The sequence below is a fragment of the Pseudomonas sp. SDO52101_S400 genome (genome assembly GCF_054071635.1).
Genome location: NZ_JBSVWF010000019.1, coordinates 1 through 55,360, shown reverse-complemented (window position 1 = coordinate 55,360; position 55,360 = coordinate 1). Strand labels below are relative to the sequence as shown.

Genomic DNA, 55,360 nt, shown 5'->3' with positions numbered 1-55,360 from the left:
AGGCCTTCGCGGCCGTTGTCGACCCAATCCACGTCGAGGCCGTGGCTGCTGAGTTCGGCGACGATTTCCCGGGCGGTCACGGCGTCGTCTTCGATGGTCAAGATGCGAGTCATGGGAGGCCTGCTGATCGGTTCAAACGGAATGGCAGCATTTTGCCAAGATTTTGCAATAACGCTTTAAATTAACTTTCATGTTGTAGTTGATACAAATGCGAAGGGCCGGGCGTTTGTGCCAATGCAGAAAACCCGCTGCTATCGAGCCCTTGTTGCAAATTGCATGGTGCTGGGAAGTTCATTCTTTTTAAGGCGTTGAATTTCAAAGATTTATTTAATGTTGTTGACTGGCACGGTCGCTGCAATTCCTCTGATGACGAGTTGTAACACCATTTTTCATGCCGGAGCAGAACAACAATGAATAGATCCACTGATGGCTTTTATCCTGCCTTCGAAGGAGAGTCGAGCAACGTCTCAGGGGTGTCCTGGGGCGCGATCTTCGCTGGGGCCGCGGCTGCTGCGGCACTGTCGTTGATTCTGGTGCTGCTCGGTTTCGGTCTGGGCTTCTCTGCTGTTTCACCGTGGGCCGGGGAGGGCGTCAGCGCCAAAGGCCTGGGCATTTCGACAATTGTCTGGCTGGCGGCGACGCAAATCATTGCTTCCGGGCTGGGTGGCTACATCGCCGGTCGCCTGCGGGTGAAGTGGGCGAACATGCACGGTGACGAGGTGTACTTCCGCGACACCGCCCATGGCTTCCTCGCCTGGTGTGTGGCAACGCTGGTCACCGCTACGTTGGTGGTCGGCTCGGTCAGCAGCATCGTCAGCGGTGGAGTGCAGGCCGGGGCGAGTGTCGTCGGAGGCGCGGCCAGTGCCATGACTCAAGCGGCTGGTAGTGCCGCCGCCAACACCGACAGCGATCAGTACGGTTACTTCGTCGACAGCCTGTTCCGTGATGACCGTCCTGCCGCTGTCAGCGATGACGCCGCCCGTGGCACCGTAACCCGGATCTTCGCCCAGAGCCTGGCCAACGGTCAGCTCAGCCCAGAGGATCGGACCTACCTCGCGCAACTGGTCGCACAACGAACCAACCTGACCCAGGCCGATGCCGAACGTCGCGTCGATGAAATCTACGCCCGTACGCAAAAGGCGATTGCCGACGCCAAGGTCAAAGCTCAGCAAGCCGCTGACACCGCCGCCAAGGTCGCTGCCTGGACCACGCTGTGGATGTTCATCGCGCTGCTGGCCGGTGCGTTCTTCGCCAGCCTCTCGGCCACCTTCGGCGGTCGCCGTCGGGATGCGGTCGAGTACGTCGAAGTCGAAACCTACACCACGACCACACTGCCTCCAGTTCGCTAATTAAGGAGAATCACCATGCGCTCACTACTGCTGTTTTTTCTCGGCGTGCCAATCCCGATCATTATTCTGATTGCGTTGTTCGTACACTGACCTGCCACGAGCTTCGGCTCTAATATTCACAAAGCCAGTCAATATTGAAATTGACTGGCTTTGTGCTGTTTTGTGGGCGGTTATCGTTTCGAATGATAATAGTCGCGGCCAGTCTGCGCGGAGTGTTGAACCACCATTTAAAGCGCTTGACCGTGTAGGGTCGCAATTGTATTTTCAGCCGGGTTTTCAACTGACTCGGTAGTGCAAGCATGGAGCTTTCAACCGCAATCCCGATCTTCAAGATATCGTCTGAAAAGTTGGCGCGTGAGTATTACCTGGATTGCCTGGGTTTTTCGATGGATTGGGAGCATCGATGCAATGATTATCCTGTCTACCTGCAGGTCAGTAGGGGGAATTTAATTATTCATTTGACAGAGCATGAAGGTGATGCGGAGCCTGGCACGACAATCCTGGTCTCGGTCAGCGATATCGACGATCTTTATAGTGAATTGAAGCGTGGTTTGCCCGGCAACAAGTTGGCGGTTATAACGGCGGGAAAGAATCAGGTCCTGGAGATAGATGATCCGTTTGGCAATCACATCCGGTTTGTGAGTCCGTCACGGTAACTAATAAAACGCTGCAGCCAGGGCTGCAGCGTTTTTTATTTAAATACTTTCCTAGCGACAAAAACCGCCCTGCGATTATGAACGGATGCCAGTGAATAAGTGACGTGGAAAGTGGTCAGTAACTTGCTGGTAGCCTCGATGTGGGTTTGCACCCAGGCATAATCTTCAATGCATTCAAAGATCAGTACGCCATTGTCACTGCACAAATCCCAGGCTTTTTTGAACAAGTCTGCAAAAGAACGGTTGTCCTTGTCCGAATAACCAAACCCGATCCCGGCCCAGACTACGCATGGGTACTGTGGAAGTTTGGCTGATTCACTACGAATATCACCCACGCTGAACGTTGTGCGTTCGTAATCACCATAGCGGGCGATGGCATCCTTGATTGCATTTTCTGAAATATCGATACCGTGATAAGCGCGGTTTCGATTGATGGCTCCTCGCAGGCCTCCGACGTAACACCCTATATCAAGTACGCCGGGGCAATCATATTGCTCGATGAGTCCCGAGATGACCGAGTAGCGGGTCGCCAGTGTGGCATCGGACAAATAGCCGTAGGCCCCGCTGGTATGGGCTTCGTCCTGGCGCTCCGGGTCTGCCGTGAGCGCCTCGCGTTCGTCCTCCGATAGCCTCTCTTTTTCTGTGATGCTCATTACCTTCTCCTTGGTGGTTTTATCAAAAAACGGGCGTGTCAGTACGCTGAAGAGACTGTTCAGAAATAGCGATCAAATGAACGGGAAAGGCATCAGCTCATGACGGTTCATGCGCCATGATGCGTTTTTCCTTCGGTGGTTTTTCCGGAGACAGTTGCGACAGAAGTGTGCCGGCCAATATAAGGGCGCAACCGGCCAGTTCTTTCGGGCCAAGTGATTCGCTCAATATGAGCCATCCGGCAACTGCCGCAAAGACGGCCTCAATACTTAGAATAATTGCGCTGTGCGCTGCCTTTATATGCCGCTGGGCGAGTATCTGTAAGGTGAACCCGATGGCGACAGACAAAACCCCACCATATAAGAGAGGGATTTTTGCATTGGAGATCATCTCGAACGAAATCGGCTCTGAAACCGCTGCGATGACCAGGGAAAGTACAACGCAAGTTCCGGATTGGACAATGGCCAGTCTGATGGGTGGAAGTCGATGTCCGAACGTCGACAATGCAATGACTTGAAAAGCCCAGAAGAATGCACTGGCCAGCGTCAATAGATCCCCGGGATTAACACTCAGATTTCCATGAACACTGAGAAGATAAAGCCCCATCGTCGCCAGGGCTACACCGAACCAGACGCCCGGAGAATATCGGTGGCCGAAGAAACTGCACAGTATCGGAACCAGCGCAACATACAGGCCGGTAATAAAACCGGTGTTCGCTACAGAGGCGTACATCAACGCGATTTGTTGAAGATTAATCCCGCCGAACAAGATCAGGCCAATAACGATGCCCGATGACCAATCCTTCCAGGAAAGCGGTCGGGTATTTTTTTCGAAGAAGATAAAGGGAAGTATCAGCAGGGTCCCGAGAGCGAAGCGTAATCCTGTATACCAGAAAGGCCCGATCGAACTCATGCCGATTTTTTGCGGAACAAACGCACAACCCCAAATAACAGCGGCCGCCAACAGTAAAATGTTTGACGTGATTACTTTTCTGTCCATAGAAAATACAGTCGTCCATCGAGAAGGTAGCCGATTATAGGCGGGGCGTTTTGGCCGTCAATTACAGTTAGGTGGACTTTTAATCAAACTAATCTCCGAAATTTGAAATGTCCTTTAAAAAGAACAGGTTGGATCCAATCTGTCCTATATGCCTTTTTTTCATATGTTTAGGCTACTTTCAGAGCAGGCTCGGCTGTCCCGGGAACGCGGTGCATTTCACCGGCATGGATCAATATTCGTCCAGACGATATCCCCTAACGTAAAAGAACCCGGCCCTTGCCGCTGGATCGACTACATTGCTTGCGCTCGCACTTTGCTGCGCAGACGGAGTAAGCCTGCCGGCCCGATAGAGAGATAACCCCCACGTGCCGGCAAGGTGTAGTGCAGCAAGGAGCTGTTTCAACCTCACCTGAACTTTTCACGGATGATCATCGCAATGCACTGCCTAGAAAGAACCTTTGATATCCAGCCCCTGGCGCAGGCGGATATGACAGTCCACATCAACGGCCAGCCAGTCACCGCCGCCATCGGCGAAACCGTGCTCAGCGTCATTCAGTCCCTCGGCGTGCGCCAGGTCGCACGCAACGATCACAACCAGATCAGCGGCGCTTATTGCGGCATGGGCGTGTGCCAGTGCTGCCTGGTGAAAATCAACGGCCGGCATAAGCGCCGCGCCTGCCAGACCGTTGTGCGCGAGGGCATGTTGATCGAAACCCAGGCCAACCGCATTCACGGTCAGGAGGCGCTATGAGCCAGTATCCGGTCATCGTCGGCGGTGGGCCGGCGGGGATGGCTGCGGCCATCGAACTGGCGCGCCATGGTGTGCGCAGCACATTGCTGGAAGAGGCGTCGCGTCTTGGCGGTGTGGTTTATCGCGGGCCGCTGCGTGACGGCGTGCAGCTGGATTACCTGGGGCCGCGTTACTTCGAAGCGCTGAGCAAACTGCACGGCGACTTCCAGGAGCAGGCCGGACTGATCGACGTGCGTCTGCATCACCGAGTGGTCGGCGCCGAAGGCACGCGTTCACTGGTGGTGCTCGACGGCGATGAGCGCCTGCACGAAATCGAATATCCGCAATTGCTGTTGGCCGCCGGCTGCCATGAGCGCAGCGTGCCGTTTCCCGGCTGGACGTTGCCGGGGGTGATCATGCTCGGCGGCCTGCAATTGCAGATCAAAAGCGGCGTGGTCAAACCGCAGGGGCCGGTGGTGATCGCCGGCACCGGCCCGCTGTTGCCGCTGGTGACGACCCAGTTGCACGCCTCGGGCGTTAGCGTTGCCGGTGTCTACGAGGCCTGCGCGTTCGGCAAAATCGCCAAGGAAAGTCTGGCGCTGCTGAACAAGCCGCAACTGTTCCTCGACGGCTTGAGCATGCTCGCCTATCTGAAACTGCACGGCATCCCGATGAACTACGGCTGGGGCGTGGTCGAGGCGCACGGCGAAGGCGAACTGAAAAGCATCAGTGTGGCGCCTTATTCGGCGACGTGGGAGCCGGACATGAGCCGCGTCGAGCGCTTCGAAGCGAAGACCCTGGCGGTCGGCTACGGCTTTATTCCGCGCACCCAGTTGAGTCAGCAAATGGGTCTGGATCATGGTTTCAGCGACGACGGCTATCTGCGCGCCAATGCCAATATCTGGCAGCAGAGCAGCGAACCCCACGTGCATCTGGCCGGTGACATGGGCGGAATTCGTGGCGGTGAAGCGGCGATGCTGGCCGGTAAGATCGCTGCGACCTCGATCCTGCTGCAACGCGGTGTGCTGGAAGAGGAGCTGGCGCGAGTCCGTCGTGACCGTTATCTGGGCAAACTCAAAGCCATCGTGCGTTTCCGCGCGGCGGTGGATCGCTACACCGAACGCGGCGTCGGGCAAATCGCATTGCCTGCCGCCGACACGGTGATCTGCCGTTGCGAACACGCCACCCGCGCCGACATCGACCGCGCGCTGGAGCAGGGCGTGCAAGACATCGCCAGCCTGAAGATGCGCACCCGCGTGAGCATGGGCGACTGTCAGGGGCGGATGTGCGTCGGCTATTGCAGCGACCGTTTGCGTCAGGCTACCGGGCGCAAGGATGTCGGCTGGTTGCGACCGCGTTTTCCGGTCGATCCGATTCCTTTTTCCGCGTTCAAATCCCTCGGCACGGAGGCCGTTTCCCATGAGTAAGTTCTACGACGTAGTCATCGCCGGCGGCGGTGTGATCGGCGCGTCCATCGCCTATCAGTTGTCCAAGCGCAAAAACCTCAAGGTCGCGATGATCGACGCCAAGCGTCCGGGCAATGCGACCCGTGCCTCGGCTGGCGGCTTGTGGGCCATCGGCGAGTCGGTGGGGCTGGGTTGCGGGGTGATTTTCTTCCGCATGATGTCGGCCAACCGCAAGCGCGAAACCCAGGGCGCGGCGGTGGCGGTGGACTCCAGCACACCGCACATCCTGCCGCCGTCGTTCTTCGATTTTGCCTTGCAGTCCAACGCGCTGTACCCGGCGCTGCACCGTGAGCTGAAAGACAACCACGGGATGGATTTCAAGTTCGAAAAGACCGGGCTCAAATTCGTCATTTATGACGATGAGGATCGGTTGTACGCCGAGCACATCGTCGGCTGCATTCCGCACCTGGCCGATCAGGTGCGCTGGCTCGATCAGGCTGCGTTGCGCGAGTCCGAGCCGAGCGTCAGTCACGAAGCACGCGGGGCGCTGGAGTTTCTCTGCGACCACCAGGTCAGCCCGTTCCGCCTGGCCGACGCCTACGCCGAAGGCGCCCGGCAAAATGGCGTGGACATGTACGTCAACACCAACATCACCGGCGTTCTGCATCACGGCACGCGGGTGACCGGTGTGCAGACGACCGAGGCCGGGGTGTTCCACTGCAAGACGTTGATCAACGCGGCGGGGGCGTGGGCGGCAGACTTGAGCGAGTGGGCCACGGGAATTCGGATTCCGGTAAAACCGGTGAAGGGGCAGATTCTGCTGACCGAACGCCTGCCGAAAATCCTCAACGGTTGCCTGACCACCAGCGATTGCTACATGGCGCAGAAGGACAACGGCGAGATCCTGATCGGCAGCACCACCGAGGACAAGGGCTTCGACGTCACCACCACCTGGCCGGAAATCGCCGGGCTGGTGCAGGGCGCGGTGCGTTGCCTGCCGGAACTGGCGGACATCAACCTCAAGCGCACCTGGGCCGGGTTGCGGCCGGGCTCGCCGGATGAGTTGCCGATTCTCGGGCCAATGGCAGGGGTGGACGGTTACCTCAACGCCTGCGGGCATTTCCGCACCGGCGTGCTGACCTCGGCGATCACTGGTGTGTTGCTGGACAAACTGGTCAACGATGAACCGCTGCCGCTGGACATCACGCCGTTTCTGGCGGACCGGTTTGCAGTGGCGCCGGCCAAAGAAGAGAGAGAGCTGGAGATAGCCTGAATCTGGTGGCCCCCACCTGATCGTTCCCACGCAGAGCGTGGGAACGATCAGCAAGGGTTCAGGATTTGCCGGATTGTTCTTCCAGTTGATCCGACTCGAACAACCGGGCCAGTTCCGCCCGCGCTTCCTGCGCGGTCTGCAGCACTTTGGCCGCGTCGTCGTACACCGCGTGTTGCGCCTCCAGCACCTGTTCGTCGTGGTGCTTGAAACGCTTGATCCGCGCATCGGCCTGGGCCTGGGTCAAACCGAGGCCGACCAGCGTGCGGCGGCTCATTTCCAGACTGGAGTAATAGGTCTCACGGATCGGATCGGCACCGACATCCACCAGGCGGTGAACGTGCTGCCGGTTACGGGCCCGGGCGATGATTTTCATGTGCGGGTAGAGCTTGCGCACGATCTCGGCGGTCTTGATGTTGGTCTCCGGATCGTCCGTGGCGATCACGAAATATTCCGCTTCACCGACCTTGGCCGCACTGAGGATTTCCGGACGCATCGGGTCACCGTAGAACACCGGTACGCCGCCGAAACTGCGGGACAGTTCGATGGTTTCCACCGAGGTATCCAGCGCCACGAACTTGATGTTCTGCGCCCGCAGGATCCGCGCCACGATCTGGCCCATCCGGCCCATGCCGGCGATCACCACCCGTGGGGTGTCGGTGTCGATCTGGCGGAATTTCTCTGGCACTTCCACGGGCTGCACCTTCGGGCTGACCAGACGCGCGCAGACCAACAGCAGCAACGGCGTCACGGCCATCGACAGCGTGATGGTCAGCACCAGCAAGTCATACAGACGTGGTTCGAACAGGCCCTGATCTCGACCAATCTTGAACACCACAAACGCGAACTCACCGCCCGCCGCCAGCACGATGCCGAGGCGAATCGCACTGACTTTGCTCAACCCGCCGGCCAGACGCCCGACCACAAACAGCAGCGGCAACTTCAGCGCAATCAACAGCAGCGTCAGCCCCAGTACCGTGATCGGCGCGCTGAGCAGCAGGCTGAGGTTGGCGCCCATGCCGACACTGATGAAGAACAGTCCCAGCAGCAGGCCCTTGAACGGTTCGATCTGCGCTTCCAGTTCATGGCGATATTCCGAGTCCGCCAGCAGCAGACCGGCGAGAAACGCGCCCAGTGCCATCGACACGCCGACCATGTCCATCAGCCATGCCGTACCGATCACCACCAGCAGCGCAGTGGCGGTGGACACTTCCGGCAGACCGGTTTTCGCCACCACACGGAACACCGGACGCAACAGATAACGTCCGCCGATCACCACTACCGCGATACCACCGAGCACTTGCAAACTGTGGCGCACATCGTCGGCGGTGCTGGTGTGGTGGTCGACGCCCGCAAGCATCGGCACCAGTGCAATCAGCGGGATCGCAGCGATGTCCTGGAACAGCAGAATGGCGAACGCCAAGCGACCGTGGGGGCTGGTCAACTCCTTGCGTTCCGCCAGGCTTTGCAGGCCAAACGCGGTGGACGACAGTGCCAGACCCAAGCCCAAAACAATCGCGCTGTTCAGCGGCTGGCCGAACACCGACAACGCCAGCACACCGATCACCGAACCGGTCAGCAGCACCTGCGCCAGACCGACGCCGAACACCGACTTGCGCATCACCCACAAGCGGCGCGGCGACAGTTCGAGGCCGATGATGAACAGCAGCAGCACCACGCCCAGTTCCGAAATGTGGCTGACACTTTGCGGATTGCCGATCAGGCCCAGTACCGACGGGCCGATGATCACCCCGGCAAACAGATAACCGAGCACTGCGCCCAGTTGCAGGCGCTTGGCCAGGGGAACGGTGAGCACCGCCGCGAACAGAAACACGACAGCGGCTTGCAACAGATTGCCTTCATGGGGCATGAGCGGGACTCCAGTAACGCGGTACGGCGGGGGGCGACAGGATAAAGGCTGAAACAATTCAAGATCTACCGCAGATCCTAATGTGGGAGCGGGCTTGCTCGCGAAGGCGGTGTGTCATTCCGCAGACCAGTTGCCTGACACGCCCTCTTCGCGAGCAAGCCCGCTCCCACAAGGGGGGGCGAGATGATCTCAGATTATGTGACCACTATTCGGCAGCACACGCTTGAGCAGATGTGCTTCTGTAATAATTTGCATCAATTGGTTACATTCATAGCCTCAGCGAATCAATTCCTCCCGAGTTCACCATGGCCATCAACTTCGACCTCAACGATCTGCAAGCCTTTCGCGCGGTGGTCGAGCAGGGCAGTTTTCGCAAGGCTGCGGACACTGTGCGCATCTCGCAACCGGCCCTGAGCCGACGCATCGAAAAGCTCGAAGACGCCCTCGGCGTGAAGCTGTTCGAACGCACTACGCGCAAGGTCAGCCTGACCCAGGCCGGTCGCGGCTTCATGCCGAGTGTCGAGCGCTTGCTGGATGATCTGGACGTGGCGTTGCTCGGCATCAGCGAAGTCGCCTCTAACCGACAGGGCCACGTCACTGTCGCCTGCGTGCCGTCGGCGGCGTACTACTTCATGCCACGGGTGGTCGCTCGCTATCACCAGCAGTTCCCGCGAATCAAAGTCAAAGTCCTCGATTCCAGCGCCCACGATGTACTGACGGCGGTGGTCAACGGCGAGGCGGATTTCGGGTTGAGTTTCATGGGCACCCAGGAGGCGGGTGTGGATTTCGAGCCGCTGGTGCAGGAGAGCTACGTGGTCGCCTGTCGCCGCGATCATCCGCTGGCCGGGCGCAGCAGCGTGACCTGGGACGAGTTCTACCGGCAGGATTACATCTCGCTGGACAAGACCTCGGGCAACCGGTTCTTGCTCGATCAGGCGCTGGCGAAAGTGGTGCCGCAACGCCCGAGCATCTGCGAAACCTTGCACGTGACGACGATGATCGGTCTGGTGGAAGCGGGGTTGGGTGTGGCGGCGGTGCCGTTGATGGCGATGCCGGCGGCGGATCATCCGATCCTGACGCGGGTGCCGCTGACCGACCCGCAAGTGATGCGCAGCGTCGGCATCATCAAACGCCGGGGTCGTACGCTGACCCCGGCGGCACTGGAACTGGAGCGGCTGGTGGTGGAAATGAAAGTCCAGCCGCCGAAGGTCAACGTTTGACCGAATCCAGCCCTGTGGCTTGCACGTCTGCCTGGGCGGCAGGTGCGGCAAGGTAGGCGAGCAACGCTTTGGCTTCCTGCGGATGCTGAGCACCGACCGGAATTCCCGCCGCGAAACGCGTTACCGACTGCACCGATTCCGGAATTTTCCCGACATAAGTCACCCCCGGCACCGGCAGCAATTCGCTGACCTGCTGGAAGCCCAGTTGATAATCGCCGGTTGCGACCACCGAACCCACCGGGATTTTCGGGATCATCTTCGCCTTCGGTTTCAGCTGATCTTCGATCCCCAGTTTCTTGAACAACTGCTGCTCGATGTACACGCCGCTGGCGCTGTCGGAGTAGGCCACCGACTGGGCGTCGAGCAGGGTTTTCTTCAGCGCGTCGACGTTGCTGATGTCCGGTTTCGGCGAGCCATCACGCACCACCAGACCGATTCGCGAATCCGCCAGTTCCACCCGCGACGCCGGGTCGACCTTGCCTTGCTTGATCAAATCGTCAAGTGCGTAGCCGACCATGATCACCACGTCGGCCTGCTCGCCACGGGCGAGGCGATTGGGGATCGCTTCCGGCGCCTTGCCCATCGACGGACCGAGTTGGGTGTCCAGCGTGTTGCCGGTGGCGGCGGCGAATTTCGGCCCGAGGATCTTGTAGGCGGCGGTGAAACCGCCGGAGGTCATGACCCGCAGTTCTTCGGCCTGGGCCGCGACGTTGAACGCAAGACCGGCGAGCAGGGCGGTAACGGTAAACAGTTTTTTCATGGTGATGTTCTCAGGCAGTAACAGGTTGCAGACGACCGCCGGCCCGGCGATACAGATACAGCGTCGCGCACAACGCACACAGTGCGCCGATGCTCATCCAGTAACCCGGTGCAGCTTTGTCGCCGGTGTACTGGATCAGGAAGGTCGACATCGCCGGGGTGAAGCCGCCGAATACCGCCGTCGCCAGGCTATAGGCCAGGGAGAAACCGGCCACCCGCACTTCCACCGGCATGATCTCGGTCAGCGCCGGAATCATCGCGCCGTTGTACAGACCGTAAATAAACGACAGCCACAACAGCGACAGCAGCATGTGGCTGAAGCTCGGCGCCTGCACCAGGTACGACAGCGCCGGATACGTGGTGGCCAGGGCCAGCAGCGACATGGCAATCAGCACCGGACGACGGCCGACGCGATCGGACAGCGCCCCGCCAATCGGCAGCCAGAAAAAGTTGGAAACGCCTACCAGCAACGTGACCAGCAACGCATCGGACGTGCTCAGGTGCAACACGGTCTTGCCGAAGGTCGGCGCATACACGGTGATCAAGTAGAACGCGGTGGTGGTCAGCGCAACCATCAACATCCCGCCCAGTACCACGCCCCAGTTCTTGCCGAGGGTGCGGAACACTTCTTTCATGCTCGGGCGATGCTTGCGAGCGGCGAACTCTTCGGTTTCCGCCAGATTGCGGCGCAAGATGAAGATGAACGGCACGATCATGCAACCGACGAAAAACGGAATCCGCCAGCCCCAATCGGCGACCGCGTCCGGCGCCATCCATTGGTTCAAGCCATAACCCAGCGCAGCGGCGACGACGATTGCCACCTGCTGACTGGCCGACTGCCAGGCCGTGAAAAAGCCTTTGCGCCCCGGCGTGGCGATCTCCGAGAGATACACCGAAACCCCGCCCAGTTCGGCACCGGCAGAGAAGCCCTGAAGCAGCCGCCCGATCAACACCAGCGCCGGGGCGAACAGACCAATGGTTTCGTATCCGGGCACCAGCACAATCAATATCGTGCCGCTGGCCATGATCGACAGGGTGACGATCAGACCTTTGCGACGACCGACGTCATCGATGTACGCACCGAGCACAATTGCACCCAGCGGACGCATCAAAAAGCCTGCGCCGAACACTGCGAACGTCATCATCAGGGAGGCGAACTCACTGCTCGCCGGAAAGAACACCGCCGCGATCTGCGTGGCGTAGAAACCGAACAGAAAGAAGTCGAACTGTTCGAGGAAGTTACCCGAGGTCACCCGGAAAATGGCGCCGGCCCGCGAGCCGCCGTATGGGATTGAGGCTGTCATAGAAAAGTACTCCACCGCTTTTATGACGTGCGCGACGGGGAGGCGGCGCACGGTTCTTATTGGGGCGGATAGTGGCGCGGGAGGATCGATTTGTTAATTGCATTGTTGGCATGGATTGATGCGTATGCCGGATTAATCGGGGACTTTGTGGGGGCTGGCAGGCAAGTGATGGTGTGTCAGACAGTGCAAGTTTTGAATGTGCCGGCCCTATCGCTGGCAAGCCAGCTCCCACAGTTTTGATGGTGTGCTCAGCGATTCTGTAAACACCACAACCATTGTGGGAGCTGGCTTGCCAGCGATGGCGGACTGGTCGGCGACTACAATCTCCCAGACAGTCCGGGCAAAAAATACAAGGAATGATTCCAGAACCCCGCAGTCGGAGTTCAGGTATCACACATCTGAAGGAGGTTCACCGATGAACAACAAGACCCTGATCGCAAGCCTGGCCCTCGTCGCCGGCATCGCCGGGATCAGCCCGCTCGTTCAAGCGGCGCAACCCTCGACCGACACCGTCGAACGCTCGCCCACCGACGGCCGCGAACTGAAGGTCAACGACCGTGCTCCGGACATCTACCAGCGCAGCGAAAAAGCCATCAAGAACTGGAAACAGAAAGGCCTCAAACAACCTGATCCTCAGGCGCAGTGGGTGCAGATGAACGACAAGTACGTGATGGTGATGATCACCAACGGGACGATTGTGGATATCAAGCCGGTGGAGCGTTAACGGTCACATTCCAAATCCCGGTGCACTTGCCCGCACCGGGCTTTCGCCACCCAACCGATACTGATTGTTCCCACTGCGCTTGGCCTCATACATCGCCAGATCCGCAATGTGCAGCAGCCGGTCCATGGTCGGCGCATGGTCGGGGAATACCGCCACGCCGAGGCTGGTGCCGATGTGGCGTTGGTCGTTGCCGATGGTGATTGGCGGGGACAGTTCGATGAAGATTTTCTGGCAGATGTTGCGGGCTTCGTCTTGTAGATTGAGGCCGGGGGCCAGGCCCTGGAGGATGACCACGAACTCGTCGCCGCCGATCCGGGCGACGGTGTCGCTGACCCGCAGGATGCGTTTCAGACGCGTGGCGGTGGTGATCAGAACGCGGTCGCCGGCGGCGTGGCCGTAGCGGTCGTTGATGGCTTTGAAACCGTTGAGGTCGACGAATATCAGCGCCACCCGAGTCGTGGTGGCACGCGCATGTTCCAGCGCTTCCGACAGGCGTTCTTCCAGCACCAGCCGATTGGGCAAACCGGTCAGCGGGTCGAAGTGGGCCAGGTGCTGGAGGTAGCTGGCGGAGGCCTTTTCTTCGGTAATGTCGCGCACCACGCCCATCATCTTGATCATTGCGTCGTGGTCATTCTTCACCACGTTGCCGGTTTCCCGCAGCCAGCGAATCGTGCCGTCGGGCCAGACCACGCGGTATTCCTCGTCGTGGTTCTCACCGGTTTCCAGACAGCGCAATTCCCCGGCGCGCACCTTGGCGCGGTCGTCCGGGTGGACGCAGGAGCAGAACAAGGCGTAGGAGGGCGTCACCTCGCCGATCTTGAAGCCGAACATGCCGAAGATCGCGTCCGACCAATAGAGGCGGTCAGTGTCGACCTCCCAATCCCAGGTGCCGATCCGGGTGAAATACTGGCTGCGCTTGAAGCGTTCGGCATCGCCATCCTGGTGGATGTTCTGGCCTTCGGTGGCGCGAGTGAGCAATTCACGGTATTCGGCAAGTTGCCGACGCAGGGCGCGCTCGCGACGAATCAGCACGGCGATCACGACCATCGACACAACCGCAATGGCGAAACTGATCCAGAGTTGAGTCATTCAAGCGGTGCTGTCATGGCGTATCGATCGGGATTGGTAGCGGGTGGCCATCATCCATCACGGCCAACGTGGGGTCAAACGGTTGCCAATGGCCGGCATTTCTGGGAAAACGGCGGCCAGCGGAACAATAGAGTGAATGTTATGAATGATGAACTGCAGATAATCGATCTTCAGCCCGGCGACGGAAAAGCCGCCGTCAAAGGCGCATTGATCACCACCCAATACACCGGTTGGCTGGAAGACGGTACCGAGTTCGACTCCTCCTGGAGCCGGGGCAAGCCGTTCCAGTGCGTGATCGGCACGGGCCGCGTGATCAAGGGCTGGGACCAAGGGATCATGGGCATGCAGGTCGGCGGCAAACGCAAACTGCTGGTGCCGGCGCATCTGGGTTACGGCGAGCGGACGATGGGCAAGATCCCGCCGAATTCGAATCTGGTGTTTGAGATTGAGTTGCTTGAGGTTTTGACGCGGGAGGATTGAATCCGGCGTGCAGAATTGATGATCGCATTCAGGGATTAGCACATGGACGTGTGGCACATGATTTCTCAGATTGCCGAGTGGTTGGGCGAGAAACACTCGTCGCACGGGCGCTGGTCTTACGGGTATATGGCTGTGCTCAACGCTGCTGTGGGGGTTGGCACTTGGGTTGTGGCCAGGGAACTGATGGCAAAGCGCAAAGTGCTCAAGGATCGTGTGACGACGACGCTTGCGTCTGGAAGCCTTACAGCGACTTCCTTCGCAGAAGAAGACGGGCAACAGGTCAGATTCACCGGCGTTCTGCTGGAGGAAGAGGGGATTTATACCGTGACCCTGACTCGACAAGATGTTCAAGGCTCCGTTGTTTCTTCGAGCGACGGACTGCACTCGCTGGAGGAGGTCGAGGCTTACTTGAGGGGGCATACGCCTTTCATTCTGTCTGACTTTCGGCGGTGATTGCGTCTGCACACAAAACCCGTTGTGATGAGGGAAAACCCTGATCACAACGTCCTGCAAGGGCTTTAAATCAGGTAAATGCCTCAATATCGTCAAGCGTGTCTGCGATCACGCCTTCCAGCGAGGGGAATCTTGTCTTTACCTCCTCCAGCGCTGCAAAGGCAATGTCTTTGTCCAGCTCGCAGTGTCTTCGAGCAACGTGGCCGAGAGCGGTAATGGCAGAGGTGAGAACCGACTCATTGCTGCTGGCGAAATACTTCAGGCAGGTTTGCTGAGCCCAGATTCTGTCTGATTCGTTCAAGCCAATAGAAATCAATCCAGCGACAACATTCCTTTCTACGCCGCTTTCAAGAAGCCTCACTGCTTCATCGTGGTTCACTGTTGGTTCTTGATAGGAAAGACTCAACTATTCCCGAACCCCGATAAAAAGATCTAGTTCAGTTGGTAGGTGTTCATTAAGGACTGACGCAATTTGCCGGACCTGACCTTCATTCAATAACCATTCTCCGGCCTCGCTTTCTTCCAGGCTTTCCCAACCCAGCAACGCTAAAACCGCAGCTTCTGCCTCAGGCTTCACCGTCAGTTCAAACTTCAAAGAGTCGTCCTCTTCATCACCTTTCAAAAAGCCACTTATCCATAAAAACATTAAAAGCCTCCTGTATTACTTCGGGGTAGATCTCTCGGGATCTGCGGGATCTATTTGTTCACCGGTTTCGTGGTTGAATTCACCAAGGTGTTTGCCTTGTTTGTTGTAAAGCTCAATAGCGCCAGTCTTGCTATCCCATTCATATATTCGCCCCTTCCGGTCCTTCCAGCGGCTTCGCTTGCCTCCTCCACCCTGAACGCTGCTTTTTGATTTGACTGGTTGGGCATCCGGGAATGCGGGCAGTGTGCGCGGGGGCCTGTGGTATTTGATATCACCGCCCAGTGCTGGCCTGGAGAGCACAACATACAGAGGCTGCACCCCGGAGTCAGCCGGAAACACAAGGATGAAATCCTCGTACTCCGGCGGATAGATCGGGTTGACGATGATTTTGTCTGCTTGCTCAGTCGGCGGATAAATCCAGATAGTCGGTGTTTGCGGGGCACCTTCCAGCGGTGGGATGCCCGTGGTGCTGGATGGATCGACGGCAGGCGTCCAGGTCAAAGTGGCACCATTGCCAAAGTCAGCCACTTGGCGAGAGCCTTGGGCGGTGAACTGCACAACCGGAATCATTTCCCAGTCAGGACGCTTTTGAGTGTTGTACCCGTACCCTTTGAGACTGCCATCGGGCTGTTGCTCTACCTGTAGTCGAATACGTGTTCGGCCTTCCTTCAGCGATCTGAGCTGTTCTTCGGTATAGAGTGAACTGTCACCAAGATTGGATGGCCACAAAAGTGCAACCATGCCCGCCAAAGCACCTGCGGCAACACCGCCCGTGATTGCGCCCACACTGGATATGGCGCTTGTGCTGGTGCCAATAGAAGCCGAGCCTCCCAAGAGAAGCGTGCCTATAGCAGACGGTAACTTGGCACCACCTATTCTTTTGAGGGTGATATTTCCCGCCGCGTCTAATTCGCGGCCACCGAGCAAGGTGAATGCTCCAAAGTCAGCCAGTCGTTCGACCGGGATAAACCCTGCGGGGCTTTCATGGTTGATGACGCCGTCGGGGAGGTTGCAGCTCTTGGTAAATACACACCCTAGGGCGCTGTGTTGATTCGGTTGTTGAAACTGCCGAAGAAAGCGATCTTCGTAGGCTTGTTGCCTGGCCTGCATCTCGTCGTACTTTTTTTGTCTGGCGTCCTGCTCTGCCAGTTCGGTAGCAGTCATGTAGCGGGTAGTGATGTGGTGCCCGTCGCCTGAGGGGGGATTTTGTATTCGGGGAATATCTGATTTTCGAGCCATGAGCGTCCTTGTTCCAACTTTTAAAGCGTTGGGAACGCTATCTGAATGAGCATTTGAAAGATGTAGGACGGTTCTGAAGCTCAAGCGGTTGTTACAAAATGACGCTCTCGGCAAGATCCGTGGAGCGATTTCTTATGAGTTGTAAACACAAAACCCGCAGCCTCCCTCAACGGAGGCTGCGGGTTTTTTCTTGCCTTGCGCCCCGGGTATTACGCAGCCATTGCCATCTCATCCAGCGTCGCGGCAACCGTACCGGTCAGGCTTGGGAATCTGCGTTTTACGCTGGCGAGTGCCGGCAGCAGGCGGTTGCGGTCCAGTTCGCCATTTTCCCGGGCAATCTGGACGAGGGCGGTGAGGGCGGCGCTGACGATGGATTTCCGTTCGCTCTCGAGCAGTAGCAGACAGGCTTTCTGGGCCCATTGGCTGTCTTTTTCGTTGAGGCCGATGGAGATCAGGGCGGCGACGACGTGTGCATCGGATTTGCTTTCCATGGAGTGTTCCTCAGGTCGTGGCATCGAGAGTGTCCAGCGCCCGGTTCACGGCGAGTTCGCCACACATCACCACTTGGGCGATGCCCAGGACGGTGCTGCGGTAGGGCGGGTCCAGCAGCGCGGCGAAGTCGCTGAGCATCACGCCGGCCGAAGCCATCGATTCGCAGGCGTGGGCCAGCAAGGCATGTTGATCGATGTGGGGTGCGATGAGGAACATGCGGCCGGGGCAGTGCTGTTTCGGGGCGGTGGGTTTCAGGTAATGGTCGAGGGCGCGCTCGGCGGCTTCGTGGAGTTTTTTTGAGTCGGTTGTGGAATAGGGAGAGGTTGGGTCGGATTCGGATGGTAAGTCAGTTTCTGGTGGATTAGGCGTAGGTTTGAACATTTGGGGGTATCCCTTAAATGATGCTGACACCACCTTGCGACTAAACAGTGAGGTGGCAGCTGTACACAGGTTAGTCGACCGGGGAACCCACCAAACCCGGTGCACCCGAGGGTGCCCTGCGCACAGCCGCCATAGAGTGCAGATATGTGAAATATCTGACTGGATGGAGCTTGTGCATGGTTTGTGGTTCCCGAGCGACTAAACCCGTTCACTGACCATTCAGTGATGCGAATCAAGTTACGGGCAGGCCCCAAACCGCACAAGCCGGCGGATTCTGGCGTAGTTGTAGGCAAAGGCGCAAGGCAATGTAGCCTCCCGGATGGGGGCAAAATGATGCGTCATTTTTCAGTCCGCCATCGCGAGCAAGCTCGCTCCCACAGGGGGGCTGCGTAGGCTGAAGTCATCCGTTTATCTCCCAACCCAAAATTGGCCTTGCCCCTTCCGGTCGGAACAGCGACCATGCTCGCCATATAGGGGTAGGGGGTATAAGTATGTCGCACACGCACGAACACAAAGGCGAGTTGCTCAACCGGGTCCGGCGCATTGCCGGGCAGGTTCAGGCGGTTGAGCGGGCGCTGGAGTCCGAGGCTGATTGTGCCAAAACGTTGCACCTGATGGCGGCGATTCGCGGCGCGGTCAATGGTTTGATGGAGCAGTTCATCGAGGCCCACGCCCGCGAGCATGTCGCCCGTCCCGATCTCAGTGATGAAGCCCGCGCCCAAGGCGTGGAAGAGTTGTTGCAAGCCATCCGCCGTTATTCCAAGTGAGCACCGACACCATGAATCTGACGACTCGCTCTGACGACTTTTCCCACGACCACCAGTTCCTCGGCGCGTCCCATGACGACAACGCCCGCCGCACCTTGTGGGTGGTGGCGCTGACGTTCGTGATGATGATCGGCGAAATTGCTGCCGGTTACCTCACCGGTTCCATGGCACTGCTGGCCGACGGTTTCCACATGGCGACCCACGCTGGCGCCTTGGGCATCGCGGCGGCGGCCTATGGCTTTGCCCGGCGCAACGCCAACAACCGACGCTACAGTTTCGGCACCGGCAAGGTCGGCGATCTGGCGGGTTTTGCCTCGGCCATGGTGCTGGGGCTGGTGTCGCTGGGGATTGCCGGGGAGTCGATTTTTCGCCTGTTCGAGCCCACCAGTGTGGCGTTCGGTGAAGCAACCTTGATCGCCGTGGTCGGTCTGGGCGTCAACCTGCTTAGCGCTTTTCTGCTGGCCGGCAATCACGGTCATCATGACCACGGCCATAGCCACGATCATGGCCATCACCACCATCACGACAACAACCTGCGTTCAGCCTACGTGCACGTATTGGCGGACGCATTGACGTCGGTGCTGGCGATTGCCGCGCTGCTTGCCGGTCGCTATCTGGGCTGGGTGTGGATGGACCCGGTGATGGGCATCGTCGGTTCCATCGTCATCGCCAAATGGGCCTGGAACCTGATGCGCGACAGCGCCGCCGTGCTGCTCGACACCACCGATGAACCGGTGGCCGAGGAGATCCGTGAACTGCTGGAAACCTCCGACGACGTGCGCATCAGCGATTTGCACGTCTGGCAGGTGGGGCCGCAGGCGCGGGCGGCGATTGTCAGTGTGGTGGCGGCTGCTGGCGTCACGGCAGAAGCGATTCGCGAGCGACTGGCGCCTGTGCATGAGTTGTCGCACCTGACCATCGAATTGCGCAACGCTTAAGGCTGTATCTCGCTGAACAGCGGGATTCGCCCGTTCAGCGAAGGGCGGTAATGCCAGGCGAACCGCTTCAAGTCGATGTCATGGGCGAGGATTTCACCGACGGTGGCGCTGGCAATGGTCAGCGCCAACCTTTGCCCCGGGCATTGATGCCGGCCGCTGCCGAACGTGAAGCTGCGGCGGTTCGGGCGATCCGGCAGAAACTGATCCGGATTTTCATTCAGCGCCGGGTCGCGATTGGCGGAGGCGAGCAACACCAGAATCACGTCGCCTGCTTCAAAGCGCACGCCGTCGATTTCGCAGGTGTTCGCGACAAAACGCCGGGTGTTCTGCACCGAAGGATCGAACCGCTGCACTTCGGCCAGCAGCGAATCGACTGACACGTCGCGTAATTCCGGCTGACGCTGCAACGCCACCAGCGCATTGCCGATCAGGCCGGCGGTAGCTTCAAAGGTCTGCGAGCAAAGGCCGATAAGGTTGGCGATCAGCACGTCTTCTTCGCCTGAAAAGCGCTGTTGGATGTCGACGAGAAACGTGTTCGGATCTGCCAGTAATTCAATGAAGTAACCGTGCAATTGCTCTGCCGCTCGATGGGCTGCCGCCAGTTGCAGATCATTGCTCAGCGGCGACAGGCACGCTGCAAAATCCGCGGTCAGCTCACTGATCGCCCGCGCTTGACCGGGAGTGAAGCCGAGCAAAGCGGCAACCACGCACACTGGACCGCGAAACATTGCCTTATATAAGCCGTCGGCATCGTTTGTGATCAACCGTGCGGCGACCAGTGCCCTGACTTCTTCGTCATTGATAAACCCCAGCGTCGGCTCAATGGCCGAACGTGGGCAGCGCTGAGCTTCGCCGTCATTCATACGCATCAACTGACCGAACACCTTGCCCGCCATGCCGTCGACGATGGCTTTGGGCACCGGCTCCTGCTCCGGACGCACTCGGCAATCCGGATGCGCCAGCACCGCGCAAACCGCCCGGGCGCTGCTGGCGACCCACAGTTTCAGTCCGTGATGAAAGCTCAGCCCGCCCGCCGCGCGCAGTTCGGCGTAGTAGGAGTAGGGATCGGGGTGAGTCGCAGCGATGATCGGGTCCATGGATCGCAACCTTGTCGGTGGGAAAAGTGTTGCTACTATCTCCAGTCCTTGAGGGCGATGATTCGTCCGGGAGCGAAATATGCACGCAGAACATCAAGACATCGGCGTCTCGCAAGTGGCCGCCGCCATCGCGGAGCCGGCGCGAACCAAAATGTTGTGCTCGCTGATGGACGGCCACGCCCGCACCGCCACGGAGCTGGCGACCATTGCCGACGTCAGCGCCTCGACCGCCAGTGCGCACCTGGCCAAACTCAAGGACCTGGCATTGGTGCGCCTGCACGTGCAGGGCCGCCACCGTTATTACAGCCTCGCCGACAAGCGTGTGGCCCAGGCCCTCGAAGCGCTGATGGTGATTGGCCAGAACCCCGCGCCAACCTTTAAACCGCACACGCCGGATCGCCTGCAATTCGCCCGTACTTGCTACGACCACATGGCCGGCACGCTGGCAGTGCTGCTGCATGACCGGTTGCTGGAGGGTGGTTGGCTGGTGGAGACCGATGAGCAGGCGTACCGCTTGAGCGAGAGTGGAGAAGCGCTGTTCGAAGGTTTGGGGGTTGAGGTCAGGGATCTGTCGACCTTGCGCCGACGCTTTGCCTGCCCGTGCCTGGACTGGAGCATGCGTCGGCCTCATCTGGGTGGATCACTTGGAGCGTCGCTGTTGCAGACCGCGTTGAAGCGCAAATGGGTGACGCAGGATCTGGACAGTCGGGCGCTTACTTTGACGGCGGTGGGGCGTAAGGAGATGGCGGTGCGATTCGGGGTGAAATGGCCCGAAGCGATGCAGCCTGTCCCAGTGCGTAAATCCTCCACCGTGGCGGTTGACGGCCGAGCGCAACAAGCCTGACTGACGAAGGGTCGTTTTACGGCTTGTGGCCCGTGGGCGGACTCTATACTGTATATGCGAACAGTATAAGGTCCGTGCCATGCAACTCATCGACAAGCTCAGTATCCTCGCCGACGCCGCCAAGTACGACGCCTCCTGCGCCAGCAGTGGCGCGCCCAAGCGCAGCTCCGAGGGCAAGAGCGGGCTGGGTTCGACCGACGGCATGGGCATCTGCCACAGCTACACGCCGGACGGGCGCTGTGTGTCGCTGCTCAAGGTTTTGCTGACCAATTTCTGTCTCTACGATTGCCAATACTGCGTCAACCGGCGCTCCAGCGACGTGCCGCGTGCGCGTTTCACGCCAGAGGAAGTGGTCACGCTGACGCTGGATTTCTACCGGCGCAATTGCGTCAGCGGGTTGTTTCTCAGCTCGGGAATCATTCGTTCGGCGGACTACACCATGGAACAACTGGTGCGCGTTGCGAAGCTGTTGCGCGAAGAACATGAATTCCGTGGCTACATCCATCTCAAGACCATCCCCGAAGCCGATCCGGCCCTGATTGAAGAAGCCGGGCGCTATGCCGACCGCTTGAGCGTCAACATCGAATTGCCCACCGATGCCAGCCTGCAGACGCTGGCGCCGGAGAAGCAGATCGGCTCGATCAAGCAAGCCATGAACACCATCTACACCGGCGTGCAGACCGTACTCAACGAACCCCGCGCACCGAAGTTCGCCCCGGCCGGGCAGAGCACGCAAATGATCGTGGGCGCCGATGACACCGACGACAGCACGATTCTGCACAGCGCTCAGGCGTTGTACGGCAACTTCCGCCTGCGCCGGGTCTATTACTCGGCGTTCAGCCCGATTCCCGACAGCCCGAAAAGCGTGCCGCTGGCCGCACCTCCGCTGATGCGTGAGCACCGCTTGTATCAGGCTGATTTCCTGTTGCGCAGTTATGGCTACAGCGCCGGTGAGTTGCTCAACGGGCCGGGCAATCTGGCGCTGGACATTGATCCGAAGCTGGCCTGGGCGTTGCAGAACCGGGAGGTGTTTCCGCTGGACCTCAATCGTGCCGAACCGGCGTTGATCTCGCGCATCCCCGGCATCGGCTTGCGTACCACCGAGCGATTGGTGGCGCTGCGCCAACAACGGCGCATCCGCTACGAGGACGTGGCACGCATGCGCTGTGTGCTGGCCAAGGCCAAGCCATTCATCATCACCAGCGATTACCACCCGCAACAGGCCGAGGTCACCAGTCAGATGCTCTATCAGCAACTGCGCGACCGGCCGATGCCACAACAGATGGGGTTGTGGGGATGATCAACCTCGATTGCGACGATCTGTTCGACACCTGGCGCCAGCAGGCGCGCTGGCTGCTCAGCCATGAAATCGATCCGAGTCTGGTGAGCTGGGCGTCGGAAGGCGTGAGTGATCTGTTTGCCAGTGACGTGTCGGTGCCTGAAGGGCAGGGACCCTTTCAGGCGCGGATTCCGCGTGCGTTGCTCGACACCCTGGAACAATCGTCGCGATATCGTGGCGATCAACGCTGGAGCCTTTTGTATGAAGTGCTGTGGCGAGTCAGCCACGGTGATCGCACGGCAATGATGGCCGGCGACAAACTCGGCAGCGAGTTGCAGCGGCGGATCAAACAAGTGCAGCGCGAAGCCCATCATTTGCATGCATTCGTGCGTTTCATCGAGCGCCCAACAGAGTTGCCCGGCCCGCAATATGTGGCGTGGCACGAGCCGGCCCACGACATCCTGCACAGCGCCAGCGAACACTTCATCGGACGCATGGGGCGCCATCGTTGGCTGATCGCGACGCCGCGCGACGGGGTTTACTACGATGGAGAACAGTTGATTCATCATCGCCAGTGTCCGGTGGAATGGCAGCAACTGGCGCAGAACCTTGATGATCCGCAGGGTGAGTTGTGGCTGGCTTACTACAGCCATATCTTCAACCCGGCGCGGTTGAACGAGAAGGTCATGCAGGGGCATTTGCCCATGCGCTTCTGGAAGAATCTGCCGGAGGGCGAATTGATCCCCGGATTGATTACCCAGGCGCGCATGGGGAAGCAGCAGAACGGGCAGGCGAGCGGGATTGCCGGTCGTGGGGGCAAGCGGATTGCCATGAAGGCCAGCGAGCGAGGCGAATAAAAAGCCCCCATCGATCACTCGATGGGGGCTTTTGTACATCTGGCCGTCAGATCAAACCTTGACGATCCAGCCTGCTGGCGCTTCGACGTCGCCGGTTTGCACGCCGGTCAGCTCTTTGTAGAGCTTCTGGGTCACAGGGCCGACTTCGGTTTCGCTGTGGAACACGTGCAGGTGGTCGTTGTAGCTGATGCCGCCGATCGGGGTGATCACCGCAGCGGTACCGCAAGCACCGGCTTCCTTGAAGTCCGACAGCTTGTCGATGAACACGTCGCCTTCGACCACTTCCATGCCCAGACGGGACTTGGCCAGTTCGATCAGGGACAGACGGGTGATGCCCGGCAGTACCGACGGCGAGTTCGGGGTCACGAACTTGTTGTCGTGGGTGATCCCGAAGAAGTTGGCCGAACCGACTTCCTCGATCTTCTTGTGGGTCAGCGGATCCAGGTAGATGGCGTCAGCGAAGTGCGCTTTCTTGGCCTGGGAGCCCGGCATCAGGCTGGCAGCGTAGTTACCACCGACCTTGGCGGCACCGGTGCCTTGTGGCGCGGCGCGGTCGAAGCTGGAGATCTGGAAGTTGTGCGGGGTCAGGCCACCCTTGAAGTAGGCGCCGACCGGGATCGCGAACACCGAGAAGATGAACTCCGGTGCGGTACGCACGCCGATGTTGTCACCCACGCCGATCACGAACGGACGCAGGTACAGCGCGCCGCCGGTGCCGTAAGGCGGGATGAAGCGCTCGTTGGCGCGAACCACGTCCTTGCACGCTTCGATGAATTGCTCGGTGGACACATGCGGCATCAGCAGGCGGGCGCAGCTGCGTTGCATGCGCGCGGCGTTCTGGTCCGGACGGAACAGGTTGATCGAGCCGTCCTTGCAACGATAGGCCTTCAGGCCTTCGAAGCATTGCTGGCCATAGTGAAGGGCAGTAGAGCCTTCGCTGATGTGCAGCACGTTGTCTTCGGTCAGGGTGCCTTTGTCCCACTCGCCATTGCGAAAGTACGACAGATAGCGTTTATCGGTCTTGATGTAATCAAAACCCAGCTTGTCCCAATTGATGCTTTCGTTACCCATGACACCCTCTATCACTTAACAACCGTCGAAACGGTTCAAGGCTTCTGACGTTTTTTTGGATGGGCACAACAATACTTCATTCTTGAGCGGTTTCGCAGCCCGGGCGATGGGGGGAGCAGCAGATTTATTAGCCTGCTTATGAAAAAACTCCCCCTCTTCTGGCTTTTACAGGTGCAACGCATGCCCAAGGGCACGCAACGCCGCTTCCTGCACCGCTTCGCCCAGCGTCGGGTGCGCGTGGATGGTGCCGCCGATGTCTTCCAGTCTCGCACCCATTTCCAGGCTTTGCGCGAACGCGGTCGACAGCTCCGACACCCCGACACCCACCGCCTGCCAGCCGACAATCACATGATTGTCCCGACGGGCGACCACTCGCACGAAGCCGGTTTTAGATTCCAGGGTCATCGCCCGGCCATTGGCCGCGAACGGGAAGTTCGACACGATGCAGTCCAGTCCCGCAGCCTTGGCTTCGTCCGGCGTCTTGCCGACGACCACCAGTTCCGGGTCGGTGAAGCACACGGCGGCGATGGCAGTTGGGTTGAATTCGCGGGTCTTGCCGCTGATCAGCTCGGCAACCATCTCGCCCTGGGCCATGGCGCGGTGGGCCAGCATCGGCTCGCCGCTCAGGTCGCCAATGGCGTAGACGTTGCGCATGCTGGTCTGGCAGCGGCTGTCGATCTTGATTGCCGAGCCGTTCATGTCCAGATTCAGCGCTTCAAGGTTCCAGCCTTGGGTATTGGGTTTGCGACCGACAGCCACCAGTACCTGATCGGTTTCCAGGTTCAGGGTGTCCCCGTTCGGATCGCGCACCTGCAACGTGCCGTCGAAGCCCAGCACGCTGTGCTTGAGGTATAGCTTCACGCCCAGTTGCTTCAGCGCTTCGTGCACCGGTTGGGTCAGTTCGGCGTCGTAGGCCGGCAGGATGCGATCCTGCGCCTCGACCACACTGACCTCGGCGCCGAGCTTGCGATAGGCAATGCCCAGCTCCAGACCGATGTAACCACCCCCGACCACGATCAGGCGCTTTGGCACTGACTTTGGCGCCAGTGCTTCGGTCGACGAAATGATCGGCCCGCCAATCGGCAGCATCGGCAGGTTGACGCTTTTCGAGCCGGTGGCCAGCACCAGATGCTCGCACTGGATGCGGGTGTCGCCGACTTCCACAGTCTTGCCGTCGATGACCTTGGCCCAGCCGTTGATGACCTGGACCTTGTTCTTCTTCAACAACGCGGCGACGCCAGTGGTCAGGCGATCGACGATGCCGTCCTTCCACTCGACGCTCTTGGTGATGTCGAGTGTCGGCGCAGAAACGCTGATGCCCAGTGCCGAATGCTGATTGTGATGTTGAGTCTGGTGAAACTGTTCGGCCACATGAATCAGCGCTTTCGACGGAATGCAGCCGATGTTCAGGCAGGTGCCGCCCAGCGATTCACCCTCGACCAGAATGGTCGAAATGCCCAGCTGCCCGGCACGAATCGCCGTCACGTAACCGCCAGGGCCGCCGCCGATGATCAGCAGCGTGGTGTTCAGAGTTTGCATGCCATCACTCCACAAACAGGGTCGCGGGTTGTTCGAGCAGGCCACGAATGGCCTGGATGAAGAGCGCCGCGTCCATGCCATCGACCACGCGGTGATCGAAGGAGCTGGAGAGGTTCATCATCTTGCGGATCACCACCTGGCCTTTGACGACCATCGGGCGTTCGACGATTTTGTTGACGCCGACGATGGCCACTTCCGGCAGGTTCAGCACCGGGGTGCTGACGATGCCGCCAAGGGCGCCGAGGCTGGTCAGAGTGATGGTCGAGCCGGACAGTTCATCGCGGCTGGCCTTGCCATTGCGGGCGGCGGTGGCGAGGCGGGAGATTTCCGCCGCGCTGTCCCACAGGCTGCGCGCCTCGGCGTGACGCACCACCGGCACCATCAGGCCGACGTCGCTTTGGGTGGCGACGCCGACATGCACCGCGCCGAGGCGGGTGATGACCTGGGCTTCGTCGTCGTAGCGGGCATTCATCTGCGGGAAGTCGCGCAGGGCGACGACCAGCGCACGTACCAGGAACGGCAGCAAGGTCAACTTGCCACGGCTGGCGCCGTGTTTTTCGTTCAGGTGGGCGCGCAGCTCTTCGATCGCGGTGACGTCGATTTCCTCGACATAACTGAAGTGCGCGGCACGTTGAGTCGCGTCCTGCATGCGCTGGGCAATCTTGCGGCGCATGCCGATAACCTGAATCTGTTCTTCGTCGTTACGCTGGGCGTAAGCGGCGGCTGCCGGCGCCGAAGCGTTCGACTGACCTTGCGCCAGGTAGGCGTCGAGGTCTTCGTGCAACACGCGACCGGCCGGGCCGGAACCGCGCACCAGACGCAATTGAATGCCCAGATCCAACGCATGTTTGCGCACGGCCGGCGAGGCCAGCGGACGCTCATTGGCTTCGCGGGCAACCATTGGGCCCTGGCAAACCGGAGCCGTACGGGGCGCGGCGGGTTTGCTTTCAACGACAGCTTCAACTTTTGGTGCGACAGGTGTTTCTTTTGCCGCAACAGGCGCCGGTTTGTCGGACTCCTTCAGATTGCCTGCGCCTTCGACTTCGATGCTGATCAGCACACTGCCGACCGCCATGACTTCGCCCGGCTGACCGCCGAGTGCAATCACCTTGCCGTGGACCGGCGACGGAATGTCGACCATCGCCTTGTCGGTCATCACATCCGCCAGCACCTGATCTTCAACGACCAGATCGCCGACCTTGACGTGCCACTGCGACAGTTCTACTTCTGCGATGCCTTCGCCGATGTCCGGCATCTTGATAACGTGCGTGCCCATTCAGACCTCCATGACCCGTTTCAGCGCCGCGCCCACTCGGGACGGCCCAGGGAAATACGCCCACTCTTGCGCGTGCGGGTAGGGGGTGTCCCAACCGGTGACGCGTTCGATCGGCGCTTCCAGGTGGTGGAAGCAATGCTCTTGCACCAGCGACACCAGCTCGGCGCCGAAACCGCAGGTGCGGGTGGCTTCGTGAACCACCACGCAACGGCCGGTTTTCTTCACGGATTTGACGATGGTTTCCAGGTCCAGCGGCCACAGGCTGCGCAGGTCAATGACTTCAGCGTCCACACCTGATTCTTCGGCGGCGACTTGCGACACGTACACGGTGGTGCCGTAGGTCAGCACGGTCACGTCCTTGCCCGGACGAGTGATCGCGGCAACGTCCAGCGGCACGGTGTAATAACCGTCCGGCACTTGTGCGGCGGGGTGTTTCGACCACGGGGTCACCGGGCGGTCGTGGTGGCCGTCGAACGGGCCGTTGTACAGGCGTTTTGGCTCAAGGAAGATCACCGGGTCATCGTTTTCGATGGAGGCGATCAGCAGGCCTTTGGCGTCATACGGGTTGGAGGGCATGACAGTGCGCAGGCCGCAGACCTGAGTGAACATCGCCTCGATGCTCTGGCTGTGGGTCTGGCCGCCGTAGATGCCGCCGCCGCAAGGCATGCGCAGGGTCATCGGGGCGGTGAACTCACCGGCCGAGCGATAACGCAGACGCGCGGCTTCGGAAATGATCTGGTCGGACGCTGGATACACGTAGTCGGCGAACTGGATCTCGGCGACCGGACGCAAGCCGTAGGCGCCCATGCCCACGGCGACACCGACGATGCCGCTTTCGGAGATCGGCGCGTCGAACACCCGCGAGGTGCCGTACTTGGTCTGCAGGCCTTCGGTGCAGCGGAACACGCCGCCGAAGTAGCCGACGTCCTGGCCGAACACCACAACGTTGTCGTCACGCTCAAGCATCACATCCATGGCCGAGCGCAGGGCCTGGATCATGGTCATGGTGGTCGTGGTCATGGCGGTTTCCAACTGAATATTGTTGTTGTGATCGTTCATGTCAGATCCCCAACTGCTGACGCTGGCGCTTCAAGTGCTCCGGCATCTCTTTGTAGACGTCTTCGAACATGGTCGCGGCGCTTGGAATCTGGCCGCCGGCGAGGGTGCCGTACTGTTCGGCCTGTTTCTGCGCGGCGATCACTTCGGCTTCGAGCTCGGCGCTGACGGCGGCGTGCTCTTCTTCCGACCAGTGGCCTACCTTGATCAGGTGCTGTTTCAGGCGGGCGATCGGGTCGCCCAGCGGGAAGTGGCTCCAGTCGTCGGCAGGACGGTATTTGGACGGATCGTCAGAAGTCGAGTGCGGGCCGGCGCGGTAGGTGACCCACTCGATCATGGTCGGGCCGAGGCCGCGGCGGGCGCGTTCGGCAGCCCAGGCGGAGGCGGCATAGACCGCGTAGAAATCGTTGCCGTCAACGCGCAGCGAGGCGATGCCGCAACCGACGCCGCGTCCGGCGAAGGTGGTGGCTTCACCACCGGCGATGGCCTGGAAGGTCGAGATCGCCCACTGGTTGTTGACCACGTTGAGGATCACCGGCGCACGGTAAACGTGAGCGAAGGTGAGGGCGGTGTGGAAGTCCGATTCGGCGGTAGCGCCGTCACCGATCCAGGCCGAGGCGATTTTGGTGTCGCCCTTGATCGCCGAGGCCATGCCCCAGCCCACGCCTTGAATGAACTGGGTGGCGAGGTTGCCGGAAATGGTGAAGAAACCGGCGTCCTTGACCGAGTACATGATCGGCAGCTGACGCCCCTTGAGCGGATCGCGCTCGTTGGACAGCAACTGGCAGATCAGGTCGACCAGCGGTACGTCGCGGGCCATCAGGATGCTTTGCTGGCGGTAGGTCGGGAAGCACATGTCGTCGATGTTCAAGGCCAGGGCCTGGGCGCTGCCGATGGCTTCTTCGCCAAGGCTCTGCATGTAGAACGACATTTTTTTCTGACGCTGGGCGACCACCATACGGTTGTCGTAAATCCGCGTCTTGAGCATGGCGCGCATGCCTTTGCGCAGGATCTCGACCGGCACGTTTTCGGCCCATGGGCCGAGGGCGTTGCCCTGGTCGTCGAGCACACGGATCAGGCCACGGGCCAGGTCGGCGGTGTCGGCGGGCTCAACATCGATGGAAGGTTTGCGCACCGTGCCGGCATCGGTCAGATGCAGGTAGGAGAAATCGGTTTTGCAGCCTGGGCGGCCCGAGGGTTCAGGGACGTGCAGACGCAGCGGTTCATACGCTTGGGTCATGGCTTCTACGCTCGATCTTGTGAATTTCTTGTAGTGAGCTGGCAGTCATTCTTCGATAAAAGAAATCTTGTCCTACAACAATCATAGGCCCGGGCAAGAAGAATATTTCTCTCTGTTTCGTTGCGCTGGAGATCATTTGCAGATAGAAATTCTGCATAAACATAAAAAACAGGTGGTTTTGTCTCATGCGTAAACTGGACCGTACCGACATCGGCATTCTCAACAGCCTTCAAGAGAACGCGCGCATCACCAACGCCGACCTTGCCCGTTCGGTCAATCTGTCACCGACGCCGTGCTTCAACCGGGTCAAGGCGATGGAAGAGCTGGGGTTGATCCGGGAGCAAGTGACCCTGCTGGATGCCGATCTGCTGGGGCTGCATGTGAACGTGTTCATTCACGTCAGCCTTGAGAAGCAGGTGGAAGAGGCCTTGCAGCATTTCGAAGAGGCGATTTCCGACCGCCCGGAAGTCATGGAGTGCTACCTCATGGCCGGCGACCCGGACTATCTGATCCGGGTGCTGGTGCCGACCATTCAGTCCCTTGAGCGCTTCATGATGGACTTTCTGACCAAAGTCCCCGGTGTGGCGAATATCCGGTCAAGTTTTGCGCTCAAGCAGGTGCGCTACAAGACGGCGTTACCGCTGCCGGCGAACGGGTTGACGCTGGGTAACTGAGTTCGGCACAGCTCACAGGTATTCATATCGATAACCCATTTCTGTCGTGTAAAGCGTCTGCGCAACCGTAAAGGTCTGGGCCCAGGGGGCGAGTTCGTTGTTCGGGTGAAAGACCAGTGTCGAAGCACCCAGCTCATCAGAGGTGAAGGACGGAACATTCGGATGCAGGTGTCTCCAGCGCTCCCAAAGTAGATCCAGATAGCAGTGGTGCAGGAAGAATATCGGGTCGTTTGGGGAGGAGGCTTCCATCATGTTGCCCCCTATCCAGGCATGTACGGGATTGTGCAATTCGCGTTCTGAAAGGTTTTCCCAGCCACCCGGCTCCATCCAGTAGGGGGTTGTGTTCTGGACCGAGATGACGGCTTCCGGTGTCGGCAAAGCACCGACCGCTCCCAGATTGCGGCGCAAGCCTGCATTACCGGCTCCCTCGTCCCATACAGAGACAATGAATTGCGACTGGGTATTGGAGAAAGGTCCGGTCGTTACCAGCTGGTTCTGGGTGTTGTCGCCATTGCCACCCATGAAGTTAGAGGTGAACGGGTTGTCGGCACCGCCGAGTTGCCAGTTCCAATAGGGTAAGGTGATGTCGGTATTTCCGGCGGCAGTCTGAAGAGCCAGTTCGAACTGACGAATCAGCACCCGGTGCCACGGATAGAACAGAGGGCTCTGGTGTGGATTGGGGACGAGCGGATTGCCACGCCCCATTGAATTCTTGTGTATCTGGACAAAGTCGTCGTAGCGGCTCTGCTGGCCAGGACGCAGCACGCTGTTGACGTTGTTTTTCAGTCTTAGAACCGCTTCGATGAAAGCGGACTTCTGTTGCGGCGACATGTCACGGTGGTTTCGGCGAATATCCATATTGCACAGACTCCATGGGTTGATTGCCCAATGAAGTCTGCCAGTTGGCCGGAATTATTCCAGTTCACCGCTATCGACGCGCGGTGTGGGAAAAGCTTTAAACATAACGACTTGCGTGGCTTCTTCTTATAAAGCGTTGATCGGAATCTTCAGGTAGGTGACACCATTGCCTTCCGCCGGCGGCAGGTTCCCCGCCCGCACATTCACCTGTATCGCCGGCAGCAACAGCGTCGGCATGCCCAACCCGGCATCCCGCTTGGTACGCATCTCGACGAACGCGGCTTCGTCGACGCCGTCATGCACATGGATATTGCTTTTACGCTGCTCACCAACGGTGGTCTGGCACTGCGAGGCGCGACCTTGCGGAGGGTAGTCGTGGCAGACGTAGAGCTTCACGCTGGCGGGGAAGGCCAGCAGTTTGTGGATCGAATTGAACAGCTGATGCGCGTTTCCACCGGGAAAGTCGCAACGGGCGGTGCCGACGTCGGGCATGAACAGCGTGTCGCCGACCAGGATCTGCTCACCGTCGATCAGGTAAGCCATGTCCGCCGGGGTATGGCCGGGGACGTGCAGGGCGGTGGCCTTGAGATTGCCGATCCTGAACGACTCGTTCGGCGCGAACAGATGATCGAACTGCGAGCCGTCGACGCGAAATTCCGGCTCCAGATTGAACAGCGCCTTGAACACGTTTTGCACTTTGCTGATCGATTCGCCAATCGCGATCTTGCCGCCCAGTTCACGGCGCAGATAGGGCGCGGCGGACAGGTGATCGGCGTGGGCGTGGGTTTCCAGCAGCCATTGCACTTGCAGGTTGTGGGTGCGCACGAAGGCGATGATCTTGTCGGCCTGGGCCGTGCAGGTGCGGCCGGCGGCAGCGTCGTAATCGAGCACCGGATCGACGATTGCGCACTGCCCGCCGTCGGCCTCGTAGACCACGTAACTGTAGGTCGAAGAGGCGGGGTCGAGGAAAGCTTCAATCAGCGCGGGCATGGACACGGTCCTGTGCAGGAAGGTGAAAAGTCAGGTTGCAACACTTTATGTAAACACATAATGTCCGCAGCTTAAGTGACGTTGAAGGCATCCTGCAAATGCAATCCAGTCTGACCGAATGTGAAGTCGCCCAACTGCGGGCTTCGGCCTCCAAGGCCTGTTCGCTGCTCAAGGCATTGGCCAACGAGGATCGACTGTTGATCCTGTGCCAGTTGACCCAGGGCGAACGCAACGTCGGCGAGCTGGAGAAAATGACCGGCGTGCGTCAGCCGACCCTGTCCCAGCAACTGGGCATCCTGCGCGATGAAGGGCTAGTCGCGACCCGTCGTGAAGGCAAGTACATTTTCTACGGCCTCGCCAGTCATGAAGTCATCCAGGTGATGAAAACCCTGTCCGGACTCTACTGCGGAGCCGTGCTCAAAAGCTGGGCGCAATAGACCCGGCTATCCTTGCGTGCAGCAATAAGGAACAAGCAATGAACGATCAACACTGGGGCCAAACCATCAGTGCGGACATCGTGGTCATCGGCGGCGGCACTGCCGGCATCGGTTTTGTCGCGAGCCTGCTCAAGCGCGATCCCGGCCTGAAAATCACGGTGATCGAGCCGAGCACCCTGCATTACTACCAGCCGGCGTGGACGCTGGTGGGCGGTGGCGCCTTTGATGCCAAAGACACCGCCCGACCGATGAACAAAGTCATGCCGCGTCAGGCTACGTGGATTCAGGCGGCAGTCACTGGAGTCGACCCCGAGCAGCGTTGTCTCACCCTCAACGATCAGCGCACCGTTACCTATCAGAACCTGATCGTCTGCCCCGGCCTGCGTCTGGCGTGGGAGAAGATCGAAGGCTTGCAGGAAAGCCTCGGCCAGCACGGCGTCACCTCCAACTACAGCTATCAGCACGCGCAATACACTTGGGATCAGGTACAGAAACTGCGCGGCGGCAAGGCGCTGTTCACCCAGCCACCGATCCCGATCAAGTGTGCCGGCGCGCCGCAAAAGGCGCTGTACCTGTCCTGCGATCATTGGCGCAAACGCGCCGTGCTGAACAACATCGATGTGGAATTCAATCTGGCTGGTGCGGCGCTGTTCGGCGTGGCGACCTTCGTGCCGCCGCTGATGAAATACATCGAGAAATACAACGCGCGGCTGGCGTTCAATTCCAATCTGGTGAAGGTCGATGGCCCGGCGAAAACCGCCTGGTTCGACGTCAAGGACGCGGACGGCAACGTCGTCCGGCAGGCGAAAACCTTCGATCTGCTGCACGTCGTGCCGCCACAGGTCTCGCCGGATTTCATCGCGCAAAGTCCGCTGGCCGATGCCGCCGGCTGGTGCGAGGTCAACCCGCACACGCTGCAGCATCCGCGTTATCCCGAGGTGTTCGCGCTGGGCGATATCTGCGGCACCACCAATGCGAAAACTGCGGCGGCGGTACGCAAGCAGATCGTGGTGGTCGCTGAAAACCTGCTGGCGTTGCGCAAGGAACTGGCGCTGCCGCTGAAGTACGACGGCTACGGTTCCTGCCCGCTGACGGTGGAGAAGGGCAAGGTGATCCTCGCCGAATTTGGCTATGGCGGTAAGTTGCTGCCGACCTTTCCCCTCGACCCGACCGTGCCGCGCCGTTCCGCGTGGTGGCTGAAGGCGTCCCTGCTGCCGTGGTTCTACTGGAACGGCATGCTCAAGGGCCGCGAATGGCTGACCAGCCTGTCCAAAGTCGACTGAGAACACTCTATGTTGCTGGCAAGTCTGTTTGGCGTGGTGATGGGATTGATCCTCGGGCTGACCGGGGCCGGCGGTGGGATTCTCGCGGTCCCGGCGCTGGTGCTGGGGTTGGGCTGGACGATGACGCAAGCGGCGCCGGTGGCGTTGTTCGCCGTCGGCAGTGCGGCGGCGGTCGGTGCCATCGACGGTCTGCGTCACGGTCTGGTGCGTTATCGCGCGGCGCTGTTGATTGCGGCACTTGGCGCGGTGTTTTCGCCGGTGGGCATCTACTTCGCCCATCAGTTGCCGGAAAAGATCCTGATGATCCTGTTCAGTCTGCTGATGGTGATGGTGGCGTGGCGCATGCTGCGCCGCGAACACCAGGAGCCGGGGCCGAGCGATCATGGCCACGCCAGTTGGGGCCAGAAAAACTGCATGCTCAATGAACAGACCGGTCGTTTCGACTGGACCGCCAAATGCACCGCGACCCTCGCGGCGCTGGGTGCCGTCACCGGTGTTGTGTCTGGTTTGCTCGGGGTTGGCGGCGGGTTCCTGATCGTGCCGGCGTTCAAGCAGCTGACCGATGTGCAGATGCGTGGCATCGTCGCCACTTCCTTGATGGTCATCAGCCTGATTTCCGCCATCGGCGTGATCGGCGCGTTTCATGCCGGGGTGCGGATCGACCATCTGGGTGCGGCGTTTATCGTTGCGAGCATCGTCGGCATGGTCATTGGTCGCAAGCTTTGTGCACGGGTGCCGGCGCGGGCGTTGCAGGTGGGGTTCGCCAGTGTGTGTCTGGTGGTTGCGGCTTATATGCTGCTGCGGGCGTGAGTCGTCAAGCAGAGAAAAAATCGCAGCCTTGGCTGCGATTTTTTTATCACTGGTTGTACGCCGCTTCGGTGTTGTCGATCAGCGGGTTTTTCTCGGTCAGCACAACCTGGGCAATCTGATCCTTGCGCATGAATCTCACCTTCGGATGCGATTGCGCGTAACGGATAAAACGCTCCATCGCCTCGACCATCGCCGGCGTGCCGCCGATGCGGTCGTGCAGACTCACCGACATCATCCTCCGCTTGCTCGCGCCTTCGGCGTAGAGGCGATCGAACTCCAGCACCAGTTGCTGATAGAACTGCTCGGCGGAGAAGTGCCGGCCCTCGACCAGCACGATGTCGTTGTTGCGCAGGGTGTACGGCACCACGGCGAATTTGCGTCCTCGAACCATGGTCACGAACGGCTCGTCACGGCTGACGTCGTCGATGTGGTAGGTGAAGTTCAGATCCTGCAGCACCTTCAGCGTATTGGGACTGCGCCGCAGCCAGTTGGCGTTGTAGCCGACCGAGCGCTGGCCGGTGATTTTTTCCACGGCTGCGACGCCATCACCGATGAACTGTTTTTCCTGGGCGTAATTCATGTTGTACGAATCGGCCCAGCGCATGCCGTGGGCCGCCAGTTCATGGCCGCGCTCGGCAATGGCCTTGGCCAGTTCCGGGTGCTTGAGCGCCGCTTCGCCGACCACGTGGGAGGTGACCTTGATGCCGGTGCGATCCCACAGATCGAGCATGCGCCACAGGCCTTCCTTGTAACCGTAATCGAACCAGGTCTGCGCCGGCAGATCCGGATAACCTTTTGGCAGTGGTGTACCGGAAAACGGACTTTCAGCGCCTTCGGGCTGGCCGCCGGTTTCGAATTGCATCGACACCGAAATCACCAGTTGCGAGCCGTCCGGCCAGGGGCGTTCCTGGGCGAAGGCGAGGGTGGGCAGCAACAGGGCGGCTGCCAGCAGGTTTTTCAGCAGACGCGGGGAGCGTTGCCAGCGGGGAGTGGTCATAACGGGCACCTTGCAGGTTGAGAAGTGCGGCAAGGTTGGCATTCGCCAGGCTTGGGAAAAATCCGCTGTAGGCGAGATGACCTTTAAACAAAATTTACGAATCCCGGCGACCCCGGCACACTGATGCCATCCCCGACACAAGGCCTTTCCATGAATCAATACGCCCCGCGCAACTGGCAGCCTCACGAGAAGCCCAGTCTGCCCGGATCACCATCGACGCCGTTGCACTCCAACCCCAAGCGCCTGGCCTATGCGCTGGTCGGGTTGCTGGTGGCGTTGACCGGCGGGTTGGGCAATTCGCTGGTGGTCGCCAACCTGCCTTATCTGCAAGGCGCGCTCGGGGCGACCACGGCGGAGATGGCCTGGCTGCCGGCGGCGTATGTGATGACCAACGTGTCGATGAACCTGCTGTTGGTGAAGTTTCGTCAGCAGTTTGGCTTGCGGGCGTTCACCGAGGTGTTTCTGGTTTTGTATGCGTTGGTGACGTTCGGCCATTTGTTCGTCAATGACCTGAACTCGGCGATTGCGGTGCGTGCCGCCCACGGTATGGTCGGCGCGGCGTTGAGTTCGCTGGGCCTGTATTACATGGTGCAGGCGTTCCCGGCCAAATGGCGGATGAAAGCACTGGTGCTGGGCCTGGGCACTTCGCAATTGGCGTTGCCGTTGGCGCGATTGTTTTCCGAGGATTTGCTGCAGATTGCCGAATGGCGCGGCCTGTACCTGTTCGAACTGGGCATGGCGCTACTGTCGCTGGGCTGTGTCTTGATGCTCAAATTGCCGCCGGGTGATCGCTTCAAGACTTTCGAACCTCTCGACTTCCTCACCTTCGCCATCCTCGCCAGCGGTGTGGCCTTGCTGTGCGCCGTGCTGTCCCTGGGCCGGATCGACTGGTGGCTCGAAGCACAATGGATCGGCATTGCTCTGGCCGCATCGATTGCCTTGATCCTCGCGGGACTGGCCATCGAGCACAACCGCAGCAACCCGATGCTGATGACCCGCTGGCTCGGCAGTGGGGTGATGATCCGCCTGGCGCTGGCGGTGATCCTGATTCGCATGGTGACCTCGGAGCAATCCACCGGCGCCGTAGGCTTCATGCAAAACCTGAACATGAGCAGCCAGCAGTTGCACAGCCTCTACGTGGTGATGCTGATCGGCAGTGTCGCCGGGCTGTTGACCAGTGCGCTGACCATCGACCCGAAACACCTGCTGATGCCGCTGATCGTTTCGCTGGCCTTGATGGCCACCGGTTCGATCATCGACAGTTCCTCGAACAACCTGACCCGCCCCGAGAACCTGTATTTCAGTCAGTTCCTGCTGGCGTTCGGCAGCACATTCTTCCTCGGTCCGACCATGGTGCTCGGCACGCGCAACGTGCTGACCAACCCGCGCAATCTGGTAAGTTTTTCCGTGTTGTTCGGGATCTGCAACAACCTCGGCGGCCTGATCGGCGCGGCGTTGCTGGGGACGTTCCAGATCGTGCGCGAGAAATTCCATTCCAGCCATATCGTCGAGCAACTGGTGCTGTCCGATCCGCGGGTCGCTGCCCGGGTGCAGAGCGGCGGTTCGGCGGTCGGTTCCGTGATCGCGGACCCGAGCCTGCGCAATCTGCAAGGCATTCGCAGCCTGGCCAACGCCGCCACCCGTGAAGCCAACGTGCTGGCCTATAACGATGTGTTCATGTTGATTGCGGTGATCGCGATCCTGACCATGATCTGGATTTCCATCCGTGCGCTGTGGCTGATCAGCACCACCAAAGCCGTCACCCCGACTCCTTCCGTACCTTCCAGCGGTGCCACTACTTCATGACCGAACCGACGACCACGACCACCAATGCCATCGCCGCCACTCCCGAGGGTGTGGCGCCACCTTCATCACCGAACACCGAGCCGCGCTCGCTGCGGGTGCGGATCATCTCGTCACTGGGCTTTGCCGCGATTGCCATTGTCGGCGTGCTGATCGTGTTGTACGCCTGGCAACTGCCGCCGTTCAGCAGCGCAGTCGAGACTACTGAAAACGCCTTGGTGCGCGGGCAAGTGACAATCATCGGCCCGCAGCTCAGTGGTTATGTGTTTGAAGTGCCGGTGCAGGACTTCCAGTTTGTGAAGGCGGGCGATTTGCTGGTGCGTCTCGATGACCGCATTTATCAGCAACGCCTGGATCAGTCGCTGGCGCAACTGGCGGTGCAGAAAGCTTCGCTGGCCAACGTCGTCCAGCAGCGCAACAGCGCCGAAGCGACGATCAAGTTGCGCCAGGCGGTGGTGGCCGACAGCGAGGCGCAGTTGCGCAAAAGCGAGGCTGACTTGCGACGCAACAAGGCATTGGTCAATGACGGCTCCGTTTCCAAACGCGAGATGGACGTGGCGCTGGCCGCCAATGCGCAGAGCATCGCTTCGGTAGCCCAGGCCAAGGCCAATCTGGAAATCGCCCGGCAGGATCTGCAAACGGTAATCGTCAATCGCGGCTCGCTGGAGGCCGCGGTGGCCAGCGCCGATGCCGCGGTGCAACTGGCTCGGATCGATTTGTCCAACACCCGGATCATCGCCCCGCGCGACGGCCAGCTCGGGCAGATTGGCGTGCGCCTCGGCGCCTACGTCAATTCCGGGGCGCAGTTGATGGCGTTGGTGCCGGACCAGAAGTGGGTAATCGCCAACATGAAGGAAACCCAGATGGACAACGTGCGGGTCGGGCAACCGGTGACTTTCACCGTCGATGGCCTGAACCACCGCAAGTTCACCGGCCATGTGCAACACATCTCACCAGGCACCGGATCCGAATTCGCGTTATTGCAGGCCGACAACGCCACCGGCAACTTCGTGAAAATCGCCCAGCGAGTACCGGTGCGCATCACCATCGACCCGGGGCAGCAGGAGAGCGAACGCTTGCGGCCGGGGATGTCGGTGGTAGTCAGTATTGATACGGCGGCGGGTGATACCCAGAAGCACTGACTTCAGGCGGCGATCATCGGGGGCAGGGTGCCGAGTACGGAAACAGCCGCTACGGCGCCGATCCCCAGCAGCCACTCAAGCATGACGCTGCGCTTGAGGGTGTCGATCCGTTGTTCGCACTCGATGATGCGCAAGCGGTTGAACAGTGCTAATGCGAGCATGCCGAACACCAGCAGCGCCTTGATCAGCAGGATCAGGGCGAACCCCGAGAACAATGGTGTCGGCCACCATTGACCGGTGAGCACGCGCACGTTGATCAGCCCGGTGACCAACAGGCCGGCGACCAGCACGTAGCCGACCCCGCTGAACCGCTGCAAGACATAGCGCACCGCTGCATCAGGCTGGCGCAGGATCATCACCAGCATCAGCAATCCACCTAGCCAGGCGCCGACGCAGGTCAGGTGTATCACTTGATTGAGGATCAGCATCTGGCCGCTGAACCCGTCGAGCATTGCCCCGTGACCGACCGGCGCCAGCGTCATCAGCAGCAACGCACTCAGGCCCAGCCGCAACGGCTGGTTCGAGCGCCACGGCGTAAACAGCAACGCCAGCAACAATGCATTGATCAGCAGATGCCAGCGCCACACCTGGCCGAAAAACGTATGGCCCAGCACCAGCTCGACGGTGGCCGGATCGAATGCTGCAGTGGCCGAACCGGCCATGCTCGCGGTGATCAGCAACGCCCATATCACGCCGCTGGCCAGCGCCGTTGCTGTCAGCCAACGGGCCATTCGCGCCAGTTTCCGATCCGGCACCGGCGCTTCACCCTTGAGCAGCAGCGGCCGGAACAGCCAGGCCCCGAACAGCATCAACACCACGATGAAATGCAGGAACCGGCACAGCACCAGCGCTTCACTCATGAATTACTGGCCAACCTTGAACTGATAGGCGCCTTCGCTCTTGTGTGTGTCGACCGACACTGCGTGCCATTCGACCTTGTATTCGCCAGCGGTCAGCGGCGCTTCGGGGGTGACGATCAGGGTTTTCTTGTCGCCTTCGGTGGTCAGCGGCTTGACCTTCACGGGCGCGCCATCGTGGGTCACGATGACTTTGGTGAAGCTGGCTTCGACGCCTTCGGAAAACACCAGGCGCAGATCCGCAGGCGCCGCGACGGTGCTGTCGGCGGCCGGGGTTTCGCTTTTCAGATGCGCGTGGGCGAACGCCTGGGCAGTGACGACCAGCGAGGCGAACAGCGCGCCGGCGGTGAACAGGTTTTTCAGCTTCATGGGCAATCCCTTTTCAGTGAGTGACGGCGGACAGTATAGGGTGTGCCGTGCACGTTGCCTTGAGGTGAGGCAAGGAGGCGGGTGGCGATCCTAAACCAGAAAAATGCCCGGGTGTGTGAAGAATCGTTCTCGCCTGTCGCCCCTTGCCCAGAGCGGATGCTAGTCTTCAACAACGTTGTCTTCAGGGAGCCCTCATGGGCAATCACAAGATCGAAATCCGCCGCAGCAATGTCGAGAAAATCCTCCTGGCAGCGGAAAAGGTATTCGCCGAAAAAGGCTTCGGTGGCACCGCCATGGCCGACATCGCCGCCGAAGTGCAGCTGCCGCGTTCCAATCTGCATTACTACTTCTCGACCAAGAGCGAGCTGTACAGCGCGGTGTTGTTCGACCTGCTGGAAGTGTGGAAGCAGGACGCGCTGTGCTTCGAGATGTTCGACGATCCACGGGTAGTGCTCAGCAGCTACATCCGCGCCAAGATGAACCACTCACGCAGCCGGCCCTATGGCTCGAAAGTCTGGGCCAACGAAATCATCCACGGCGCCCCGACTTTGGGTGAGGCGCTGGATGTCAGCCTGTACGACTGGGCGAAGATGAAAGAGGCGAAGATTCGGCAGTGGGTGGAGGACAAGCGGATTCTGCCGGTGGAGCCTTCGAGCCTGCTGTACATGATCTGGGCGTCGACCCAGCACTATGCCGACTTCGATCATCAGGTGAATATTCTGAATGAGCATCAGCCGTTGTCGGATATGCAGTTCGAGCGGGCGGTGCAGACGGTGACGAGTGTGATTTTGCGGGGGATCGGGTTGGAGCCCTGAAAGTCAAAAGCCGGCCCTCACCCCAGCCCTCTCCCGGAGGGAGAGGGGGCCGACCGAGGTGTCTTGCGGGGTATATCGACCTGAACCAGCGAGTTGACTATGGATTTAAAGCAGTTGCTATCTGTGAAACCAAATCGATTTTGGATTCAAAGCTGCACGTTCAGGTCGACGGAGCTCTTGAGCATCCCCCAATCAGTCCCCTCTCCCTTTGGGAGAGGGCTAGGCGGGCGGCGTTCCGATGAGGGGACTTCCGGATCCACAGGCGATCTAGACAGCAACGTGATACGGATTCCTCGGATCATGATTCCAGTCCAGAAACGGCTTGCCCGTCTCCATCGGCACCATCTCGATGCAGTCCGCCACCGGACAAGTGATCTGACACAGATTGCACCCCACACACTCATCATCGATCACTTCATATTTATGGGTGCCATCGGCCTGCTTGAGGCTGATGATCGCCTGGTGTGAAGTATCTTCGCAGGCAATGTGGCAACGCCCGCAACCGATGCACGCCTCCTGATCAATCTTCGCAATCACCTGATAGTTGATGTCCAGGTACTTCCAGTCGGTCGTATTGCCCACCGCGCGCCCGGAAAACTCGGCAATGCTGGCGTAACCCTGACTGTCCATCCACCGCGACAAGCCGTCCTTCATCTCCTCGACAATCCGAAAACCGTGGAGCATCGCCGCCGTACACACCTGCACCGCACCGCTGCCCAAAGCTATGAACTCCGCCGCATCGCGCCAGCTGCCGATGCCACCGATGCCGCAGATCGGCAGGCCTTGAGTCTGCGGATCACGGGCGATTTCCGCGACCATGTTCAGCGCGATCGGCTTGACCGCCGAGCCGCAATACCCGCCGTGGGTGCTTTTGCTGCCAACGGTGGGCAGGGCGACCATGTGTTCGAGGTCGACGCTGGTGATCGAGTTGATCGTATTGATCAGCGATACGGCATCGGCGCCGCCCCGGTGTGCGGCGCGAGCGGCGACGCGGATGTCGGTGATGTTCGGCGTGAGTTTGACGATCACCGGCAGCGAGCAATAGGTCTTGCACCAGCGCGTGACTTGTTCGACGTATTCGGGCACCTGACCGACCGCCGCGCCCATCCCGCGTTCGGGCATGCCGTGGGGGCAACCGAAGTTCAACTCGATGCCGTCGGCGCCGGTGGCTTCCACTAGCGGCAGGATGTTTTTCCATGACTCTTCGACGCACGGCACCATCAGCGATACGATCAGCGCGCGGTCCGGCCAGTCTTTTTTCACCTGAGTGATTTCCCGCAGGTTGATCTCCAGCGAGCGGTCGGTGATCAGTTCGATGTTGTTGATGCCCAGCACTTCGCGGTTGTTGCCGTAGTGCGCCGAATAACGCGACGACACGTTGACCGCCGCCGGGTCTTCACCCAGGGTTTTCCATACAACGCCGCCCCAGCCGGCCTCGAAGGCACGCACCACGTTATAGGCTTTGTCGGTCGGTGGCGCGGAGGCCAGCCAAAACGGGTTGGGGGCTTTGATACCGGCAAAGACTATCGAGAGATCGGCCATTTACGCAGCCTCCACGTTGAGCATCAGTTGAGCATTGATCGCCTCGGCGGCGCGCTTGCCGTGTTGCACCGCTTGCACGGTCAGGTCCTGATCGAGACTGGTGCAGTCGCCGCCGGCATACACGCCGGGGATGCTGGTGCGCAGGTTTTCATCGACCTGAATCCGTTCGCCCTGACGCTTGAGTTCGCGGGCCAGCGGGTCGGCGAGGGCGCTGCTGTCGAAGGCCTGGCCGATGGCTTTGAAGATCGCATCGGCGGCCAGCTCGAAGGTCTCGCCAGTGGTTTGCAGGCGACCTTCCACCAGATGGGTGCGGGCGAAACGCATGCCGCGCACCTTGCCCTGAGCGTCGAGCAGCACTTCGTCCGGTTGCGCCCAGGTCAGCAGTCGGACCTGATTGGCCTTGGCGATGTCCTGTTCATGGCCGGTTGCGCCCATGTCCGCCGCGCCACGGCGATAGACCAGATTGACGTCGCGGGCGCCGAGACGGGCCATTTGCACGGCCATGTCGATGGCGGTGTTGCCGGCGCCCAGGACGATGCAGTGTTCGGCCAACGGCAATTGCGACAGGTCATCGGCCTGGCGCAGTTCGCGGATGTAGTCGGTGGCGGCGAGCAGACCGGGGGCGTCTTCGTGGGACAGGCCGAGTTGTTTGCTGGCGTTCAGGCCGAGGCCGAGGAACACCGCGTCGAACTGCTGATGCAGTTCGCTCAAGGTCAGGTTGTCACCGAGTTTCTGCCCGTGGCGGATTTCGATGCCGCCGATTTGCAGGAGGAAATCCAGCTCCTTCTGCGCGTAGTCGTCCACCAGTTTGTACTTGGCGATCCCGTATTCGTTGAGCCCGCCAGCCTTCTCCCGCGCTTCGAAAATCACCACGTCATGCCCGTGCATGGCGCTGCGATGCGCGCAGGACAGGCCGGCCGGGCCGGCACCGACCACGGCGATGCGTTTACCGGTGGCGGCGGCGCGCTGGAACGGGTGCTCGGTGAAGTGCGCATTGTCCACGGCGTAGCGTTGCAGCAGGCCGATCAGCACCGGCGCGCATTCGTGGGCGTTGTTGCGTACGCAGGCTTGCTGGCAGAGGATTTCGGTCGGACAGACCCGCGCGCAACTGCCGCCGAGGATGTTCGCCGAGAGGATTTTCTGCGCCGCACCGGGCACGTTGTCCTGATGGATATTGCGGATGAACGACGGAATGTCGATCTCGCTCGGGCATGCATTCACGCACGGCGCATCGTAGCAATACAGGCAGCGTGAGGCTTCCAGATGCGCCTGACGGTCGTTGAGCGGCGGCGCCAGATCGGTGAAATGGCCGGCGAGGGCGGCGGCACTTTCGTGCGGGTGCGGGAGATGGTTCAGGGTCTCGATCACGGTTTTTTGCCTCACGGTTATTTGAGGTTTTCTGCCTCTGTCGGGCAGTGGTTTTTTGTGTTGTCTGTGCGGCCCCCTTCGCGAGCAAGCCCGCTCCCACAGGAGTACGCATTTCAAATGTGGGAGCGGGCTTGTTCCGGGCGGCGTGCCGACGAAGGCCGAAGGCCTGGATTTCAGCGTTTAACCGCAACTGGCTTATGCAACTCAGCCCGCTTGCTCAGCAAATCAAACACCGCCGGATACGCCGGCCGTTCAATGTACCGGCCCGCCCCGCGCTCGGCGCGCAGGTCGCCATCGGCCCAGACCACCCGGCCCTGGCTGATGGTATGGCTCGGCACACCGGTCACGGTCTTGCCTTCGAAGATGTTGAAGTCCACCTGCTGATGGTGGGTCTTGGCGGAGATGGTGCGGGTGCCTTGCGGATCCCACAGCACCAGATCGGCATCGGCGCCAACTCGGATCGCGCCCTTGCGCGGATAGAGATTGAAGATTTTTGCGGTGTGGGTGGAGGTGAGGGCGACGAAGTCCTGCATCGACAGCCGCCCCGAGTTCACCCCTTCATCCCACAACACCGCCATGCGGTCTTCGATCCCGGCGGTGCCGTTGGGGATCTTGCTGAAATCGTCGCGGCCGGCGGCTTTCTGCTCGGCGCAGAAACAGCAATGGTCAGTGGCGGTGGTGTGCAGATTGCCGCTCTGCAAGCCATGCCAAAGCGCCTCCTGATGCCCGCGCGGGCGGAACGGCGGGCTCATCACGTAACCGGCGGCGGTCTGCCAGTCCGGGTGCCGGTAGACGCTGTCGTCCAGCAGCAGATGCCCGGCCAGCACTTCGCCGTAGACCGGTTGGCCCTTGCTGCGGGCATAGGTGATTTCGTCGAGGGCTTCCTTGGTCGAGACGTGCACCAGATACAGCGGTGTGCCGATGGTTTCAGCGATACGGATCGCCCGGCTCGCGGCTTCCCCTTCGACCTGCGATGGCCGCGACAGCGGATGTGCTTCCGGCCCGGTAATACCTTGGGCCATCAGTTTGCGTTGCAGGTGATAGACCAGTTCGCCGTTTTCCGCGTGCACGGTCGGCACGGCGCCGAGTTCCAGGCAGCGTTCGAAGCTCGCCACCAGCGTGTCGTCGGCGGCCATGATCGCGTTCTTGTAGGCCATGAAATGCTTGAAGCTGTTGATCCCGTGATGGCTGACCAGTTCGGCCATTTCCTCCCGCACCTGATCACTCCACCAGGTGATCGCGACGTGGAAGCCATAGTCCGACGCGGATTTTTCCGCCCAGCCGCGCCATTGGTGAAAGGCTTCGAGCAGCGATTGCTGCGGATTGGGAATCACGAAATCGATGATCGAGGTGGTGCCGCCGGCCAGGCCTGCGGCGGTGCCGCTGTAGAAGTCTTCGCTGGCCACGGTGCCCATGAACGGGAGTTGCATGTGAGTGTGCGGATCGATGCCGCCGGGCATCAGGTACTGGCCGCTGCCATCGAGCACTTCGGCGCCGGCGGGAACATCCAGGTTTTCACCAATGGCTTTGACCACGCCGTCAGCGCAATAGACATCGGCGCGGTAACTTTCATCATGGGTAACAACGGTGGCGCCACGGATCAACAGAGACATTCCGAGTTCCTCGCAGGCATGACCGACTTGTGCCGGTTCTAGTGTTTTATTGTTTGCAGCACCCAATGCGTAATCTTGTCAGTGCTGTCAGGAATAGACGCTAGTCGCAGTTCTGCAATTGAGCAAGATTATTTTTTATAAGCTTATTGCGGTTTTAAGTTATTGAAAAATAACTATAAAAATCACAAATCACCAAAATGGTGAGGCGCTTCACCATTTTGACGCACTTGACAGGTTGGAAATATGAGCAAGATTTCCTATGTGAAATCAGCCGCTTGAAGTTGAGCTGCGGTTGATCACCCATGATGAAAAAAAGTGCAGTGCACCAGATTGAGTCCTGACAGTTCGGACAACTTGCCCGGCATTTAGCCTGAGTGTTCAGTCAAGTTTTCGAGGCCTCACAGGGTGAATAATTAAAACTGATAAACATCAGTTGGTTACGCAAAGTTGAAAGCACGGCCCTAGCGCCAAGCGGTTCCCCCGGCACGTTTATTGATGCCGCCGCTGACACCATGGCCGGTGCATGAAAGTTGTCAGTTCCTCCGGCCATCGTCCGGTTCGCACCTGCGTGTGCAGCCGCCTGATGAGCAAAAAATAATCAGAAGAAACAGTGGAGCGGCCATGCAACAGAACAGATCGCAAGTGATCGAGCGCGACGGCTTGTTCGAACTCGAAGCCGGCAGCGACGTCCTCGACAGTCCCCGTTACAACCACGACATGGCACCGACCAAGGTGCGCGAACGAACCTGGAACAAATGGCACATCACCGCGCTATGGATCGGCATGTCGATCTGCGTGCCGACCTACACCCTCGGCGGGGTGCTCACCGCGTATTTCGGCCTGACCGTCGGCGAGGCGCTGCTGGCGATTCTGTTCGCCAACGTCATCGTCCTGATTCCTCTCACGCTCAACGCGTTTCCCGGCACCAAATACGGCATTCCGTTTCCGGTGCTGTTGCGTTCGTCGTTCGGGATTCTCGGTTCCAACGTGCCATGCCTGATCCGGGCGCTGGTGGCGTGCGGCTGGTTCGGCATCCAGACCATGTTCGGCGGGCTGGCGATTCACCTGTTTCTCGGCTCTGTATTCGAGGGCTGGAAGTCTCTGGGTGGTACGGGGGAGGTGATCGGCTTCATGATCTTCTGGTCGCTCAACCTGTGGGTGGTGATCCGTGGCGCCGAGTCGATCAAATGGCTGGAAACCTTGTCGGCGCCGCTGCTGGTGGCGGTTGGCATCGGGCTGCTGGTGTGGGCGATGCCGAATGTGTCGATGACTGAATTGCTGGCGATTCCGCCGAAGCGTCCCGAAGGCGCGAGCGTAGTCAGTTACTTCGCCGCCGGGCTGACGGCGATGGTCGGCTTCTGGGCCACATTGTCGCTGAACATTCCCGATTTCAGCCGTTATGCCCGCAGCCAGAAGGATCAGATCCTCGGGCAGATTTTCGGCCTGCCGCTGACCATGTTCCTGTTCGCCGCACTGGGCGTGGTGATGACCGCCGCGTCAGTGAAACTGGTGGGTGTCAGCGTCTCCGATCCGGTGACTTTGATCGGCCATATCCAGAGCCCGGTGTGGGTCGCGGTGGCCATGGCGCTGATCATCATCGCCACACTGTCGACCAATACCGCTGCCAACATCGTTTCGCCCACCAACGACTTCCAGAACATCGCGCCCAAGGTCATCAACCGCACCAAGGCAGTGATTCTCACCGGGCTCGTCGGCCTCGCGTTGATGGGCCATGAGCTGCTGAAAAAACTCGGCTGGATCGTCTCCGACCTCAGCCTGGAAACCGTGTATTCGAACTGGCTGCTGGGCTATTCCAGTCTGCTCGGGCCAATTGCCGGGATCATGGTGGTGGACTATTTCCTGATCAAGAAACAACAACTGGACCTGGCCGGCCTGTATCGCGACGACGTGTATCCGGCGTGGAACTGGTCCGGGTTCATCGCGTTCGGCGTGCCGGTGGTGCTGACCCTGCTGTCGCTGGGCAGCAGCGCATTCAGCTGGTTTTACAGCTACGGCTGGTTCACCGGCTCGGCGCTGGGCGGGTTGATCTATTACGGGTTGTGCGCGATGCGGACCAGCCCGGTCATCGTCAAATCGCCGTTGTAATTCCCATAAGAACTGCCTGAGGAGATCCCCATGAACGCAGCCGTAGACGTTCTGCAATCGACCCATCAGCACATCAACCGCGACCGCTTGTGGGCGTCGCTCATGGAACTGGCCAAGCTCGGCGCGACAGTCAAGGGCGGGGTCTGTCGCCTGGCCCTGACCGACCTTGACCGCCAGGCCCGCGACCTGTTCGTGCAGTGGTGCAAGGACGCCGGTTGCAGCGTCACGGTCGATGAAGTCGGCAACATTTTCGCCCGCCGCCCCGGGCGCAACCCGAACCTGCCGCCGGTGATGACCGGCAGCCACATCGACACCCAGCCTACCGGCGGCAAGTTCGATGGCTGCTTCGGCGTGCTGGCCGGGGTCGAAGTGCTGCGCACCCTCAATGACCTGGGCGTGGAAACCGAGGCGCCGCTGGAAGTCGTGGTCTGGACCAACGAAGAAGGCTCGCGCTTCGCCCCTTGCATGATGGGCTCTGGCGTGTTTGCGGAAAAATTCACCCTCGAAGAAACCCTGGCCAAGGTCGATGCCGACGGCGTAACGGTCGGCGAAGCGCTGAACGCCATCGGCTACGCCGGGCCGCGCAAGGTCAGCGGGCACAAGATCGGTGCCTATTTCGAAGCGCATATCGAGCAAGGCCCGATTCTGGAGGACGAACACAAAACCATCGGCGTGGTGCTCGGCGCGCTGGGGCAGAAGTGGTTCGACCTGAAATTGCGCGGCGTCGAAGCCCACGCCGGCCCGACTCCGATGCACCTGCGCAAGGATGCGTTGGTGGGGGCCTCGGTCATCGTCGGCGCGGTCAACCGTGCAGCGCTCGGCCATCAACCCCACGCCTGCGGCACGGTCGGTTGCCTGCAAGCCTATCCGGGCTCGCGCAACGTCATTCCCGGAGAGGTGCGCATGACCCTCGACTTCCGGCACTTGGAACCGGCACGCCTCGACTCGATGATCGCCGAGGTCAAGCAAGTCATCGAAGCCACCTGCGAAGAACACGGCCTGACCTATGAACTGACCCCGACCGCCGACTTCCCGCCGCTGTACTTCGAAAAAGGCTGTGTCGAAGCCGTGCGCGGCGCCGCCAAAGGCCTGGGCCTGTCGCACATGGACATCGTCAGCGGCGCCGGCCACGACGCAATCTTCCTCGCCGAACTCGGCCCGGCCGGGATGATCTTCGTGCCGTGCGAAGGCGGCATCAGCCACAACGAAATCGAAAACGCCGCGCCGGACGATCTGGCGGCCGGCTGTGCGGTGTTGCTGCGGGCGATGCTGGCGGCTTCGGCGGCGGTGGCGGGAGGACAACGCGCCGCCTGACTTCAAACTGTCATCTGTTCGTGCGACGTTGCCGTCCCTGAAAAGGAAGTCAGGGACGCGCAATGTCGCCCATCAAAGTCATCACCTCAGGCTCGGCGTATCTGGACATCGATGCCTACGCCTGCTGCATCGCCTACGCAGAGTTGCTCAACCTGCAAGGCATTCCTGCTCGCGCCGTCAGTAGTGCGAAACCCAACGCCAGCGTTTCGAAAACCGTGCTCGGCTGGGGCGCTGCTCTGCACGATTACTGCCCGACATCGAACGACGAGTTCGTGCTGGTTGATGTCTCCGATTACCAGCACTTCGACCCGATGGTGGTTCTGGATCGTGTCGTTGAAGTCATTGATCATCACCCGGGCTTTGAAAAATACTGGCTGGACAGGCTGGGGCCTGCCGCCGATATTCGCCCCATCGGGGCCGCGGCCACACAGGTTTTCGAACGATGGGAAGCGGCAGGCCGGTTGCCACTGATCAGCACTTGCAGTGCGGCGTTGCTGGCCACGGCGATTCTGGATAACACCTTGAATTTCACCAGTCGGATGACCGGCGCTGCGGATGTCCGGGCCTACGAAACACTCGCCCGATCGGCAGACCTGGCTGTGGATTGGCCTGAGCGGTACTTTCTTGAATGTCAGGAATCAATCGAAAAGGATCTTTGCGCCGCGTTGGCGGTGGACCTGAAACGCATGAAGCCTGAAACCGGTCTGCCGGCTGCCTTTGCGCAGATGACCGTTTGGGATGCCGGCCGGTTGATCGGGGAAAATGAGGCGATGATTTCTCGCTGGATGGCCGGGCAGGGGGACGACTGGTTGCTGAACATCATCGGCATCTGCGAAAACCGCAGTTTCTTCCTGGCCGGTTCTGACATCAGCCGGCAGAAACTCAGCCGGTTGCTGCCGCTTGAGTGGTGTGGCGGAGTGGCCGTTGCCGAGCGTGCAATATTGCGCAAGGAAATCCTCACACTGGGGCTCGCGGTATCGGTACCAGGGTGGCCGGATGGCAGGTCCGGCCACTGAGCTTCATTCAACTGCGCTCATGGATCATGAAATCCTGCGGCTTATGGAAATAGCCACGAGGAATCTCCCGAGTACCGACCTGTTCGTAGTACGTGTACCAATACTTGGCCATGATCCACAGATATTCGGGACAGGACGCACGGGACTCGAGCCCCGGGGTCAGATCGAACTGTGCATTGTTGTACACCACTTCAAGCATGGTGGCCGAAGGCAGGCCGATGCCTTCATGAATCGGGTTGGACGTGCGTCCAGCGCCCCAGGCGAACGCCAGCCAGCGCAGCAGATAATCGAGACTGTCCACTGGCGAGCGTGAGGTCTTGAAGTGTTCGACCAGTTCGAGCACGGTGGCCTGGGCCACCGGCAGGGCAATGACACAAACGTTCTGCCAGCGCTCGGCGTTGGTGAAATGCCGAAGAGATTGCTCGATCACGCCATTGCGTTTGGTGGCGAATTCAGCATTTTCCGGTTGGAACAACGGCACATGAATGGCCGTGAGCAGCGCGGGATCCTTCTCGTCAACCTTGATCAGCGCTGCATCGGACCAGTAGGAAGGCAGCAGGTCATTGCGCAGGTGAGACTGCGCGACCCGTAGCCGGAACGCCATGATGTCATCGGCACCGAACAAGGCAATGAAGGACCATTTTTCCAGACTCAGGCCCAGTTTCTGAATCGCACGCTGCACCCACTCTTCGTTGTTTTCCTGTTTGTTGCGTTTGAGCTCCTTGAATTTCGGATTGGGTTTTTCTGCCGAAGAATTATGAGCATGCGCCATGGCGAGTCTCCTTGTGGAAGCAATCAATAGAAGCGAAGTTTGTAGGGCTGGGTGCTTTTGGTTTTTTGCAGACGCGGTTCATCGCTGACATCGAAGAAATTCACAGTCATGTCCAGTCCCCCTCCGGCGCGCTTGAACTGCAGGACCGAAATCTGGTTGCCCTTGCAGGAAAAGTAACCGTCGTCTGTCGATTTGGAGATCTTGAAACTGTTGTTTCGCCCGAATTTGGGCAGGGGTTCAAGAGGATCGGGGTAGCCGGGCCAGGCTTCGCCACGAAGCGTGTCCCATGCGATGTCTTTCAGGCTGTCACGGGGGATCAGGGTGGCTGGCGAGCAGATCACTTCAAACAGCATGGGGGTCGGGAAGGTGCCATAGCGCGCCACGCAAACACGACTCCAATGAACATCACCGGTGAGGAAGACGACCGGAATGCCGTGGCTGGCCAGATTGACCAGTTGCTTCTCGATTTTCTCGAACTGACGGTAATTGGCCAGATCGCCATCAATGAAGCGTCGGCCAAGAACACCGGGCGGGTCGGTGAACAGCGGCTGACCGGCCGAAAGCACTCCGACTTTGGGCGCGTTGTTCTGTTTGGCCTTGATCAGGTCTGCGGCCCATTGAGCAAGTTCCGCTTCGGCCGCGGGCGGCATCAGTTGAATGAATTTGTTGTCCCGACGGCTGCGGGTGTCGAGCATCAGGATGCTCAGCGGATCGATTTCGATACGTTGAAAACTGTCCATGTCGAGTATCTGGGAATGTTGATTGCCCAGCTGATAGTCCTCGTACAACTCCATTGCCGTGGCCGCCCACTGGCCGTTGTTTATCCAGAGCTGCGGAAGCACCTGTGCCTGGAACAGCGGATAGTTGTTCCAGAATTCATGGTCATCGGGGATGCACGCGGTGGGCGCGGCTTGCAACAGGGTTTGCAGTCCGGACACGTGCAAATGGTCGGAGCACCAGTTCGTGAAGTACTTGTCACCGATCATTTGCCTGATCGCATCCAGCGTGAGCCGCCATGAGCCGACGACTGGAACATCGAGATAAACCTGGTCTCCCGCCAGCAAAGACAGGTGGGGACGGTATTGGGTTGGCAGTCGGCGAACCCGGGAGGTCAAAAGTCCGCCGTCGTCATTGGGTTGGTAGTAACAGGAACCGAGCAATAGATTCAGCGGTTCGCTCAGTGGCACCTGGTCAGGTTGCGTGATGAACGTGAAATCCTTGCTCAGTGCGCCCGTTGTGATGCGAATGACCTGGGACTGGCCGGGACCGATCCTCGGCAATGTGAAAATGCCCTGATGATTGAGTGCCTGACCGCTACCGTCGGTGACGCCATCGCGGATGGCGAAAAATTGCCCGAAGGGGCCAGGCCCCAGGGTTTTCAATGCATCAGGTTTCGAACCTGACGCGAAGGCAGGCGGCGCAGGATTGACGACACCAAACACACCGACCCACAGGCGCAAGGCACCGAGTGCCTGGGGGGAGCTGAGCAGCGGGCGCGCGATCAGAATCATCGTTGATCTCCTTGCCAGAGGGGCCGGGCGGGGGGGAGCAAAGTCCAGTCGTCAGTTGTGAGAGGCTTCAGGGGTGGATGACTCGACAACTACCCTGTGACCTGGCGACGTTGTTCCTGCGGGAGCATTTCTGCTCCCACAGTTTCAGTACATCGTCAGGTAATTTATCCAGGCCTTTCGTTGCTGTTCGCCGAACCCTTGCGACGGTCACTGCCATTCGGGTTGCCCACGTCCAGCAATCGTCTTTCCACCAGCACATTCTCGAGCGCCTGGCGTTCGGCCGGCGCCATCTGGTGCTCGCGCTTTTTCAGCTCCAGCAGGATAGGGCTGGACCAAGTGCGATAGGTCTGTTCGATGAGGCGGTTGGATGTCATCAGTCTCTCCTTGATCAAGAGCCCGGTCTTGCTGGCAGGGGCTCAATCCGATGAGGTACTAACGTTAGTCGAGAAAGCCGGAAGTCGCGAATGTCGCCGGTGGGAGCTGACGAGACCAATCGTCGCACCGTCGCTCCCACCGGGTGATGCATCAATCGTCGACCTTCATCATCGCCTGCACTCCCTCCCAGGCCTCGGCCCGCATCCGCTCGATATCCAGCCCCGGAATCACGCCGTTGTCGACGACGATCCGCCCACCCACCAGGCTGTATTTCACGGCAATCGGCTCACCCGCGACGACCGGTGCGACGGCGCTGTCGTGGAATCCGTAGAAGCGCGGATGCTCGAGGCTGTAGATCACCAGATCAGCTGCCTGACCCACTTCCAGCGTACCGACCGCGCCGAGGCCGAGCACTTGTGCGCCGCCCGCCGTGCCCCAGTGGATGACGTCCTCGGCGGTGGTGGCCGAGGCACCTTGTTCGGCGCGGTGGATCAGCCACGCGGTGTTGGCTTCGCCGACCATGCTGCCAGATTCGTTGGAGGCCACGCCGTCGACACCGAGGGAGATCGGCACGCCGGCTTCATACATCTGCGGGATCGGCGCGACACCGCTGCCCAGCCGGGCGTTGCTCACCGGGCAATGGGAAACGCCGGTGCCGGTCTGGGCGAGCATGCGGATCTCCCCCGGTTGCAGGTGTACGGCGTGGGCGAACCAGACGTCCGGGCCGAGCCATTCGTGTTCGGCGACGAATTCCACCGGCAGGCAGTTGTACTTGTCGCGGCAGAAGTTCACGTAGTTCTGGGTTTCCGACAGGTGCGTGTGCAAGCGCAGTCCCATGCCTCGGGCGGTGTGCGCCAGTTCGCGCAGCAGCGTTGGCGGCAGCGAGAAGGTCGGCGTGGTTGGCGCCACGACCACCCGGCGCAAGGCATCCGGGGAGTCCTGGTGGTAGCGTGATTTCAGCCGTTCGATGTCACCGACCATTTGCTCCAGGGATTCCGGTTGCAGCGCGGTTTTCGAGAAGCCCGGATGCGCGCTGGCAGACTCCAGCGCACCGCCACGGCAGAGCACGAAACGCAGGCCGAATTCCTCGGCAAGGTCGAACAGCAAGTCGCCGGTCTCGGTGCTGCCGTGGGCGTGGTAGAGGTAGTGGTGATCGGCGCAGGTGGTGACACCGGACAGCAGCAATTCGACCATCCCCAGCCGTGCGGCAATCCGCGCCAGTTGCGGGGTGAAGCGGTTCAGGCGCGGGTAGGGCACGCTGGCCAGCCAGCCTTGCAGGTCCTGATTCAAGCCTTCGGGCACGGCTTTGAGCAGGTTCTGGAACAGGTGATGGTGGGTGTTGATCCAGCCCGGATAGACCACCGAATTTCGAGCGTCGATGACCCGTTCGCCGGGTTGCGGCTCAAGGTTGGCGGCCATTTCCGCGATCCGGCCGTTGACCACGCGGATGTCCACGGCGCCGGCCCGGGCGCGGGGGCCGCGCAGGCCGGTCATCACCGCGACCGGGTGCTTGATCAGGATGTTTTGAAGTTGAGTCATGGGCAGCTCCAGTCAGAGGATGTGCGAGGCGGATTTGCCGGCTGTGGTTTCTGGCACGCTGACGCCGTTGAGCGCCGCGTTGAGCAGCACCGACACCAGGCAAGCGATGACCACGCTGCTGTGCAGGAACGGCTGTGACCACTCGGGCAGTTGTTTGAACAGGGTCGGGGCGAGCACCGGCACCAGGGCGGCGGCAATGGTGAAACCGACGATCAGCACGTTGTAGCGATTGCGCTCGTAGTCGACCTTGGCCAGGGTCTGGATGCCGGCCGCCGCAACCACGCCGAACATGGCGATGCCGGCACCGCCCAGCGCGGCGGTCGGCATCGAGGCGATGATCGCTCCGGCCTTCGGCACCAAGGCAATCGAGCACATCAGCAGACCGCTGATCGCCACCACCCAGCGGCTGCGCACGCCGGTCAGGATCACCAGCCCGACGTTCTCCATGAAGGCAATGAACGGAAACGCGGCGAACATCCCGGCGATGGTGCTGGCCAGGCCATTGGCGCGCAGGCCGTTGATCACTTGTTTGTCATCCACCGGTTTGTCGACGATGTCGCCGATGGCCACAAACAGGCCCATGGACTCGACCATCTGCACGATCATCACCACGACCATTGTGGCGATGGGAATCAGGCTGAAAGTCGGCAGGCCGAAATAGAACGGGTAGGGCACGGTCAGCCATGGCGCGTCTTCGACGCTGTGAAAGTTGCCCATGCCCAGGCCGTAAGCCAGACCGGCGCCCACCAGCATCCCCACCAGCACCGCCATGTTGCGCAGCAACGGGCTGCCATAGCGGTTGACCAGCAGGATGGTCAGCAACACCACCACCGCGACGGCGAGGAATGCCGGGGCGCCGAAGTTGCTCGCGTTGCGCCCGCCACCGACCCATTCATAGGCAATCGGGAACAGCTGCAGACCGATCACCGTGACGATGCAACCAGTGACCACCGGCGGGAAAAACCGTCGCAAGCGGCCCACGAACGGCGCCATCAGCAGGGTGAAAATCCCTGCGCCGATCACCGCTCCGCAGACCCCGGCGAAGCCCACCTCCGGGTTGCTGCCGATGGCGATCACCGGGCCCACGCTGCTGAACGCCACGCCTTGCAGGATCGGCAGGCGCACGCCGAACTTCCAGAATCCGACGGTCTGCAACAGGGTGGCGATGCCGGAGCAGAACAGTGTGGTGCTGATCAGCACCACCGTGTCGGCGTGGGACATCTTCAGGGCACTGGCGACTATCAACGGCACGGCGATGGCGCCGATGTACGAGACGGCCATGTGCTGCAGGCCGAGGGTGAGCATCTGTCGCACCGGCAGGACGCGGTCGACAGGGTGGACGGTGGAGGAGGAACTGGCTGACGACATGGGGAATCACCTCTAGCTGTTGTTATTCGGTACAGAGGGGTATTCGTCTGATGCTGTCTTCAAAACGCCGCAATCCTTGTGGGAGCGGGCTTGCTCGCGAATGCGGTGTGTCAGTCGAC

55 protein-coding genes (1 of these 55 cut by a window edge) are annotated in these 55,360 nt (G+C 60.2%); 24 read left to right on the top strand and 31 right to left on the bottom strand.

Features of this window, described 5'->3' with window-relative positions; genetic code table 11:
- Positions 1-113, bottom strand: partial view of a response regulator transcription factor gene (locus tag ACW9HX_RS12135; protein WP_096822590.1) — the beginning only. It extends 571 nt beyond the left edge of the window; only the first 113 of its 684 coding nucleotides appear in the window; its start codon is at positions 111-113; the stop codon falls past the left edge of the window.
- Between the two features lie 297 nt (positions 114-410).
- Between ACW9HX_RS12135 and ACW9HX_RS12130 the strand changes: the two genes are divergently transcribed.
- Together ACW9HX_RS12130 and ACW9HX_RS12125 are read left to right on the top strand one after the other, a co-directional pair.
- Positions 411-1,349, top strand: coding sequence for a hypothetical protein (locus tag ACW9HX_RS12130; RefSeq protein WP_457380794.1), 939 nt, complete (start codon positions 411-413; stop codon positions 1,347-1,349).
- Between the two features lie 299 nt (positions 1,350-1,648).
- A complete protein-coding gene (locus ACW9HX_RS12125) occupies positions 1,649-2,005 on the top strand; it encodes a glyoxalase superfamily protein (protein ID WP_457380793.1) in 357 nt (118 codons plus the stop codon).
- Between the two features lie 35 nt (positions 2,006-2,040).
- On the opposite strand, the gene ACW9HX_RS12120 is transcribed toward ACW9HX_RS12125, so the two are convergent.
- Together ACW9HX_RS12120 and ACW9HX_RS12115 are read right to left on the bottom strand one after the other, a co-directional pair.
- Positions 2,041-2,658 carry a hypothetical protein gene (locus tag ACW9HX_RS12120; protein ID WP_457380792.1) on the bottom strand — a complete coding sequence of 206 codons (618 nt, stop codon included), beginning with the start codon at positions 2,656-2,658 and terminating at the stop codon, positions 2,041-2,043.
- 97 nt (positions 2,659-2,755) lie between these two features.
- Positions 2,756-3,655: a DMT family transporter gene (locus tag ACW9HX_RS12115; RefSeq protein ID WP_457380791.1), complete on the bottom strand. Its 900-nt coding sequence runs from the start codon at positions 3,653-3,655 to the stop codon at positions 2,756-2,758.
- Between the two features lie 436 nt (positions 3,656-4,091).
- Between ACW9HX_RS12115 and hcnA the strand changes: the two genes are divergently transcribed.
- From hcnA to hcnC, 3 genes are read left to right on the top strand one after another with little or no spacing between them, the layout of a single operon-like run.
- A complete protein-coding gene (gene hcnA / locus ACW9HX_RS12110; RefSeq protein WP_457380790.1) occupies positions 4,092-4,406 on the top strand; it encodes a cyanide-forming glycine dehydrogenase subunit HcnA in 315 nt (104 codons plus the stop codon).
- A complete protein-coding gene (gene hcnB, locus ACW9HX_RS12105) occupies positions 4,403-5,812 on the top strand; it encodes a cyanide-forming glycine dehydrogenase subunit HcnB (RefSeq protein ID WP_457380789.1) in 1,410 nt (469 codons plus the stop codon). Before hcnA ends, hcnB begins: the two co-directional genes overlap by 4 nt.
- Positions 5,805-7,064, top strand: coding sequence for a cyanide-forming glycine dehydrogenase subunit HcnC (hcnC, locus tag ACW9HX_RS12100; protein WP_457380788.1), 1,260 nt, complete (start codon positions 5,805-5,807; stop codon positions 7,062-7,064). The genes hcnB and hcnC overlap by 8 nt, the downstream gene beginning before the upstream one ends.
- A gap of 58 nt (positions 7,065-7,122) precedes the next feature.
- Here hcnC and ACW9HX_RS12095 read toward each other — a convergent pair whose 3' ends face one another.
- Positions 7,123-8,931 (bottom strand): monovalent cation:proton antiporter-2 (CPA2) family protein, encoded by a 1,809-nt coding sequence (locus ACW9HX_RS12095; RefSeq protein ID WP_457380787.1) that lies wholly within the window; start codon positions 8,929-8,931, stop codon positions 7,123-7,125.
- A 305-nt stretch (positions 8,932-9,236) separates the two neighbouring features.
- Here ACW9HX_RS12095 and ACW9HX_RS12090 point away from each other — a divergent pair, with 305 nt between their 5' ends.
- Positions 9,237-10,151, top strand: coding sequence for a LysR family transcriptional regulator (locus tag ACW9HX_RS12090; RefSeq protein WP_457380786.1), 915 nt, complete (start codon positions 9,237-9,239; stop codon positions 10,149-10,151).
- Here ACW9HX_RS12090 and ACW9HX_RS12085 read toward each other — a convergent pair.
- Positions 10,141-10,911: a substrate-binding domain-containing protein gene (locus tag ACW9HX_RS12085; RefSeq protein WP_457380785.1), complete on the bottom strand. Its 771-nt coding sequence runs from the start codon at positions 10,909-10,911 to the stop codon at positions 10,141-10,143. The genes ACW9HX_RS12090 and ACW9HX_RS12085 overlap by 11 nt on opposite strands.
- A 10-nt stretch (positions 10,912-10,921) precedes the next feature.
- Complete coding sequence (gene tcuC / locus ACW9HX_RS12080; RefSeq protein WP_457380784.1) at positions 10,922-12,214, bottom strand: tricarballylate/proton symporter TcuC; 1,293 nt, start codon at positions 12,212-12,214, stop codon at positions 10,922-10,924.
- A 415-nt stretch (positions 12,215-12,629) separates the two neighbouring features.
- Between tcuC and ACW9HX_RS12075 the strand changes: the two genes are divergently transcribed.
- Positions 12,630-12,938, top strand: coding sequence for an RcnB family protein (locus ACW9HX_RS12075; protein WP_457380783.1), 309 nt, complete (start codon positions 12,630-12,632; stop codon positions 12,936-12,938).
- 3 nt (positions 12,939-12,941) lie between these two features.
- On the opposite strand, the gene ACW9HX_RS12070 is transcribed toward ACW9HX_RS12075, so the two are convergent.
- Positions 12,942-14,027, bottom strand: a complete 1,086-nt coding sequence (locus tag ACW9HX_RS12070) for a diguanylate cyclase domain-containing protein (RefSeq protein ID WP_457380782.1) — start codon at positions 14,025-14,027, stop codon at positions 12,942-12,944.
- 141 nt (positions 14,028-14,168) lie between these two features.
- Between ACW9HX_RS12070 and ACW9HX_RS12065 the strand changes: the two genes are divergently transcribed.
- Both ACW9HX_RS12065 and ACW9HX_RS12060 read left to right on the top strand, forming a co-directional pair.
- A complete protein-coding gene (locus ACW9HX_RS12065; RefSeq protein WP_007952931.1) occupies positions 14,169-14,507 on the top strand; it encodes an FKBP-type peptidyl-prolyl cis-trans isomerase in 339 nt (112 codons plus the stop codon).
- Positions 14,508-14,549: 42 nt separating this feature from the next.
- Positions 14,550-14,960: a hypothetical protein gene (locus ACW9HX_RS12060; protein ID WP_085746050.1), complete on the top strand. Its 411-nt coding sequence runs from the start codon at positions 14,550-14,552 to the stop codon at positions 14,958-14,960.
- Positions 14,961-15,030: 70 nt separating this feature from the next.
- On the opposite strand, the gene ACW9HX_RS12055 is transcribed toward ACW9HX_RS12060, so the two are convergent.
- The 5 genes from ACW9HX_RS12055 to ACW9HX_RS12035 form a co-directional block, all read right to left on the bottom strand.
- Positions 15,031-15,339, bottom strand: a complete 309-nt coding sequence (locus ACW9HX_RS12055) for a hypothetical protein (protein ID WP_285358414.1) — start codon at positions 15,337-15,339, stop codon at positions 15,031-15,033.
- A gap of 27 nt (positions 15,340-15,366) precedes the next feature.
- A complete protein-coding gene (locus ACW9HX_RS12050; protein WP_236177626.1) occupies positions 15,367-15,606 on the bottom strand; it encodes a pyocin S6 family toxin immunity protein in 240 nt (79 codons plus the stop codon).
- Between the two features lie 15 nt (positions 15,607-15,621).
- Positions 15,622-16,845, bottom strand: a complete 1,224-nt coding sequence (locus tag ACW9HX_RS12045; RefSeq protein WP_457380781.1) for a colicin E3/pyocin S6 family cytotoxin — start codon at positions 16,843-16,845, stop codon at positions 15,622-15,624.
- Positions 16,846-17,054: 209 nt separating this feature from the next.
- A complete protein-coding gene (locus ACW9HX_RS12040) occupies positions 17,055-17,336 on the bottom strand; it encodes a hypothetical protein (RefSeq protein ID WP_457380780.1) in 282 nt (93 codons plus the stop codon).
- Between the two features lie 10 nt (positions 17,337-17,346).
- Positions 17,347-17,718, bottom strand: a complete 372-nt coding sequence (locus ACW9HX_RS12035) for a DUF6124 family protein (protein ID WP_457380779.1) — start codon at positions 17,716-17,718, stop codon at positions 17,347-17,349.
- Between the two features lie 491 nt (positions 17,719-18,209).
- On the opposite strand from ACW9HX_RS12035, the gene ACW9HX_RS12030 reads away from it, so the two are divergent.
- Together ACW9HX_RS12030 and dmeF are read left to right on the top strand one after the other, a co-directional pair.
- Positions 18,210-18,485, top strand: a complete 276-nt coding sequence (locus ACW9HX_RS12030) for a metal/formaldehyde-sensitive transcriptional repressor (RefSeq protein ID WP_115078395.1) — start codon at positions 18,210-18,212, stop codon at positions 18,483-18,485.
- Between the two features lie 11 nt (positions 18,486-18,496).
- Positions 18,497-19,423, top strand: coding sequence for a CDF family Co(II)/Ni(II) efflux transporter DmeF (dmeF, locus tag ACW9HX_RS12025; RefSeq protein ID WP_457380778.1), 927 nt, complete (start codon positions 18,497-18,499; stop codon positions 19,421-19,423).
- Here the strand turns inward: dmeF and ACW9HX_RS12020 are convergent.
- Positions 19,420-20,520 (bottom strand): cytochrome P450, encoded by a 1,101-nt coding sequence (locus ACW9HX_RS12020; RefSeq protein WP_457380777.1) that lies wholly within the window; start codon positions 20,518-20,520, stop codon positions 19,420-19,422. The genes dmeF and ACW9HX_RS12020 overlap by 4 nt on opposite strands.
- 79 nt (positions 20,521-20,599) lie before the next feature.
- Here ACW9HX_RS12020 and ACW9HX_RS12015 point away from each other — a divergent pair, with 79 nt between their 5' ends.
- The 3 genes from ACW9HX_RS12015 to ACW9HX_RS12005 all read left to right on the top strand — a co-directional run bounded on the left by ACW9HX_RS12015 (position 20,600) and on the right by ACW9HX_RS12005 (position 23,500).
- On the top strand, positions 20,600-21,364 hold the full coding sequence (locus ACW9HX_RS12015) for an ArsR/SmtB family transcription factor (protein ID WP_457380776.1): 765 nt from the start codon (positions 20,600-20,602) through the stop codon (positions 21,362-21,364).
- A 79-nt stretch (positions 21,365-21,443) separates the two neighbouring features.
- The gene (locus tag ACW9HX_RS12010; RefSeq protein WP_457380775.1) at positions 21,444-22,664 is read left to right on the top strand and encodes a putative DNA modification/repair radical SAM protein; all 1,221 of its coding nucleotides are present in this window, start codon (positions 21,444-21,446) and stop codon (positions 22,662-22,664) included.
- Complete coding sequence (locus ACW9HX_RS12005; RefSeq protein WP_457380774.1) at positions 22,661-23,500, top strand: TIGR03915 family putative DNA repair protein; 840 nt, start codon at positions 22,661-22,663, stop codon at positions 23,498-23,500. Before ACW9HX_RS12010 ends, ACW9HX_RS12005 begins: the two co-directional genes overlap by 4 nt.
- A gap of 51 nt (positions 23,501-23,551) precedes the next feature.
- On the opposite strand, the gene ACW9HX_RS12000 is transcribed toward ACW9HX_RS12005, so the two are convergent.
- The 5 genes from ACW9HX_RS12000 to ACW9HX_RS11980 form a co-directional block, all read right to left on the bottom strand.
- Complete coding sequence (locus ACW9HX_RS12000; RefSeq protein WP_457380773.1) at positions 23,552-24,571, bottom strand: branched-chain amino acid aminotransferase; 1,020 nt, start codon at positions 24,569-24,571, stop codon at positions 23,552-23,554.
- A 165-nt stretch (positions 24,572-24,736) separates the two neighbouring features.
- On the bottom strand, positions 24,737-26,110 hold the full coding sequence (lpdA, locus tag ACW9HX_RS11995) for a dihydrolipoyl dehydrogenase (protein ID WP_457380772.1): 1,374 nt from the start codon (positions 26,108-26,110) through the stop codon (positions 24,737-24,739).
- 4 nt (positions 26,111-26,114) lie between these two features.
- Positions 26,115-27,386, bottom strand: a complete 1,272-nt coding sequence (locus tag ACW9HX_RS11990) for a dihydrolipoamide acetyltransferase family protein (protein WP_457380771.1) — start codon at positions 27,384-27,386, stop codon at positions 26,115-26,117.
- A complete protein-coding gene (locus tag ACW9HX_RS11985) occupies positions 27,387-28,445 on the bottom strand; it encodes an alpha-ketoacid dehydrogenase subunit beta (RefSeq protein ID WP_007952909.1) in 1,059 nt (352 codons plus the stop codon).
- Between the two features lies 1 nt (position 28,446).
- Entirely contained in the window at positions 28,447-29,682 is a 1,236-nt protein-coding gene (locus tag ACW9HX_RS11980) for a 3-methyl-2-oxobutanoate dehydrogenase (2-methylpropanoyl-transferring) subunit alpha (protein WP_007965287.1), read from the bottom strand.
- Positions 29,683-29,867: 185 nt separating this feature from the next.
- On the opposite strand from ACW9HX_RS11980, the gene bkdR reads away from it, so the two are divergent.
- Positions 29,868-30,356, top strand: a complete 489-nt coding sequence (gene bkdR / locus ACW9HX_RS11975) for a Bkd operon transcriptional regulator BkdR (RefSeq protein WP_007915088.1) — start codon at positions 29,868-29,870, stop codon at positions 30,354-30,356.
- Positions 30,357-30,368: 12 nt separating this feature from the next.
- On the opposite strand, the gene ACW9HX_RS11970 is transcribed toward bkdR, so the two are convergent.
- Positions 30,369-31,214 carry a tyrosinase family protein gene (locus tag ACW9HX_RS11970; protein WP_457380770.1) on the bottom strand — a complete coding sequence of 282 codons (846 nt, stop codon included), beginning with the start codon at positions 31,212-31,214 and terminating at the stop codon, positions 30,369-30,371.
- Between the two features lie 126 nt (positions 31,215-31,340).
- The gene (locus ACW9HX_RS11965; RefSeq protein WP_457380769.1) at positions 31,341-32,204 is read right to left on the bottom strand and encodes an MBL fold metallo-hydrolase; all 864 of its coding nucleotides are present in this window, start codon (positions 32,202-32,204) and stop codon (positions 31,341-31,343) included.
- Positions 32,205-32,302: 98 nt separating this feature from the next.
- On the opposite strand from ACW9HX_RS11965, the gene ACW9HX_RS11960 reads away from it, so the two are divergent.
- From ACW9HX_RS11960 to ACW9HX_RS11950, 3 genes are read left to right on the top strand one after another with little or no spacing between them, the layout of a single operon-like run.
- Positions 32,303-32,641 (top strand): ArsR/SmtB family transcription factor, encoded by a 339-nt coding sequence (locus tag ACW9HX_RS11960; protein WP_007952897.1) that lies wholly within the window; start codon positions 32,303-32,305, stop codon positions 32,639-32,641.
- A 38-nt stretch (positions 32,642-32,679) separates the two neighbouring features.
- Complete coding sequence (locus ACW9HX_RS11955; RefSeq protein WP_457380768.1) at positions 32,680-33,924, top strand: FAD-dependent oxidoreductase; 1,245 nt, start codon at positions 32,680-32,682, stop codon at positions 33,922-33,924.
- A 9-nt stretch (positions 33,925-33,933) separates the two neighbouring features.
- Positions 33,934-34,734, top strand: coding sequence for a sulfite exporter TauE/SafE family protein (locus ACW9HX_RS11950; protein WP_457380767.1), 801 nt, complete (start codon positions 33,934-33,936; stop codon positions 34,732-34,734).
- Between the two features lie 46 nt (positions 34,735-34,780).
- On the opposite strand, the gene ACW9HX_RS11945 is transcribed toward ACW9HX_RS11950, so the two are convergent.
- Entirely contained in the window at positions 34,781-35,731 is a 951-nt protein-coding gene (locus ACW9HX_RS11945; protein WP_457380766.1) for a polysaccharide deacetylase family protein, read from the bottom strand.
- A 150-nt stretch (positions 35,732-35,881) separates the two neighbouring features.
- Between ACW9HX_RS11945 and ACW9HX_RS11940 the strand changes: the two genes are divergently transcribed.
- Positions 35,882-37,537: an MFS transporter gene (locus ACW9HX_RS11940; RefSeq protein ID WP_457380765.1), complete on the top strand. Its 1,656-nt coding sequence runs from the start codon at positions 35,882-35,884 to the stop codon at positions 37,535-37,537.
- Entirely contained in the window at positions 37,534-38,676 is a 1,143-nt protein-coding gene (locus tag ACW9HX_RS11935; protein ID WP_457380764.1) for an HlyD family secretion protein, read from the top strand. The genes ACW9HX_RS11940 and ACW9HX_RS11935 overlap by 4 nt, the downstream gene beginning before the upstream one ends.
- A 2-nt stretch (positions 38,677-38,678) precedes the next feature.
- Here the strand turns inward: ACW9HX_RS11935 and copD are convergent, their stop codons facing one another.
- Together copD and copC are read right to left on the bottom strand one after the other, a co-directional pair.
- Positions 38,679-39,536 carry a copper homeostasis membrane protein CopD gene (gene copD, locus ACW9HX_RS11930; RefSeq protein ID WP_457380763.1) on the bottom strand — a complete coding sequence of 286 codons (858 nt, stop codon included), beginning with the start codon at positions 39,534-39,536 and terminating at the stop codon, positions 38,679-38,681.
- 3 nt (positions 39,537-39,539) lie between these two features.
- The gene (gene copC / locus ACW9HX_RS11925; protein WP_457380762.1) at positions 39,540-39,902 is read right to left on the bottom strand and encodes a copper homeostasis periplasmic binding protein CopC; all 363 of its coding nucleotides are present in this window, start codon (positions 39,900-39,902) and stop codon (positions 39,540-39,542) included.
- A gap of 194 nt (positions 39,903-40,096) precedes the next feature.
- Here copC and ACW9HX_RS11920 point away from each other — a divergent pair, with 194 nt between their 5' ends.
- Entirely contained in the window at positions 40,097-40,717 is a 621-nt protein-coding gene (locus tag ACW9HX_RS11920) for a TetR/AcrR family transcriptional regulator (protein ID WP_038365564.1), read from the top strand.
- A gap of 267 nt (positions 40,718-40,984) precedes the next feature.
- On the opposite strand, the gene preA is transcribed toward ACW9HX_RS11920, so the two are convergent.
- The 3 genes from preA to hydA form a co-directional block, all read right to left on the bottom strand.
- Complete coding sequence (preA, locus tag ACW9HX_RS11915; RefSeq protein ID WP_457380761.1) at positions 40,985-42,259, bottom strand: NAD-dependent dihydropyrimidine dehydrogenase subunit PreA; 1,275 nt, start codon at positions 42,257-42,259, stop codon at positions 40,985-40,987.
- Positions 42,260-43,627: an NAD(P)-dependent oxidoreductase gene (locus ACW9HX_RS11910; protein WP_457380760.1), complete on the bottom strand. Its 1,368-nt coding sequence runs from the start codon at positions 43,625-43,627 to the stop codon at positions 42,260-42,262.
- A gap of 173 nt (positions 43,628-43,800) precedes the next feature.
- A complete protein-coding gene (gene hydA, locus ACW9HX_RS11905) occupies positions 43,801-45,240 on the bottom strand; it encodes a dihydropyrimidinase (protein ID WP_457380759.1) in 1,440 nt (479 codons plus the stop codon).
- Positions 45,241-45,861: 621 nt separating this feature from the next.
- Between hydA and ACW9HX_RS11900 the strand changes: the two genes are divergently transcribed.
- From ACW9HX_RS11900 to ACW9HX_RS11890, 3 genes are all read left to right on the top strand, one after another.
- Positions 45,862-47,346, top strand: coding sequence for an NCS1 family nucleobase:cation symporter-1 (locus ACW9HX_RS11900; protein ID WP_457380758.1), 1,485 nt, complete (start codon positions 45,862-45,864; stop codon positions 47,344-47,346).
- 30 nt (positions 47,347-47,376) lie between these two features.
- Positions 47,377-48,660 (top strand): Zn-dependent hydrolase, encoded by a 1,284-nt coding sequence (locus tag ACW9HX_RS11895; RefSeq protein WP_457380757.1) that lies wholly within the window; start codon positions 47,377-47,379, stop codon positions 48,658-48,660.
- Between the two features lie 71 nt (positions 48,661-48,731).
- Entirely contained in the window at positions 48,732-49,676 is a 945-nt protein-coding gene (locus ACW9HX_RS11890) for a DHH family phosphoesterase (protein WP_457380840.1), read from the top strand.
- A gap of 7 nt (positions 49,677-49,683) precedes the next feature.
- On the opposite strand, the gene ACW9HX_RS11885 is transcribed toward ACW9HX_RS11890, so the two are convergent.
- The 5 genes from ACW9HX_RS11885 to ACW9HX_RS11865 form a co-directional block, all read right to left on the bottom strand.
- Positions 49,684-50,448: a hypothetical protein gene (locus ACW9HX_RS11885; RefSeq protein ID WP_457380756.1), complete on the bottom strand. Its 765-nt coding sequence runs from the start codon at positions 50,446-50,448 to the stop codon at positions 49,684-49,686.
- Between the two features lie 23 nt (positions 50,449-50,471).
- Positions 50,472-51,959: a hypothetical protein gene (locus ACW9HX_RS11880; RefSeq protein WP_457380755.1), complete on the bottom strand. Its 1,488-nt coding sequence runs from the start codon at positions 51,957-51,959 to the stop codon at positions 50,472-50,474.
- A gap of 164 nt (positions 51,960-52,123) precedes the next feature.
- Positions 52,124-52,333: a hypothetical protein gene (locus ACW9HX_RS11875; protein WP_457380754.1), complete on the bottom strand. Its 210-nt coding sequence runs from the start codon at positions 52,331-52,333 to the stop codon at positions 52,124-52,126.
- Between the two features lie 151 nt (positions 52,334-52,484).
- A complete protein-coding gene (locus ACW9HX_RS11870; RefSeq protein ID WP_457380753.1) occupies positions 52,485-53,873 on the bottom strand; it encodes an amidohydrolase family protein in 1,389 nt (462 codons plus the stop codon).
- Between the two features lie 12 nt (positions 53,874-53,885).
- Positions 53,886-55,241, bottom strand: coding sequence for a nucleobase:cation symporter-2 family protein (locus ACW9HX_RS11865; protein ID WP_457380752.1), 1,356 nt, complete (start codon positions 55,239-55,241; stop codon positions 53,886-53,888).
- Positions 55,242-55,360 lie beyond the last annotated feature (119 nt).

Coding starts and splice junctions, on each gene's coding strand:
- ACW9HX_RS11875 (WP_457380754.1), bottom strand. CDS start 52,333: ATGACATCCAACCGCCTCATCGAACAGACCTATCGCACTTGGTCCAGC.
- ACW9HX_RS12020 (WP_457380777.1), bottom strand. CDS start 20,520: ATGGACCCGATCATCGCTGCGACTCACCCCGATCCCTACTCCTACTAC.
- ACW9HX_RS11980 (WP_007965287.1), bottom strand. CDS start 29,682: ATGACCCAAGCGTATGAACCGCTGCGTCTGCACGTCCCTGAACCCTCG.
- ACW9HX_RS12060 (WP_085746050.1), top strand. CDS start 14,550: ATGGACGTGTGGCACATGATTTCTCAGATTGCCGAGTGGTTGGGCGAG.
- ACW9HX_RS12115 (WP_457380791.1), bottom strand. CDS start 3,655: ATGGACAGAAAAGTAATCACGTCAAACATTTTACTGTTGGCGGCCGCT.
- ACW9HX_RS11870 (WP_457380753.1), bottom strand. CDS start 53,873: ATGACTCAACTTCAAAACATCCTGATCAAGCACCCGGTCGCGGTGATG.
- ACW9HX_RS11970 (WP_457380770.1), bottom strand. CDS start 31,214: ATGGATATTCGCCGAAACCACCGTGACATGTCGCCGCAACAGAAGTCC.
- ACW9HX_RS11955 (WP_457380768.1), top strand. CDS start 32,680: ATGAACGATCAACACTGGGGCCAAACCATCAGTGCGGACATCGTGGTC.
- ACW9HX_RS12005 (WP_457380774.1), top strand. CDS start 22,661: ATGATCAACCTCGATTGCGACGATCTGTTCGACACCTGGCGCCAGCAG.
- copC (WP_457380762.1), bottom strand. CDS start 39,902: ATGAAGCTGAAAAACCTGTTCACCGCCGGCGCGCTGTTCGCCTCGCTG.
- dmeF (WP_457380778.1), top strand. CDS start 18,497: ATGAATCTGACGACTCGCTCTGACGACTTTTCCCACGACCACCAGTTC.
- ACW9HX_RS12045 (WP_457380781.1), bottom strand. CDS start 16,845: ATGGCTCGAAAATCAGATATTCCCCGAATACAAAATCCCCCCTCAGGC.
- hydA (WP_457380759.1), bottom strand. CDS start 45,240: ATGTCTCTGTTGATCCGTGGCGCCACCGTTGTTACCCATGATGAAAGT.
- preA (WP_457380761.1), bottom strand. CDS start 42,259: ATGGCCGATCTCTCGATAGTCTTTGCCGGTATCAAAGCCCCCAACCCG.
- ACW9HX_RS11895 (WP_457380757.1), top strand. CDS start 47,377: ATGAACGCAGCCGTAGACGTTCTGCAATCGACCCATCAGCACATCAAC.
- ACW9HX_RS11985 (WP_007952909.1), bottom strand. CDS start 28,445: ATGAACGATCACAACAACAATATTCAGTTGGAAACCGCCATGACCACG.
- ACW9HX_RS12050 (WP_236177626.1), bottom strand. CDS start 15,606: ATGTTTTTATGGATAAGTGGCTTTTTGAAAGGTGATGAAGAGGACGAC.
- ACW9HX_RS12130 (WP_457380794.1), top strand. CDS start 411: ATGAATAGATCCACTGATGGCTTTTATCCTGCCTTCGAAGGAGAGTCG.
- ACW9HX_RS12085 (WP_457380785.1), bottom strand. CDS start 10,911: ATGAAAAAACTGTTTACCGTTACCGCCCTGCTCGCCGGTCTTGCGTTC.
- ACW9HX_RS12035 (WP_457380779.1), bottom strand. CDS start 17,718: ATGTTCAAACCTACGCCTAATCCACCAGAAACTGACTTACCATCCGAA.
- ACW9HX_RS11900 (WP_457380758.1), top strand. CDS start 45,862: ATGCAACAGAACAGATCGCAAGTGATCGAGCGCGACGGCTTGTTCGAA.
- ACW9HX_RS11965 (WP_457380769.1), bottom strand. CDS start 32,204: ATGCCCGCGCTGATTGAAGCTTTCCTCGACCCCGCCTCTTCGACCTAC.
- ACW9HX_RS11945 (WP_457380766.1), bottom strand. CDS start 35,731: ATGACCACTCCCCGCTGGCAACGCTCCCCGCGTCTGCTGAAAAACCTG.
- ACW9HX_RS12075 (WP_457380783.1), top strand. CDS start 12,630: ATGAACAACAAGACCCTGATCGCAAGCCTGGCCCTCGTCGCCGGCATC.
- ACW9HX_RS11880 (WP_457380755.1), bottom strand. CDS start 51,959: ATGATTCTGATCGCGCGCCCGCTGCTCAGCTCCCCCCAGGCACTCGGT.
- ACW9HX_RS12010 (WP_457380775.1), top strand. CDS start 21,444: ATGCAACTCATCGACAAGCTCAGTATCCTCGCCGACGCCGCCAAGTAC.
- ACW9HX_RS12120 (WP_457380792.1), bottom strand. CDS start 2,658: ATGAGCATCACAGAAAAAGAGAGGCTATCGGAGGACGAACGCGAGGCG.
- lpdA (WP_457380772.1), bottom strand. CDS start 26,110: ATGCAAACTCTGAACACCACGCTGCTGATCATCGGCGGCGGCCCTGGC.
- ACW9HX_RS11940 (WP_457380765.1), top strand. CDS start 35,882: ATGAATCAATACGCCCCGCGCAACTGGCAGCCTCACGAGAAGCCCAGT.
- ACW9HX_RS11865 (WP_457380752.1), bottom strand. CDS start 55,241: ATGTCGTCAGCCAGTTCCTCCTCCACCGTCCACCCTGTCGACCGCGTC.
- ACW9HX_RS12015 (WP_457380776.1), top strand. CDS start 20,600: ATGCACGCAGAACATCAAGACATCGGCGTCTCGCAAGTGGCCGCCGCC.
- ACW9HX_RS11990 (WP_457380771.1), bottom strand. CDS start 27,386: ATGGGCACGCACGTTATCAAGATGCCGGACATCGGCGAAGGCATCGCA.
- ACW9HX_RS12095 (WP_457380787.1), bottom strand. CDS start 8,931: ATGCCCCATGAAGGCAATCTGTTGCAAGCCGCTGTCGTGTTTCTGTTC.
- hcnB (WP_457380789.1), top strand. CDS start 4,403: ATGAGCCAGTATCCGGTCATCGTCGGCGGTGGGCCGGCGGGGATGGCT.
- bkdR (WP_007915088.1), top strand. CDS start 29,868: ATGCGTAAACTGGACCGTACCGACATCGGCATTCTCAACAGCCTTCAA.
- tcuC (WP_457380784.1), bottom strand. CDS start 12,214: ATGACAGCCTCAATCCCATACGGCGGCTCGCGGGCCGGCGCCATTTTC.
- ACW9HX_RS12125 (WP_457380793.1), top strand. CDS start 1,649: ATGGAGCTTTCAACCGCAATCCCGATCTTCAAGATATCGTCTGAAAAG.
- ACW9HX_RS11935 (WP_457380764.1), top strand. CDS start 37,534: ATGACCGAACCGACGACCACGACCACCAATGCCATCGCCGCCACTCCC.
- ACW9HX_RS12090 (WP_457380786.1), top strand. CDS start 9,237: ATGGCCATCAACTTCGACCTCAACGATCTGCAAGCCTTTCGCGCGGTG.
- ACW9HX_RS12030 (WP_115078395.1), top strand. CDS start 18,210: ATGTCGCACACGCACGAACACAAAGGCGAGTTGCTCAACCGGGTCCGG.
- ACW9HX_RS11960 (WP_007952897.1), top strand. CDS start 32,303: ATGCAATCCAGTCTGACCGAATGTGAAGTCGCCCAACTGCGGGCTTCG.
- ACW9HX_RS12070 (WP_457380782.1), bottom strand. CDS start 14,027: ATGACTCAACTCTGGATCAGTTTCGCCATTGCGGTTGTGTCGATGGTC.
- ACW9HX_RS11885 (WP_457380756.1), bottom strand. CDS start 50,448: ATGGCGCATGCTCATAATTCTTCGGCAGAAAAACCCAATCCGAAATTC.
- hcnC (WP_457380788.1), top strand. CDS start 5,805: ATGAGTAAGTTCTACGACGTAGTCATCGCCGGCGGCGGTGTGATCGGC.
- ACW9HX_RS12065 (WP_007952931.1), top strand. CDS start 14,169: ATGAATGATGAACTGCAGATAATCGATCTTCAGCCCGGCGACGGAAAA.
- ACW9HX_RS12000 (WP_457380773.1), bottom strand. CDS start 24,571: ATGGGTAACGAAAGCATCAATTGGGACAAGCTGGGTTTTGATTACATC.
- copD (WP_457380763.1), bottom strand. CDS start 39,536: ATGAGTGAAGCGCTGGTGCTGTGCCGGTTCCTGCATTTCATCGTGGTG.
- ACW9HX_RS11920 (WP_038365564.1), top strand. CDS start 40,097: ATGGGCAATCACAAGATCGAAATCCGCCGCAGCAATGTCGAGAAAATC.
- ACW9HX_RS12040 (WP_457380780.1), bottom strand. CDS start 17,336: ATGGAAAGCAAATCCGATGCACACGTCGTCGCCGCCCTGATCTCCATC.
- hcnA (WP_457380790.1), top strand. CDS start 4,092: ATGCACTGCCTAGAAAGAACCTTTGATATCCAGCCCCTGGCGCAGGCG.
- ACW9HX_RS11950 (WP_457380767.1), top strand. CDS start 33,934: ATGTTGCTGGCAAGTCTGTTTGGCGTGGTGATGGGATTGATCCTCGGG.